The organism is Janthinobacterium sp. GW821-FHT03A03 (genome assembly GCF_059421435.1).
The window spans coordinates 57,672-114,996 of sequence record NZ_JBWKUZ010000016.1 but is presented as its reverse complement, the minus strand read 5'-3'; the positions used below and the strand labels follow the sequence as shown (position 1 = coordinate 114,996).

The 57,325-nt window shown below is 65.1% G+C and carries 46 protein-coding genes (2 of these 46 only partly in view); 22 read left to right on the top strand and 24 right to left on the bottom strand.

What is annotated here, in order from left to right; translation table 11 throughout:
* On the top strand, positions 1 to 234 hold the end of the coding sequence (locus AC07VI_RS22830) for a hypothetical protein (protein WP_099375246.1). The gene continues 576 nt to the left of window position 1, outside the view; only the last 234 of its 810 coding nucleotides appear in the window; its start codon lies off the left edge, out of view; the stop codon is at positions 232 to 234.
* Between the two features lies 1 nt (position 235).
* On the opposite strand, the gene AC07VI_RS22825 is transcribed toward AC07VI_RS22830, so the two are convergent.
* A complete protein-coding gene (locus AC07VI_RS22825; protein WP_099375297.1) occupies positions 236 to 754 on the bottom strand; it encodes a CcdC protein domain-containing protein in 519 nt (172 codons plus the stop codon).
* Positions 755 to 940: 186 nt separating this feature from the next.
* On the opposite strand from AC07VI_RS22825, the gene AC07VI_RS22820 reads away from it, so the two are divergent.
* The 3 genes from AC07VI_RS22820 to AC07VI_RS22810 are packed head-to-tail and all read left to right on the top strand — an operon-like array spanning position 941 to position 3,914.
* Positions 941 to 3,445 carry an alpha/beta hydrolase family protein gene (locus AC07VI_RS22820; protein WP_492992343.1) on the top strand — a complete coding sequence of 835 codons (2,505 nt, stop codon included), beginning with the start codon at positions 941 to 943 and terminating at the stop codon, positions 3,443 to 3,445.
* Between the two features lie 56 nt (positions 3,446 to 3,501).
* On the top strand, positions 3,502 to 3,678 hold the full coding sequence (locus tag AC07VI_RS22815) for a hypothetical protein (protein WP_172404733.1): 177 nt from the start codon (positions 3,502 to 3,504) through the stop codon (positions 3,676 to 3,678).
* Positions 3,675 to 3,914: a hypothetical protein gene (locus tag AC07VI_RS22810; protein ID WP_086145529.1), complete on the top strand. Its 240-nt coding sequence runs from the start codon at positions 3,675 to 3,677 to the stop codon at positions 3,912 to 3,914. Before AC07VI_RS22815 ends, AC07VI_RS22810 begins: the two co-directional genes overlap by 4 nt.
* Positions 3,915 to 3,994: 80 nt before the next feature.
* On the opposite strand, the gene AC07VI_RS22805 is transcribed toward AC07VI_RS22810, so the two are convergent.
* Positions 3,995 to 8,419 carry a translocation/assembly module TamB domain-containing protein gene (locus AC07VI_RS22805; protein ID WP_492992346.1) on the bottom strand — a complete coding sequence of 1,475 codons (4,425 nt, stop codon included), beginning with the start codon at positions 8,417 to 8,419 and terminating at the stop codon, positions 3,995 to 3,997.
* Complete coding sequence (locus AC07VI_RS22800) at positions 8,419 to 10,329, bottom strand: autotransporter assembly complex protein TamA (protein ID WP_492992348.1); 1,911 nt, start codon at positions 10,327 to 10,329, stop codon at positions 8,419 to 8,421. Before AC07VI_RS22800 ends, AC07VI_RS22805 begins: the two co-directional genes overlap by 1 nt.
* 223 nt (positions 10,330 to 10,552) lie before the next feature.
* Here AC07VI_RS22800 and queC point away from each other — a divergent pair, with 223 nt between their 5' ends.
* Both queC and AC07VI_RS22790 read left to right on the top strand, forming a co-directional pair.
* Positions 10,553 to 11,266 (top strand): 7-cyano-7-deazaguanine synthase QueC, encoded by a 714-nt coding sequence (queC, locus tag AC07VI_RS22795; RefSeq protein WP_086145532.1) that lies wholly within the window; start codon positions 10,553 to 10,555, stop codon positions 11,264 to 11,266.
* A gap of 79 nt (positions 11,267 to 11,345) precedes the next feature.
* Positions 11,346 to 12,239: a sterol desaturase family protein gene (locus tag AC07VI_RS22790; protein WP_492992350.1), complete on the top strand. Its 894-nt coding sequence runs from the start codon at positions 11,346 to 11,348 to the stop codon at positions 12,237 to 12,239.
* 8 nt (positions 12,240 to 12,247) lie between these two features.
* Here AC07VI_RS22790 and AC07VI_RS22785 read toward each other — a convergent pair whose 3' ends face one another.
* The gene (locus AC07VI_RS22785) at positions 12,248 to 12,931 is read right to left on the bottom strand and encodes a helix-turn-helix domain-containing protein (RefSeq protein ID WP_086145534.1); all 684 of its coding nucleotides are present in this window, start codon (positions 12,929 to 12,931) and stop codon (positions 12,248 to 12,250) included.
* Between the two features lie 242 nt (positions 12,932 to 13,173).
* Between AC07VI_RS22785 and AC07VI_RS22780 the strand changes: the two genes are divergently transcribed.
* A complete protein-coding gene (locus tag AC07VI_RS22780) occupies positions 13,174 to 16,218 on the top strand; it encodes a sensor domain-containing diguanylate cyclase (protein WP_494808822.1) in 3,045 nt (1,014 codons plus the stop codon).
* Here the strand turns inward: AC07VI_RS22780 and AC07VI_RS22775 are convergent, their stop codons facing one another.
* Positions 16,219 to 16,593 carry a hypothetical protein gene (locus tag AC07VI_RS22775; protein WP_086145535.1) on the bottom strand — a complete coding sequence of 125 codons (375 nt, stop codon included), beginning with the start codon at positions 16,591 to 16,593 and terminating at the stop codon, positions 16,219 to 16,221. It abuts the gene before it with no gap.
* 211 nt (positions 16,594 to 16,804) lie between these two features.
* Here AC07VI_RS22775 and AC07VI_RS22770 point away from each other — a divergent pair, with 211 nt between their 5' ends.
* Together AC07VI_RS22770 and AC07VI_RS22765 are read left to right on the top strand one after the other, a co-directional pair.
* Positions 16,805 to 17,041: a hypothetical protein gene (locus AC07VI_RS22770; protein WP_139842471.1), complete on the top strand. Its 237-nt coding sequence runs from the start codon at positions 16,805 to 16,807 to the stop codon at positions 17,039 to 17,041.
* Between the two features lie 180 nt (positions 17,042 to 17,221).
* A complete protein-coding gene (locus AC07VI_RS22765) occupies positions 17,222 to 17,731 on the top strand; it encodes a hypothetical protein (RefSeq protein ID WP_086145536.1) in 510 nt (169 codons plus the stop codon).
* A gap of 25 nt (positions 17,732 to 17,756) precedes the next feature.
* Here AC07VI_RS22765 and AC07VI_RS22760 read toward each other — a convergent pair whose 3' ends face one another.
* The 5 genes from AC07VI_RS22760 to AC07VI_RS22740 all read right to left on the bottom strand — a co-directional run bounded on the left by AC07VI_RS22760 (position 17,757) and on the right by AC07VI_RS22740 (position 25,468).
* Positions 17,757 to 20,939: an efflux RND transporter permease subunit gene (locus AC07VI_RS22760; protein WP_086145537.1), complete on the bottom strand. Its 3,183-nt coding sequence runs from the start codon at positions 20,937 to 20,939 to the stop codon at positions 17,757 to 17,759.
* A gap of 25 nt (positions 20,940 to 20,964) precedes the next feature.
* On the bottom strand, positions 20,965 to 22,170 hold the full coding sequence (locus AC07VI_RS22755) for an efflux RND transporter periplasmic adaptor subunit (RefSeq protein ID WP_492992355.1): 1,206 nt from the start codon (positions 22,168 to 22,170) through the stop codon (positions 20,965 to 20,967).
* 12 nt (positions 22,171 to 22,182) lie between these two features.
* Positions 22,183 to 23,415, bottom strand: a complete 1,233-nt coding sequence (locus AC07VI_RS22750) for a TolC family protein (protein ID WP_143450708.1) — start codon at positions 23,413 to 23,415, stop codon at positions 22,183 to 22,185.
* A 91-nt stretch (positions 23,416 to 23,506) separates the two neighbouring features.
* The gene (gene czcI / locus AC07VI_RS22745; RefSeq protein WP_086145539.1) at positions 23,507 to 23,875 is read right to left on the bottom strand and encodes a cation efflux protein, CzcI family; all 369 of its coding nucleotides are present in this window, start codon (positions 23,873 to 23,875) and stop codon (positions 23,507 to 23,509) included.
* Positions 23,876 to 23,917: 42 nt separating this feature from the next.
* Positions 23,918 to 25,468, bottom strand: a complete 1,551-nt coding sequence (locus AC07VI_RS22740) for a C13 family peptidase (RefSeq protein WP_099420149.1) — start codon at positions 25,466 to 25,468, stop codon at positions 23,918 to 23,920.
* 184 nt (positions 25,469 to 25,652) lie between these two features.
* Between AC07VI_RS22740 and AC07VI_RS22735 the strand changes: the two genes are divergently transcribed.
* Positions 25,653 to 27,596 (top strand): GAF domain-containing sensor histidine kinase, encoded by a 1,944-nt coding sequence (locus tag AC07VI_RS22735; RefSeq protein WP_086145541.1) that lies wholly within the window; start codon positions 25,653 to 25,655, stop codon positions 27,594 to 27,596.
* Positions 27,597 to 27,841: 245 nt separating this feature from the next.
* Here the strand turns inward: AC07VI_RS22735 and AC07VI_RS22730 are convergent, their stop codons facing one another.
* Positions 27,842 to 29,353 carry a DUF3369 domain-containing protein gene (locus AC07VI_RS22730; protein ID WP_086145542.1) on the bottom strand — a complete coding sequence of 504 codons (1,512 nt, stop codon included), beginning with the start codon at positions 29,351 to 29,353 and terminating at the stop codon, positions 27,842 to 27,844.
* Positions 29,354 to 29,789: 436 nt separating this feature from the next.
* Here AC07VI_RS22730 and AC07VI_RS22725 point away from each other — a divergent pair, with 436 nt between their 5' ends.
* Positions 29,790 to 30,293: a DUF3016 domain-containing protein gene (locus AC07VI_RS22725; RefSeq protein WP_086145543.1), complete on the top strand. Its 504-nt coding sequence runs from the start codon at positions 29,790 to 29,792 to the stop codon at positions 30,291 to 30,293.
* A 129-nt stretch (positions 30,294 to 30,422) separates the two neighbouring features.
* On the opposite strand, the gene AC07VI_RS22720 is transcribed toward AC07VI_RS22725, so the two are convergent.
* The 3 genes from AC07VI_RS22720 to AC07VI_RS22710 form a co-directional block, all read right to left on the bottom strand.
* The gene (locus AC07VI_RS22720) at positions 30,423 to 31,208 is read right to left on the bottom strand and encodes a substrate-binding periplasmic protein (RefSeq protein WP_086145544.1); all 786 of its coding nucleotides are present in this window, start codon (positions 31,206 to 31,208) and stop codon (positions 30,423 to 30,425) included.
* Positions 31,209 to 31,259: 51 nt separating this feature from the next.
* Complete coding sequence (locus AC07VI_RS22715; protein ID WP_086145545.1) at positions 31,260 to 31,703, bottom strand: thioesterase family protein; 444 nt, start codon at positions 31,701 to 31,703, stop codon at positions 31,260 to 31,262.
* Positions 31,704 to 31,855: 152 nt separating this feature from the next.
* A complete protein-coding gene (locus AC07VI_RS22710) occupies positions 31,856 to 33,319 on the bottom strand; it encodes a PQQ-dependent sugar dehydrogenase (protein WP_492992361.1) in 1,464 nt (487 codons plus the stop codon).
* 278 nt (positions 33,320 to 33,597) lie between these two features.
* Between AC07VI_RS22710 and AC07VI_RS22705 the strand changes: the two genes are divergently transcribed.
* Positions 33,598 to 34,704 (top strand): S-(hydroxymethyl)glutathione dehydrogenase/class III alcohol dehydrogenase, encoded by a 1,107-nt coding sequence (locus tag AC07VI_RS22705; protein ID WP_086145548.1) that lies wholly within the window; start codon positions 33,598 to 33,600, stop codon positions 34,702 to 34,704.
* Positions 34,705 to 34,821: 117 nt separating this feature from the next.
* Positions 34,822 to 35,055: a hypothetical protein gene (locus AC07VI_RS22700; protein ID WP_086145549.1), complete on the top strand. Its 234-nt coding sequence runs from the start codon at positions 34,822 to 34,824 to the stop codon at positions 35,053 to 35,055.
* Between the two features lie 22 nt (positions 35,056 to 35,077).
* Here AC07VI_RS22700 and AC07VI_RS22695 read toward each other — a convergent pair whose 3' ends face one another.
* Positions 35,078 to 36,082: a GlxA family transcriptional regulator gene (locus AC07VI_RS22695; protein ID WP_492992364.1), complete on the bottom strand. Its 1,005-nt coding sequence runs from the start codon at positions 36,080 to 36,082 to the stop codon at positions 35,078 to 35,080.
* A 115-nt stretch (positions 36,083 to 36,197) separates the two neighbouring features.
* Between AC07VI_RS22695 and AC07VI_RS22690 the strand changes: the two genes are divergently transcribed.
* The 3 genes from AC07VI_RS22690 (at position 36,198) to AC07VI_RS22680 (ending at position 40,469) form a co-directional block, all read left to right on the top strand.
* Positions 36,198 to 39,122 carry a DUF6701 domain-containing protein gene (locus AC07VI_RS22690; RefSeq protein ID WP_492992366.1) on the top strand — a complete coding sequence of 975 codons (2,925 nt, stop codon included), beginning with the start codon at positions 36,198 to 36,200 and terminating at the stop codon, positions 39,120 to 39,122.
* 91 nt (positions 39,123 to 39,213) lie between these two features.
* Positions 39,214 to 39,912, top strand: coding sequence for a dienelactone hydrolase family protein (locus AC07VI_RS22685; protein WP_086145552.1), 699 nt, complete (start codon positions 39,214 to 39,216; stop codon positions 39,910 to 39,912).
* A gap of 140 nt (positions 39,913 to 40,052) precedes the next feature.
* On the top strand, positions 40,053 to 40,469 hold the full coding sequence (locus AC07VI_RS22680) for an SRPBCC family protein (RefSeq protein ID WP_086145553.1): 417 nt from the start codon (positions 40,053 to 40,055) through the stop codon (positions 40,467 to 40,469).
* A gap of 48 nt (positions 40,470 to 40,517) precedes the next feature.
* Here AC07VI_RS22680 and AC07VI_RS22675 read toward each other — a convergent pair whose 3' ends face one another.
* A complete protein-coding gene (locus AC07VI_RS22675; RefSeq protein WP_086145554.1) occupies positions 40,518 to 42,134 on the bottom strand; it encodes a M28 family peptidase in 1,617 nt (538 codons plus the stop codon).
* A 150-nt stretch (positions 42,135 to 42,284) separates the two neighbouring features.
* Here AC07VI_RS22675 and AC07VI_RS22670 point away from each other — a divergent pair, with 150 nt between their 5' ends.
* The 3 genes from AC07VI_RS22670 (at position 42,285) to AC07VI_RS22660 (ending at position 46,987) form a co-directional block, all read left to right on the top strand.
* Positions 42,285 to 42,530: an alpha/beta fold hydrolase gene (locus tag AC07VI_RS22670; protein WP_193068925.1), complete on the top strand. Its 246-nt coding sequence runs from the start codon at positions 42,285 to 42,287 to the stop codon at positions 42,528 to 42,530.
* A 200-nt stretch (positions 42,531 to 42,730) separates the two neighbouring features.
* Positions 42,731 to 44,881 carry a DEAD/DEAH box helicase gene (locus AC07VI_RS22665; protein WP_086145613.1) on the top strand — a complete coding sequence of 717 codons (2,151 nt, stop codon included), beginning with the start codon at positions 42,731 to 42,733 and terminating at the stop codon, positions 44,879 to 44,881.
* A gap of 438 nt (positions 44,882 to 45,319) precedes the next feature.
* Positions 45,320 to 46,987, top strand: coding sequence for a methyl-accepting chemotaxis protein (locus AC07VI_RS22660; RefSeq protein ID WP_494808821.1), 1,668 nt, complete (start codon positions 45,320 to 45,322; stop codon positions 46,985 to 46,987).
* Between the two features lie 75 nt (positions 46,988 to 47,062).
* Here AC07VI_RS22660 and bamE read toward each other — a convergent pair whose 3' ends face one another.
* Genes bamE through AC07VI_RS22635 form a run of 5 tightly spaced genes read right to left on the bottom strand, consistent with a single transcriptional unit; the run spans position 47,063 to position 50,526 of the window.
* A complete protein-coding gene (bamE, locus tag AC07VI_RS22655) occupies positions 47,063 to 47,371 on the bottom strand; it encodes an outer membrane protein assembly factor BamE domain-containing protein (RefSeq protein ID WP_086145557.1) in 309 nt (102 codons plus the stop codon).
* Positions 47,368 to 48,168: a hypothetical protein gene (locus tag AC07VI_RS22650; protein ID WP_086145558.1), complete on the bottom strand. Its 801-nt coding sequence runs from the start codon at positions 48,166 to 48,168 to the stop codon at positions 47,368 to 47,370. The genes bamE and AC07VI_RS22650 overlap by 4 nt, the downstream gene beginning before the upstream one ends.
* 49 nt (positions 48,169 to 48,217) lie before the next feature.
* Complete coding sequence (locus tag AC07VI_RS22645) at positions 48,218 to 48,577, bottom strand: nucleotide pyrophosphohydrolase (RefSeq protein WP_086145559.1); 360 nt, start codon at positions 48,575 to 48,577, stop codon at positions 48,218 to 48,220.
* Entirely contained in the window at positions 48,574 to 49,035 is a 462-nt protein-coding gene (locus AC07VI_RS22640; RefSeq protein ID WP_086145560.1) for a GNAT family N-acetyltransferase, read from the bottom strand. The genes AC07VI_RS22645 and AC07VI_RS22640 overlap by 4 nt, the downstream gene beginning before the upstream one ends.
* 36 nt (positions 49,036 to 49,071) lie before the next feature.
* On the bottom strand, positions 49,072 to 50,526 hold the full coding sequence (locus AC07VI_RS22635) for a cytochrome P450 (protein WP_086145614.1): 1,455 nt from the start codon (positions 50,524 to 50,526) through the stop codon (positions 49,072 to 49,074).
* Positions 50,527 to 50,674: 148 nt separating this feature from the next.
* Here AC07VI_RS22635 and AC07VI_RS22630 point away from each other — a divergent pair, with 148 nt between their 5' ends.
* A complete protein-coding gene (locus AC07VI_RS22630; RefSeq protein WP_492992372.1) occupies positions 50,675 to 51,532 on the top strand; it encodes a helix-turn-helix domain-containing protein in 858 nt (285 codons plus the stop codon).
* 113 nt (positions 51,533 to 51,645) lie between these two features.
* Here the strand turns inward: AC07VI_RS22630 and ilvB are convergent, their stop codons facing one another.
* Positions 51,646 to 53,421, bottom strand: a complete 1,776-nt coding sequence (gene ilvB, locus AC07VI_RS22625; protein ID WP_086145561.1) for a biosynthetic-type acetolactate synthase large subunit — start codon at positions 53,419 to 53,421, stop codon at positions 51,646 to 51,648.
* Between the two features lie 99 nt (positions 53,422 to 53,520).
* Here ilvB and AC07VI_RS22620 point away from each other — a divergent pair, with 99 nt between their 5' ends.
* Together AC07VI_RS22620 and AC07VI_RS22615 are read left to right on the top strand one after the other, a co-directional pair.
* The gene (locus tag AC07VI_RS22620) at positions 53,521 to 53,982 is read left to right on the top strand and encodes an Lrp/AsnC family transcriptional regulator (protein WP_492992374.1); all 462 of its coding nucleotides are present in this window, start codon (positions 53,521 to 53,523) and stop codon (positions 53,980 to 53,982) included.
* Positions 53,983 to 54,087: 105 nt separating this feature from the next.
* Positions 54,088 to 56,586, top strand: a complete 2,499-nt coding sequence (locus AC07VI_RS22615) for a TonB-dependent receptor (protein WP_492992376.1) — start codon at positions 54,088 to 54,090, stop codon at positions 56,584 to 56,586.
* On the opposite strand, the gene AC07VI_RS22610 is transcribed toward AC07VI_RS22615, so the two are convergent.
* A complete protein-coding gene (locus AC07VI_RS22610) occupies positions 56,583 to 57,242 on the bottom strand; it encodes a response regulator (RefSeq protein WP_086145564.1) in 660 nt (219 codons plus the stop codon). The genes AC07VI_RS22615 and AC07VI_RS22610 overlap by 4 nt on opposite strands.
* On the bottom strand, positions 57,239 to 57,325 hold the 3' portion of the coding sequence (locus AC07VI_RS22605) for a histidine kinase (RefSeq protein ID WP_086145565.1). The gene runs 825 nt beyond the window's last position; only the last 87 of its 912 coding nucleotides appear in the window; the start codon falls outside the window, past its right edge; its stop codon occupies positions 57,239 to 57,241. Before AC07VI_RS22605 ends, AC07VI_RS22610 begins: the two co-directional genes overlap by 4 nt.

Genomic DNA, 57,325 nt, shown 5'->3' with positions numbered 1-57,325 from the left:
CAGTTCGTGCAAGCGCCGTTCTGGAGCGTGGCGCAAAAGAAGCGGATGCTGGAAGCGGCGGCGCAGCACGCCACGGCGAATGCCAGTCTGATGGCGCCGCCCCTGCGCGAACGTATGCTGGCCAGCCTGGCCGACGCGGACAAGGACCTTGATCCCGCCCTGGCGCCGGGGCTGGCGACGATACGCGCGGCGCTGGCCGTGACGACGTGTACCGGCCTGTGCCAGTACTATTGATTTACTCGGCGGCTTGCAGGGGCTTGCTGCGCTGGCGCCAGCGCAGCAGTCCCCAGGCGTACACGGCGTAGTAGCCGATGACGAGGCCGTAGGCGGCCATGGTCAGCGGGCTCTGGCCGAACGGCGGCGGCGGCACGGGCACGTCCAGGCGCGTGTTCAGGTAAATTTCCATGCCGCGGTACAGCAGGCGGGCGATGAACAGCATCGTGATGGCCAGGCCCAGGTAGCGGTGCTGGGTAAAGAAGAAATCCTTGCCCACCTGCTCGAAGCGCGTCAGCTTCAGGCCCAGCACGCCCAGCCAGCCGCCGGCCAGCGCGGCCCCGCCCAGGCTCGACAGGGGCAGCAGCTCGAATTTCGTCGTCGTCGCCAGGAACAGCAGCAGCGCGGGAAAGCCGACGGCGACCAGCCAGTGCCGCCACAGCTGCGATTTCTGGCGCGCCACCAGTTTTTTCAGGCGCGAATAGATGCGCCAGACCAGCAGCGGGACCAGGAACAGCAGGGCGAGGGTAGTGGTTTCCATGTAGGCTTCGGGTACGGGTAAAACAGCGATTGTAAGCCAGATGGCGATGCGGGCGAAAATTGTCATATGGCAAAAGTTGCTTATTGACATTTACATGGCATGAAAGCACTATGTTCTGTCACACCTTGCCGCCATGAGCGGCGCGGTGCCATCGGTCATCGTTTTCATCCACCTCACTGGAGTGCCATGTCTGTTCGCTTCCCCTTGTTGCCCATCACCGTAGGCTTGCTGGCCTCGTCTCCCCTGGCCATGGCGCAGGATGCCGGTTATCAAATGCCGCCCGCACCGCTGCAAGCCGTCGTCGATGCGCCGCGCGCGCCGACCCTGAGCCTGAGCCCGAAACGCAACCTGGCCGCCGTGCTGCCCACGCCGTCCCTGCCCGGCATCAGCGAGGTGGCGCAGCCGGAACTGAAGCTGGCCGGCCTGCGCATCAATCCCCGCACGTATTCGGCCAGCCGCTTCAGTTTCCATACGGGACTGGGCTTGCTCGACATCGATACGCAGAAGGAAGTCAAGGTCAGCGGCTTGCCGGCGGCGCCCCGCATCGCCGACCTGGCCTGGTCGCCCGACCAGCGCTACCTGGCGTTCACCCACGTCGCCTTTGCCGATCCCGCCAGGGGCGTGAAGGCGTCGGGCGTGGAACTGTGGCTGCTCGACGTGCAGACGAAAGCGGCGCGCAAGCTGGCCAGCACGCCTTTGTCGACCGTGTATGGGCGCGGCTTTTCGTGGATGCCCGACAGCAAGACCCTGCTGGTGCAGCTGAAGCCGGCCAGGCTGGGCGCGGCGCCCGTGCCGAGCGGCATTCCGACAGGCCCGTCCATCCAGGACAGCGTGCCCGGCGGCGGCGTCAAGCAGTTGCGCACCTATCCCGACCTGCTGAAAAACGCGCAGGACGCGCAGCTGTTCGAACATTACACGACCGTGCAGCTGGCCTTGCTGGACGTGGCGGGCAAGCAGCGTCTGGTCGGCCAGCCGGGCCAGTTCTCGCGCGTGTCGGCTTCGCCTGATGGCAAGCACCTGCTGACGACCAGCATCATGCGTCCGTATTCGTATATCGTGCCGGCGCACGACTTCGGCCACAGGATCGATGTGCGCGACCTGAATGGCAAGGTGGAACACGCGGTGGCGGCGCTGCCGCTGGAAGAAGGCTTGCCTCCAGGCAATGATGCCGTGTCCGCCGGCGTGCGCTGCGTCAGCTGGCGCGTCGATGCGCCCGCCACCCTGGTGTGGGCCGAAGCGCAGGACGGCGGCGACCCGGCCAGGGCGGCCGAGATCCGCGACATCGTCTACACGCAGGCGGCGCCGTTTACCAGCAAACCGGCCGTGCTGGCCAGGCTCGGATCGCGCTACGCGGGCGTGGCCTGGGGCCGCGGCGACCTGGCCCTGCTCAGCGAAGCGTGGTACAAGACGCGCGCCGTCAAGCAGTGGCGCATCCAGCCGGACCAGCCGTCCGCCGTGGCGGGCACGCCTGGCGACCTCGTGTATGCCGGCTCGTTCGAAGACCGCTACAACGATCCGGGCACGCCCGTCATGCGCGCGGACGCTGCCGGCTTGCCGCGGTTGCTGATCGCCGCTGACGGTTCCATCCTGCTCGACGGCCAGGGCGCATCGAAGGATGGCGACCGGCCCTTCATCGACCGCCTGAACCTGGCGACGAAACAGAAGCAGCGCCTGTTCCAGAGCGCCGCGCCCTACTATGAAAACGTGGTGGCCGTGCTGGACGAGGACGGCAGCCGCCTGCTGTCCACGCGCGAGTCGCCGACCGAGCAGCCCAATTACTATGTGCGCAATCTCAAGCAGGGCGCCGCGCAATTGACGGCCCTCACGCACTTCCCCCATCCGCTGCCGCAGCTGAAGGACGTGCAGAAAGAGCTGATCCGCTACAAGCGCGCCGACGGCGTCGACCTGACGGCCACATTGATGCTGCCGCCAAACTATGACGTGAAACGCGACGGCCCGCTGCCGACCCTGATGTGGGCGTATCCGCAGGAATTCAAGACAGCCAGCGCCGCCAGCCAGACCAAGGGCTCGCCGTATAAATTCAACGCCGTCAGCTACTGGGGCCCGGCCGCCTTCCTGTCCATGGGCTACGCCGTGCTCGACAATCCATCGTTCCCCATCGTCGGCAACGGCGAGCAGGAGCCGAACGACACCTACCTGCCGCAGCTGGTGGCCGATGCCGAGGCGGCCGTCGACGAAGTGGTGCGCCGTGGCGTGGCCGACCGCAACCGCATCGCCATCGGCGGCCACTCGTATGGCGCCTTCATGACGGGCAATCTGCTGGCGCACACGCGGCTGTTCCGCGCCGGCATCGCCCGCAGCGGCGCCTACAACCGCACCCTGACGCCGTTCGGCTTCCAGGCGGAAGAGCGCCCGTTCTGGCAGGCGCCGGCCGTCTACCAGGCCATGTCGCCGTTCAATTCCGCGGACAAGATCAAGGATGCCCTGCTGATGATCCATGGCGAACAGGACAACAACTCGGGCACCTTCCCCATCCAGAGCGAGCGCATGTTCCAGGCCGTCAAGGGCCTGGGCGGCACGGCGCGGCTGGTGATGCTGCCGAACGAAAGCCATGGCTACCGCGCGCGCGAATCGATCATGCAGATGCTGTATGAAAGCAACAACTGGCTGGAAAAATATGTGAAGAACGCGGCGCCGCCAGCCGCCGACGTCCAGCCGGCAGGCAAATAAGGGCAGCGGCGCGCATCTCGTGGTATGGTCTTCCTTTGTCTGCAGGGAGGCCAGCCATGACCGTTATCCATGTCCACCGCGCGCCCGACCCGGCGCCTGTCGATGAACCCATGCCGGCGCCGGAGCCGCAGGAAGCGCCCGGCCACCACCCGGGCCCCGTGCACCCGGTGCCGCAGGAAGATCCCGTGCCGCACCCGCATCCCAATCTCGTCAAGAAAGGCTGTTTTAGATGACAATTGTCAAGGAAGTCTACACACGCAAAGTCAGCGGTGAAACGTTCGACTATGAGCTCGACTATACACAGGGCGCCGATGTCGCCTGGATTGCGCGCGTGTACCACGACGGCGTGCTGAAAGGCTCGCCGCACGGCGCGCTGACGGCCAACGTGCTGTCCGGCCCCGCGCTGGAACAATATCTGCGCGCTTACGTCGAAGGCATGATCGAGCGGGGCCTCGACGTGGCCGAGTAAGTTTGCCTTTGCGGCAGAGCAAGGAAAAGGGCGCCGCGGCGCCCTTTGTGTTTTTCGCTTGCGTTGAATCAATCAATGCATCAATCAAACGCCCACGTGTAAAGGACGTCCAGCGCATTATTGGTGCCGGTCTGGAATTGCAGGGTGATGCGGCGGTTCAGCTTGTAGCGCAGCTTGACCAGGCTCGTCGCCGTGCTCGTGCCCTGCTCGAACGTCAGGTAGGCGCGCGAGGACAGCCGCTTGCCGACGGTGACGACCGTGCTTTCCAGCCCTTGCGCCTGCGACAGGCCCACTTCATCGAGGCCCAGCGAATTGGCCAGCTTGCCCTGCAGGCCGCCGCCGGAGCCGCCGAAGAGGGCGCCTGCCGCCGTCGTCAAGAGGGCCATTTCATCGCCGGCCGCCGTTTCCGCGCCGTGGCCCAGGATCAGCCAGGCCAGCTTGTCGCTGTCCGACACGCTTGGCGTGGACACCAGCTTGGCCGTCGGCGCCTGGGCCGTGCCGCGCACTTCCACGCCCGCTTCCACATTCGTTTCCGACAGGGCCTCGCCTTCGGGACGCTTGCGCACGGCCAGGATATTCAGCGAGGGGTTGTCGTAGGCGCCCGTGAAGGCGATCAGGCCCCGTTCGATCGACAGTTTCTGGCCGTAGGCTGCGTATTGACCTGTGACAACCTTGATGCTGCCCGTCACGCGCGGCGCGGCGCGGTTGATGACGCGGGCGCGCACATTGCCCGCCAGGTCGGCGTCGAGACCCATGCCGCGCAGGTGGAAGTTGTTGCCGAGGTCAAACTCGAGGTCGATATTCAGGGGCAGCGACGGCGCTTCCTTGCCGCCCTTGGCTTCCTTGCCCAGCACCACCACGTCGTTGCTTTGCGTGGGGGTATCCTGCGGCGCCAGTTCGATCAGCGCGCGGTTGGCCTTGAACTTGCCCTCGAAGCTGAAGCGCTTGTCGTTGCGCACCAGGGTGCTGTTGCCCGACAGCACCAGGGTGCGGTCGGGACGCGACAGCGCCTGCAGGCGGTCGGCCAGCAGTTTCAGTTCCAGGCTCGCTTCGCCATTCGCAAAGCGCACCCAGCCATCGGCCTGCACCTTGCCGTCGCCGCCGTCAAAGCTCAGGCGCTGCAATTGCAGCTGATCGCCGGCCAGCTTGGCTTGCAGCACGCCATTGCGCAATTTCAAGCCCTGGTCGGCCCAGTTCACCAGCAGCTTGCTGCCGTTGATGTCGCCATTCAATTGCGGCGCGCCGATGGTGCCGCTGCCGGACAGCGCCACTTTCAGGGCGCCGCCCAGTTCCAGGCCCGGCTGGCCCGTCAGCGGCGCCAGCCACGCCAACGAATCGATATTCGTGGTGCCCGTCAGCGACAGGGCGCTGTCGTTGCTGATGCGCCCGCCCAGCATTTGCACGGTGGCATTGATATCGCTCTGGCCCGCGCGCGCGCCGTCGAGTTTCACGGCCAGGCGCAGCTGCTGGTTGGCGACATCCACGCGCGCATCGAAGGTGCGCAAGCCCAGCGCCAGCGGCTGTTCCACGCCCACCGTCACGTCGCCTTTTTCGCGGTAGACGTGCAGCATGCCGGCCAGCGAGGGATCTTTCTGTTTCGCCGTCGGCACCTGCATGTCGAGCGACCATTGCGCGCCCAGGGTCAGGTCGCTGCGCGCATTGGCCTGCAGCGAAGGAATGACTTGCGCCAGATAGGTCAGGGCCACGCCGGCCGCCTGGCCGGAACTGGTCCAGCGGGGGCCGTTCTTGACGAGGCTTTGCATGGTGAAGCTGCCTGCCGGCAATTTGATGACGGTATTGCCCACGCTGATCTGCTCGGGCTGGCCCAGGCCCGCCACGCCGCTGCCGGCCGCTCCCGCCACCTTCACGGGCACGGGCGCCTGCAGCACGAGCGCATAGCGGCCCTTGTTTTGCAGGCTGTCGATCGTGCCCGTCCAGGCGGCGCCGCTCTGGCTGCCCTTGACTTGCACTGTGGCATCGAAATCGTCATTGCGCGCCGTCAAACTGACCGTATGGCTGCCGCGCGTGCCCGTCGTGCCCAGGCGGGCGCTGGCCAGCTTGAAGGTGGGCGTGGCGTAGCCCGTGATCTCCAGGCTGCTGACCATGGGATCGAGCGCGCCCTGGCCGGCGCCCACGCTGGCGCTGCCTTTCACGGCTTTCAATTGCTGGTCGCCAAAGAAGGTCAGGTCCTTGCCATCGAGCGTCAGCTGCGCGGCGGGCGCGTCCATCTTGCCCGAGACGGAACCGGCCGCATGCAGCACGCCGGCAAAGCGGGGGCCCAGGGTCGACAGTTGCGGCGCGTCGAGCTTCCACGTCAGCTTGTCGGTGGCGCCGCCCAGCGCGCCCTTGGCCAGCAAGCTGTTCGGCCCCAGGCGCAATTCCGTATCGACGCTGTCGATGCGTTGCGCGTTGGCGGACAATTTGGCGTAGCCGGCCAGCGGCGCGTTTTGCAGGGTCGATTCGCGCAGGGCCAGGTTGAGGGCCACTTGCCAGTCGCTCGTCAAGCGTCCGCTGCCGTTGAAGTCCGCATTGACGTTGCCGTTGGGCAGCGATGCGCCAAACGCGGCCGGGTTGATCTTTTGCAAGGAACCCGTCATTTTCAATGCCGCCTGCTGCTTCGGCCCCGTCAAGCCCACGTCGCCGCTGGCGTGGATGGCGCTGTCCGCTGCCGGGCGCTTGCCGCTGGCGAGGCCCAGTCCTTTCGCGTCGGCCACAAAGCTCGTGCGCGGCTGCTGCAGCGTGCCCTGCACCACGCCGCTGGCCAGCACCGTGCCCAGCAAGTCGCCCTGCAGCGCGGACAGCTGGCGCGCATCGACATTCCAGTTCAGCTTTTCGCCGGCGCCGCCAAAGTTGCCCTTGGCCGTCATGTTGTTCTTGCCCAGCGCCAATTGCACGTCGATGCCGCTGAAATGGGCCGCATCGGCCGTCAGCTTGCCCTTGCCCGACAAAGGCTGGTCGAGCAGCTTGCTGGGGCGCACGGTAACGTCCGCATTCGCCAGCCACTGGGGCGCCACATGGCCGTTGGCGCGCATGTCGAGGTTCAGGTCGGCCACGGGGAAGGCGCCGAAGTCGGCGGGATTGAGGCGGCTGGCGCTGGCCACGGCCTTGAACGGTTGCTCATCCTTGAGGCTGATCTGGCCCGTCGCGTTGACGCTGCTTTTGCCTGCCTGCAAGGTGGCCTTGCGCAATTGCACGAGGGAATCGGCAAGCGTCGCTTCCACGTCCAGGCGCAGCTTGGCTTCGCCCAGTGTTGCGCGCAGGGTTTGCGTCTTGCCGTCACTGTCGAGCACGATATCGCCGGCGATCTTGGTGCTGTTGATGCTGCTGTACATGTGCTGCAAGTCGATCTTGTCCGTGTGCAAGGCCAGCTGCGCCGTGCCGATGGGCGCGTCGGCGGCGTCGCGGTTGAGCTTGCCGCCGCCCGTGAACTTGCCCGCGTTGCCGAAATCGATGATGGCCGATTCCAAGGTCGTGGCCGTCAGGGTGCCGCCCAGGCGCGCCTCGAACTGGCGCAGCGGCAGCTTTTGCTGGTCGATGGGGCCCGGCGTGGCGTGGTTGAGGATGGCCAGCTTGCCCGATACGGTTTGCCTGGCCGGCCGGGTATCGATGGCGGCATCGAGTTCCAGGCTCAGGTCCGCCTGCGGCATGGTGGCGTCGAACTTGCCCGGATTGATGTTGCGGCCACGGATGCTGGCCGAGCGCAGGATGATGACGGGGTCGAACGGCGCCAGCGCCAGCCGGGCGTCGGCCGTGGCCGCGCCCGCGCTGCCCTTGGCCGCGACGTTGAGCAGGTTCAAGTCGCCGCCCAGTTGCAGGGCGAGGGCGGCCGGTTTTTCACCGGCGGCAGGGTTGATCTGCGTCAAGGCCGCCTTGCCTGACAGTTTGAACGGCTGCGTGGCGGCAATCGTCGCGCTGGCCGTAGCCTGGCCGAACGGCGTGACGGCCGAGGCGTCTTCCAGCTGCCATTGCGACTTGTCGCCCGACAGGGTGAAATGGATCTTTTCAAACACCGTGTTGCCGCCCGCGCTGACGAGGGTCACCTTGTCCAGGCGCGCGTCGGCAATGCCGATTTTAAAGGGCGCGGCCAGGCTGGCGGGCATGGTCGACGGTTCCTCGGACGGCGCCGTGCTTGCCACGGACAGGCTGGCCACATGCAGTTCGCTGATGGCGATGCCTTCCGAGAAGAACTGGAACGGCGACCAGTTGATGTCGATGTTGTCGGCCGTGATGTGCTGCGTCTTGCTGCGGTAGCTGACGTGGCCCAGGTGCATGCGGTTGTACAGCGAGCCGGATACGCCCGACACCGCGATGTCGCCGCCGCTGGCGCTGGCCACTTTTTGCACCAGCATCTGCAAGGTCGATTCGCGCCCCAGGAACCAGAAGGCGGCGCCCAGCAGCACGGCCAGGCTGGCAACGGCGATCAGCACGTAGCGCACCCAGCGGCGCGGTTTTTTCGCCGGCGGTGGCGGCGCGGCGTCGTGGGACTCGGTAGAAATATCGGACATCAGAAAGTGAATCCCAGAGAAAAGTGCAAACGGTAGGCGTGGACGGCGTGGCCATACGCCACGTCGACATTGATGGGGCCGACGGGGCTCTTGTAGCGCCCGCCCAGGCCGTAACCGGATTTCGGCGTCATGGCCGTTTTGACCGTGTCGGCCGCGTTGCCGGCGTCATAGAAGGCGGCAATGGCCCACTTCGGCTTGAACCAGTACTGGTATTCGGCGCTGCCGGTGAGCATATAGCGCCCGCCGATGGTGGCGTCGCCTTCCTTCACGCCCAGTTCCTGGTAGCCGTAGCCGCGCACCGACTGGTCGCCGCCTGCGCGGAACAGGTAAACGGCCGGCACGCCGCGTTTTTCCTTCGAGCCCAGCGCGCCCATTTCGCCGCGCACGATCAGCTCGCCCTTTTCACCGAGCGGACGGTAATACACGGCCTTGCCGGCCACGCGCACGAAGCGCTCGTCCGTCAGCAGGGGCAGCAGGGCGCCGCCCACCTGGGCGTTGATGACGTAGCCCCTGGTGGGGAACAGCAGGCTGTCCAGGCTGCGCTTGGTGATGGCATAGGTCAGCGGCAAGCTCTTGCTGCGCGTCTGCTCCAGGCCGACGACGGTCTTGTCTTCGCTGAGGAACTCGAACGTCAGGCTGCGTTCGAGGTTGGTGCCGCCCCAGTTGCGCTTGGCCGAGATGGTGGTGACGGCCGTGATTTCATTGGAAATGTCGCTGCGCTCGAACGAGGCGCCCGCGCTGTCGTTGTAGCCGCGCTCGGTGGTGGGAAAGTAAAAATTGGCGTGCGCCGCCTGTTTTTTCGTTTCCATGGTGATCGCGCTCTTGAAGCGCGTGCCCCACACGTTCAGGTTGTCGTAGTTGAGCTGGGCGCGATTGCCCGTGTTCGTACTGAAACCGAGACCGGCGCTGACGTTCTGTTGCTTGTTTTCCGTCACGCGCACGACCAGCGGCAGCAGCGGCGCGGGGCCGCGGCTGGCGGCCCTGGCTTCTGGCGCGGCACCTGCGGCCTCGGCTTGCTGGCTTTCCTGGCCCGCCTCGATCTGCTCGCCCAGGATGCTGCTCATGTCGGCACTCACTTCCACGCTGGCAAAGTAGCCCGTGTCCTGCAGGCGCGCCTGGAACGATTGCAGCGCCGACTCGCTGTAGTAGTCGCCCGGGCGTATCTTGTCGAGGTTGCGGATGATGCTGGCATCGTAGCGCTTCAAGCCTTCGATGCGCAGCTCGCCGAAGCGCAGCTCGGGGCCGCTGTCGAGCACCACCAGCAAGGAGACCTTGTGCGTTTCCGGGTCGACCACGGCTTGCGTATCGACCAGCTGGGCGCGCGGATAACGCGTCTGCACCACTTCGCGCAGCAGCGCGCGCTTGGCGGACTCCCATTCCGCCTGGCGGAACACGCTGCCCGATTTCAGCGGCCAGCTGCGTTTCAAGGCTTCCGTATCGAAAGGCTCGGAGGCGGCCAGCGGCGGCGTGGGGTCGAAGCCGCGCAATTCCAGCTCGACCTTGTCGACGGTCACGGGCTGGCCCGGCTCGACGTCGACGATGACGACGGGTTTGGCGCCCGTCGTATCGACGCGCACCGTGACGACGGGCGTGTAATAGCCGGCCGTGGCGATGAGGTTTTTGGCTTGCTCGGGCGTATCGCGCACGAGGCGCTGCAATTGCTCGCGGTCCATGCGCGGGTTGCCGCGGAAGCGTTCCAGGTCCAGGTTCTTTTCCAGCAACTCATCGAGGTCGCCGGGCGCGTTCACCTTGACTTCATACTGCAGCGTGGCGGTCGCCGCCTCCGTGGCGGCGCTGCTGTCTGCGGCGGCGTCTTGCGCGCTCTCTTGCGTGCCTTCCTGCGCGGCCGCATGGGCGGCGGGAAACAGCAGGATGGCGCTGCCGGCGGCGGCCAGTGTCAGTTGACCCATTACTTTTGTCACCACTTGTGCCAAAATTCGTGGTCGTATCGCCTTGCCGGCAGCTGTGTGCCGTATGGGTCGTGCAGAAAACATGGTGCTCCAGATGAGTAAATGCTGACTGCATGTTACCGGAATAGGTAAACTGATGGCGGACGAATAAGTATTTTTTGCGCCGGGAATCACGTTTCCCCGCGCACGATTGCAACAGAATAAAATTGAAAAGAAAGAAATTATGCTAGCAACTGACTCCGCACTGGTGCTCTTTAGCGGTGGGCAAGATTCCACCACCTGCCTGGCCTGGGCCTTGAAGCACTATAACCGCGTGGAAACCATCGGCTTTGACTATGGACAGCGCCATGCGATCGAGCTGACCGTGCGTCCCGGCGTGCTGGAACAGATGCGCCGGCACTCGCCCGAATGGGACAGCCGCCTGGGTCCCGACCACATGATCGACCTGTCGCTGATTTCCGCCATTTCCGATACGGCCATGACGCAGAACGTCGAGATCGTCATGCAGGAAAACGGCTTGCCGAACACGTTCGTGCCTGGACGCAACTTGCTGTTCATGACGGTGGCCGCCACCGTGGCCTACCGCCGCGGCTTGACGGTGCTGGTGGGCGGCATGTGCGAGACGGATTTTTCCGGCTACCCGGATTGCCGCGACGACACGATGAAAGCGCTGCAAGTGGCCCTGAACCTGGGCATGAACACGCGTCTGAAGCTGGAAACGCCGCTGATGTGGCTGGACAAGGCGCAAAGCTGGGACCTGGCGGAAGACCTGGGCGGCCAGCCGCTGGTCGACCTGATCCGCAGCGGCACGCACACCTGCTACCTGGGCGAACGGGGCCAATTGCACGACTGGGGCTATGGCTGCGGCACTTGCCCCGCCTGCGCCCTGCGCGCCAACGGCTACCAGCAATACGCGGCGAGGAAGGCCGCCAAGTAAGGAATTTTGCGCCGTTTCTTCAAGCGGCGCGGCAGGGGAACCAGCCATGCTGTGGTTTTTGCCACAGGAGCATCTTGCCATGACATCCGTCTTTGCCGCGCTGTACGGCCCCGTGTTCTGGGCCGGCTTCATCGGCGCCGCCAGCTGGTTAATTGCTGTTAGCCAACATTCCCTCTGGGTCTTGCCGCCCTTGCTGCTGCTGGCCCTGCTCACCTCGTTTCTTGCGGAACGTTATCTTCCCTACGATGGCGCGTGGAACCACGCCCAAGGCGACGGCTGGCGCGATGCCGTCCACGCGCTCGTCAACGAGGCGCTGTACCTGTTGGGCCTGGCGGCCTTTCCCCTGCTGGCGGGGCACCTGGCGCTGGGGCCGTTCTGGCCCGGCGCCTGGCCGTTCTGGGCGCAGCTGCTGCTGGCCATCGTCATCGCCGACTGCGGCATCACGCTCGTGCATTACCTGAGCCACCGCTATTATTTTCTGTGGAAACTGCATGCCGTGCACCACAGCGTGCAGCGTCTGTACGGTTTCAATGGCTGGATGAAACACCCGCTGCATCTGCTGCTGGAAGCGGCGGGCGGCATGCTGCCCTTGCTGCTGCTAGGCATCCCGGAGCGTGTCATGGCCGTGCTGGCGTTTGCCGTGGCCATCGAACTGTTGCTGCAGCATGCGAATGTCGACATGCGCATGGGATGGCTGCGCCATGTGTTCGCCTGGGCGCCGCTGCACCGTTTCCACCACATGAAGTACGGCACGGCCGGCGACGTGAATTTCGGCCTGTTTTTTACCTGCTGGGACCGGATGCTGGGCACGCGTTTCGATGCACCGGGCTACCGCATGCGGGGCGAGGACCTGGGCATCGGCAGCCGTCCGGATTACCCGCTCGCGTATGGAGCGCAATTGCTCGAACCGTTCCGCGCGGAAGAGGGCGTGCGCGCGCCCGAGCTGCCGGCCGGCTTGCGCAAGGGGGCTTGAGCGACAGGTCAATCGAGCAGCGTGACCTTGAGCTGGCGCAAGCTGCGGTCGGCGCGCACGCCGAACAGGCTGCGCATGGTGCGCGAAAAATGCGCGGCGTCGGCAAAGCCGGCGCCGTGGGCCGCCTCCGTCAGGCTACTGCCGAGCAAGATGAAACGGATGGCCAGGCGCAAGCGGCGCCACAGCACCAGCCGCCGCACGGGCAAGCCCAGCTGGGCGCTGAACAGGCGTTCCAGCTGGCTCAGCGACAAGTGTGCCGCTTCGGCCACGGCGGCCGCGCTGACTTTGCCCGACAGCAGCGCATCGACCCGGTCCAGCGCCCGCTGCACGCGCGCGTCGGCCAGGGCCAGGCGCGGCTGCGCCTGCAATGCGGCGGCGATGCCGTCCGGCGTGGGCGCGTCTGCGCCGCCGGCGGCCGCCAGCAGGGCCGCGCCGCCCAGGCGCTGCGGTTCCGCATAGATGGTCAGCATGGGCGACGGCGCGGCCACGATGGCGTGCGGGCGCAGGCTGTCGACCAGCAAGTGCCGCGCCGTGTGGACGACGCCGTCGCGCTGCGCCGTGAAGGGCGCACCCGTGCTCAGCATCAGCTGGTGCGCGTAATGGGCGTGGCTGTCCGTGGCGCCCGCTGCGCCATGCAGGATGGCAAAATCCGGCGCCAGCCACAAGCTTCCCTGCCAGCTGGCTTGTTGCAAACGAAACTCCCTGTTGATGGATCGGCGGGGCGATCATAACAGCAGGCGAGCGATGGTTCCCATGGCATCGAATTTTCTGCGGGCATACATAATTTCTCGCATGAAATGTGTGGTCTTTTTAACACAAAATACAGCATTGCCAGCCCGCCCGCTGTAACGTACTATCATTCTCATCGACTACCGATGGTAGTCGTGCAGCCCGCTGCCAGCCTGCGGCCCCGAGGTGGTTTGATGAGCCCGTCATGCATACACGCGTGTTCCCGTCGTGGTTTTCCAGGCCAGTGTCGCAGTGGATAGGGCCGCGCCTGTTTGCCGCGCTGGTGCTGGCCCTGTGCCTGGGACTGACCTACGGCGCCTGGCACAATGCCGACGACGCCAGCGAGCAGCAGGTACAGGCCGATTTCGATTTCCGCGTGCGCGAACTGGTGGGCAGCATCGTGGGCCGCATGCAGACCTATATCCAGGTGCTGCATGGGGTACAGGGCCTGTATGCGAGCTCGCAGGAAGTCACGCGCAGCGAATTTCATGCCTACCTGGCGGTGCAGCAGGTGGACCGGCATTTTCCCGGCATCCACGGCATCGGCTACCTGCCGCTGCTGGCGGGCGGCAAGCTGGCGCGGCACGAGGCCCAGGTGCGCGCGGAAGGCTATCCCGGCTATGCCGTGCGCCCGCCCGGCCAGCGGCCATGGCATGCGCCCATCACCTATCTGGAACCTTTGAGCGACAGCAACCTGCTGGCGTTTGGTTACGACATCCTGTCCGAACCCGTGCGCCGCGCCGCGCTGGAGCAGGCGCGCGACACGGGGCAGGCCGCCATGACGGGCAAGATCCGCCTGGTGCAGGATGGCGGCAATGCCGAAGTGTATGGCTTTCTGATCGTGCTGCCCGTGTATGAGAATGGCTTGCCGCAGGGCACTGTAGAGCAGCGGCGCGCCGCCCTGCGCGCCTGGGTGTTTGCCCCATTTCGCATGGGCGACCTGATGGCGGGCGTGGGCGGCGAGGGTTCGCGCCAGCTGGACCTGGAAATCTATGACGGCGCGCAGCTGGCCGAGGCGGCCCTGATGTATGACAGCCTGCCGGGCGCGCAGTCGGCCGGCGCTTCTTCCACCCTGGCGGCGCAGCAGGCGATCACCATCGCCGGCCATGCCTGGAGCCTGCGCGTGCGCGCCATGCCCGGCTTCGACGGCGAGATGCTGGCGCGGCCCCGCGTGGTGGCCTGGACCGGCGTGCTGGCCAGCCTGGTGCTGGCGCTGGCGGCCTGGCTGCTGGCGGCGGGACGGGCCCGCGCGCAGGCGGCATTGGCGCGCGCCAGCGAGCTGGCCGGGCAGCTCGAGCAGGGCCAGGCCAGCGTGCTGGCGATGGCCGAGGCAGCGCAGCGCAGCCAGGCCATGCTGCGCAATATCCTCGATTCCACCATCGACGGCATCCTGGTCGATAACGTCAACGGCCGCATCTTCACCTCGAACCGGCGCTTCCGCGACCTGTGGCAGGTGCCCGACGCGCTCGACTGGCAAGCGGACGGCGATGCGCTCGTGCACCACGTCGGAAGCCAGCTGGAGCAGGCGGCGCCGTTCCTGGCGGCGCGCGCGCATGCGCCGCAAGGCCATCGCGAGCGGCGCGACGTGCTGCATTTGCGCGATGGCCGGGTGATCGAGCAGTACGTGCGCAGCATGCAATTGGGCAATGAGCAGGCACGGCTGTGGACCTTCCGCGACATCAGCGAGCGCAGCCAGATGGAGCGGCGCGAACACACGCGGCGCCAGGTACTGGAAATGCTGGCCACGGGCGCGCCGCTGGAACGGGTGCTGGAAAGCGTGGTGCTCAGCGTGCAGGCCGACCATCCGGCCATGCTGTGCAGCATCCTGCTGCTCGACGAGAGCCGCCACCGGCTGGTGCTGGGGGCGGCGCCGGGCTTGCCCGCATTCTTCAACCTATCCAGCCACGGCCATGACCTCGATACCCTGCAGGGCGTGCATGGCATCGCGGCGCAAGCCGTGCGCGGCGGCCAGCGCGTGATCGTGGCCGACCTGCACGGCGATGCGGATGCGCAGCAGACGATGGAGCTGGCTTGGCGGGCCCAGCTGCAATCGTGCTGGGCCGAGCCCGTGCGCGGCGGTTCGGGCAAGCTGCTGGGCGTGCTGATGGCGTATCACCGCCAGCCCGCGCTGCCCAGCGCCGCGCACCTGGCGCGCCTGGGCGAGGCGGCGCACCTGGCCGGCATGGCCATCGAGCAGGCGCAGGTGGCGCTGGCCCTGCGCGCCGGCGAAGCGCGTTTCCGCAGCCTGTACGACCATGCGCCCGTTGCCCTGTGGGAACAGGACTGGTCGGCCGTGCGCGCCGCGCTCGATGCCCTGGAGCAAGCGGAGACGGGCGACCTGGGCGCGCATTTCCAGGCCCATCCGGAAGAGCTGAAACGGCTGGCGGGACTGGTGCGCATCATCGACGCGAATGGCGCGGCGCTGGCGCAGGTGCGCGCCAACGAGGAAGACCAGCGCCGCGGCGCCCTGGGCCTGGCGCAGAATTTCGACGACAGCGCCTTGCCCCGTTTTGGCGACGCCCTGCTGGCGCTGGCCGGCGGCGCCCACCTGTACGAATGCGAGAGCAGCTTCGTGCGCCTGGACGGCGCGGCGCGGCAAAATGAGCTGAGCCTGCTGGTCATGCCCGGCCATGCGGACAGCCTGGACTTCATCATGGTGTCCTCGCTCGACATCACCGAACGCAAGCGCATGAATGCGGAACTGCTGCAGCTGGCGACGACGGATTTCCTGACCGGCCTGCCGAACCGGCGCCAGTTCATGGCGGCGCTGGAAAACGAGCATGCGCGGCTGCAGCGCGAGCTGGCCAGCTGCGCCAGCGTGCTGATGCTTGATATTGATCATTTCAAGCGCGTCAACGATGAGCATGGCCACGCCGTGGGCGATGCCGTGCTGCGTCACCTGGGTGCGCTGATGTGCCAGGCGCTGCGCAAGGTCGACGTGCCGGGCCGCGTGGGCGGCGAGGAATTCGCCATCTTGTTGCCGGGCACCGATCTGGCGGCGGCGGCCGTGTTTGCCGAACGGCTGCGCCGGCGCGTGGCGGAAAGTTCGCTGACCATCGACGGCGGCATAGTGATCACCATTACGGTGAGCATCGGCATGGCCGCCATGGCCGGCACCGATGCCGATTGCGACGCCGTGCTGGCGCGCGCCGACGAGGCGCTGTACCGGGCCAAGCGGGGCGGGCGCAACCGCATCGAGCAGAATGACGGCGGCGGCGACGGCGTGCTCAGCAAGTTCATGGCCCAGTGACTACAGGCTGTGCTGGCGCGCCTGCGCCTGCTTGCGGTTGCGGCTGACGATGTACCAGACAATGGCCACGGGGATCAGCAGCGGCAGCAGCACGGGCGTGCTCAGCGCCAGGGCCAGCACCACGCAGAAGGCCACGCCGGCCACCAGCACCACGCCCACGCCGGCCAGCACGACCCCCGTGACGACGGCGGCGCACACCACCGCGATGGCCGCGATCAGCAGGCCGCCGCCGGCAAACACGAGGCCGAACAGCCACTCCAGCGGACCGTCGATCTCGTCGCCGTTGAACGCCATGTGCATGTCGCTGCCGGCTATCTTGTCGAGGAACAGACAGGCAAGCATGACGATGAGGGCGAAGGTGAGCAATTTTTTCATGATGGGCCTCTGTGGATGGGTGACTGGGTACTGCATGCTCACACTGTAGCGGCGCGCGGCAGGCGCGGCCAGCGGCGTGCGACAGGCCGTCATTTTCGCGGTATGGAAGGTCTGTACGGGCAAAAAACACTGATCTGCAACAAGATTTCTTTTCTTGTAATACGCGCAAGCCGTCCTATACTGAATACCTCAGTCTCGCAAGGAGGGCAACATGCTTTTGTTTGCAGATACCGGGGATCAATCGCTATCCCTTTCCCACCATCGAACCACGCGCCAGCGTAGCGCCCCGCAGTCCTGCGCCGAGCCCGTCGGCGCGCCATCGGCGATTCCGCCGATCATCATCACCCCATTCAATTACCATGCACCGCTGCCGGCCATCGACCCGCGCTGGGTGCCGCCCGGTCCGCCCCTGACCTGGCCCAACCGGCCTGCCATGTCCATGTGCTGACCGCAGCCGGGGAGGCAGGCGCGTCCGTGCCGCGCAGCCGGCGGCACGGACGTGCCTGCGGCTGTCGCCAGCCTGTGCTGGAAGGAAATATTGAGCGTGCCGCCGCGCCTGCGGCAAGGCGGCACGGCGGGCTGATTTCGTCTATCATGCTAGCCCCGACCCTCCATCACGAGCACCGCCATGAGTACCGATTTTCCCGATTTTTCCGATGAATCCGCCGAGCAGGACAATGACGCCCCGATCCAGGAGCCGCGCCTGTGGGTAGGCAACGGCTGGACGGCGCGCGTGATCAAGAACGAGGAAGATGAAGGCTGGGCCGTGGCCATGATCAAGGACGGCGAGCCGGAACCGGCCCTCGTGGGCCCGTGGACCATGGGCCGCGACAAGAAAAACCCGAAGCCGCTCGACGTCAACGCCTTCAACACCCTGGTCAAGACGGCGTCCGAGGTGCTGCGCCGCCACGAACAGCAGCTGCATGCGCAACTGCACAAGAATGTCTTCGTCGCCACCGACGAGGGGCAGATCAAGGTGATGTTCGACATCGTGCCCGACGAAGACCACCCGTACGCGGAACTGAGCGCCTACGACGCCGACGGCGAACAGATCGCCAAAGTGCGCACCTCGGCCGCGTTCAAGTTCAACGCCACAGCCGCCGCGAACTGGATCGAAGGCGGCTACCGCAGGCCTTGAAAGGCGATTGCGGTAGCGCGCGCCTCTATTTACTCAGCTGTACCGCCACGCCTTCGGGCGCGGCTTGCATTTCCAGCTCGTCTTCCCTGCGGTAAGCCAGCCGGTACAGCAGCGGCAGCACCAGCAGCGTCAATGCCGTCGACGACAAGATGCCGCCGATGACCACGGTGGCCAGCGGGCGCTGCACTTCGGCGCCCGTGCCCGTGGCAATGGCCATCGGCACGAAGCCCAGCGAGGCCACCAGCGCCGTCATCAAGACGGGCCGCAAGCGCGTGATCGCTCCCTCGCGTATCGCTTCCTGCAAGGGCATGCCCTGCTCGCGCAGCTGGCGGATGTAGGCGATCATCACCAGGCCGTTGAGCACGGCCACGCCGGACAGGGCGATGAAGCCGACAGCGGCCGAGATCGACATGGGAATGTCGCGCAGCCACAGAGCGACGATGCCGCCCGTCAAGGCGAACGGGATGCCGCTGAAGACCAATACTCCATCCTTCACGTTGCCGAACATGGCGAACAGCAACACGAAGACGAGGGCCAGCGCCACGGGCACCACCAGTTCCAGGCGTTTTGTGGCCGACTGCAGCTGCTCGAACTGGCCGCCCCAGCTGGTCCAGTAGCCGGCGGGAATGGCCACCTGCGTCTGCAACTGCTGCGTGGCGTCGGCCACGAACGAGCCGATATCGCGCCCGCGCACGTTGGCGCTGATGACGATGCGGCGCTTGGCGTCTTCGCGGCTGATCTGGTTCGGCCCCGGCGCCACTTGCAGGCTGGCTACTTCACCGAGCGGGATGAAGCGGGCGCGGCCTTCCGCCGCCGCGCCCAGGGGCAGGGCGATGGGCAGCCGTTTGAGTTGCTCCAGGTCGCTGCGCAGGCTGTCGGGCAGGCGCACGACGATGTCGAAGCGGCGGTCGCCCTGGAACAGCGTGCCCGCCTCTTGCCCGCCGATGGCCGTGGCGATCGCCGCTTGCACGTCGGCAATATTCAATCCGTAGCGCGCCGTCTGCTCGCGGTCGATCTGCACCGTCAGCATGGGCAGCCCCGTGGTCTGCTCGACTTTTACCTCTGTTGCGCCGGGAATCTTGCCCAGCACGCCAGCGATCTTCGCCGCCGTGCTGTCGAGCACGCCCATATCGTCACCGAACAGTTTGACGGCCACGTCGCTGCGCACGCCGGAAATCAGTTCGTTGAAGCGCAGCTGGATCGGCTGCGAAAACTCGTAGTTATTGCCCGGCAAGCTGGTGGCCGTCGCTTCGATTTCCGCCAGCAATTGCTCGCGCGACTTCTTCGGTTGCGGCCATGCGTCGCGGGGTTTCAGCATGATGTAGCCGTCGGAAATATTCGGCGGCATGGGGTCCGACGCGATCTCGGCCGTTCCCGTGCGGGCGAACACGCGGGCGATTTCCGGGTGGTTTGCCATCAGCTTGCTTTCCAGTTGCTGCTGCATGGCCAGCGACTGGCTCAGGCTGGTGCCGGGGATGCGCAGGGCCTGGATGGCGATGTCGCCCTCGTTCAGGCTGGGCACGAATTCGCTGCCCATGCGCGTGGCCAGCAAGCCCGACAGCAAGACGGCAACCGCCGCGCCCGTCAACACGACGGGCGTGTTGCGCATCACTTTACCGAGCAGCGGTTCGTACCAGCGCTTGGCCGCGCGCATGATGGCGTTTTCCTTCTCCGCCACCTTGTCGCCGATAAACAGCGCCACGGCGGCCGGGATGAAAGTGATCGACAGCAGCATGGCGCCGAGCAGGGCGATCACCACCGTCAGGGCCATCGGCGTGAACATGCGGCCTTCCACGCCCGTCAGCGCGAAGATGGGCAGGTACACGACCATGATGATCAGCTGACCATACAGCAAGGGACGGCGTGCCTCTTGCGATGCCGCAAACACTTCGTGAAAACGTTCCTGCAAGGTCAAGGAGCGTCCCAGTTTTTGCTGCGCATGGGCCAGGCGGCGCACGCAGTTTTCCACGATCACCACGGCGCCATCGATGATGATGCCGAAATCGAGCGCCCCCAGACTCATCAGGTTGGCGCTCACATGGTATTGCACCATGCCCGTAAACGTGAACAGCATGGCCAGCGGTATCACCATGGCCGTGATGACGGCCGCGCGGATATTGCCGAGGAACAAAAACAGGATGGCGATTACCAGGACCGCGCCTTCCAGCAGGTTTTTCTTCACCGTATTGATGGCCTTGTCGACGAGCACCGTGCGGTCATACACGGTGACGGCGTGCACGCCTTTCGGCAGGCTGCGGTTGATCTCGATCATCTTCTTGTCGACGGCTTGCGAGACGGCGCGGCTGTTCTGCCCGATCAGCATGAAGACGGTGCCGAGCACCACTTCGCGGCCGTTTTCCGTGGCTGCGCCCGTGCGCAGCTCGCGCCCCAGCACCACGTCGGCCACGTCGCGGATGCGGATGGCCACGCCCTGCACATTGGCGACGACGATGTTGCCGATGTCGTCCTTCGATGCCACCTGGCCCGGCGCGCGTATCAGCAGCTGCTCGCCCTGCCTTTCGATGTAGCCGGCGCCCACGTTGCTGTTGTTGCGCTCGAGCGCCGTCACCACGTCTTGCAGGCTGATGCCGTAGGCGGCCAGTTTTTCCGGATACGGCGCCACCTGGTATTGCTTGGCGTAGCCGCCGATGGCATTGATCTCTGTCACACCCGTGACATTGCGCAACTGCGGCTTGATGATCCAGTCCTGGATTTCGCGCAAGTCCGTCGGCGTGTACGGCGTGCCGTCCGGCTTTTTCGCGCCCTCCTGCGTTTCCACTGTCCACAAATAGATTTCACCGAGCCCCGTGGAAACGGGCCCCATCTTCGGCGTGATGCCGGCCGGCAAGCTTTCCTTGGCTTCCTGCAGGCGCTCGTTGATCATCTGGCGGGCAAAATAGATGTCCGTGCCATCCTTGAAGATCACGGTCACTTGCGACAGGCCATAGCGCGACAGCGAGCGCGTCTGCTCCAGGTTCGGCAAGCCGGCCATGGCCGTTTCGATGGGGAAGGTGACCCTCTGCTCGGTTTCCAGCGGTGAATAGCCGGCGGACTGGGTATTGATTTGCACCTGCACGTTGGTGATGTCGGGCACGGCGTCGATGGGCAGCTTTTGATAGCTGTAGATGCCCAGGCCGGCCATCGCGGCCACGGCCAGCATCACCAGCCAGCGCTGGTCGATGGCGAAGCGGATCAAGCGTTCAAACATGATGGTTTCCTTTCGTTTGACGTGATCAGTGTTCGTGGCCGGCGGAGTCCTTGCCCAGCTCGGACTTCAGGACAAAACTGCCTTGCGCCGCGTACGGCGTGCCGGCGGCCAGGCCCTGCTTGATGTGCGTCAAGCTGCCATCGCTGCGCCCCGGCACCACGGGCGTGGCCTGGTAGCCGTCCTTGACCTGCACGAAGACGACGGGCTTGTCTTCCACCGTCTGGATGGCCGTGCTCTGCACGGTGACGGGCGCGTCCGCTTCGCCGGACACCACTTCCACCGTGACGAACAGGCCCGGGCGCCACGCCATGTCCGGGTTCTGCAAGCTGATGCGAGCTTTCGCCGTGCGCGTCTGCTCGCCCAGCAGCGCGCCCACGTAGGTGATCGTGCCTTGCGCACTGGCATCAAAAGCGCTGGCTTTCACCTCCGCCTTGCCTCCCATGCGCACGGTGGCCAGGTCCTTCGCCGGTACGGCGATTTCCGCCCACACGGTTGACAGGTCGGAAATGACGAAGATGTTCGCGTCTTCCTTGACGGCTTCGCCCAGGGTGATGTGTTTTTCCAGCACCATGCCGTCGAACGGCGCGCGGATGTCGTAGCGGTTCAGCGGCCCCTTGCTGCTACTGCTGGCGCCCAGCGCGCTGAGCTTTTGCTGGGCATTCTGCACGGCGATTTCCGCCTCGTGCCACGCTTGCTGGGCCTGGAGGTAATCTTGCTCGGCAGAAATTTTCTCGCGCCACAGTTTTTCTTCGCGCTCATACGTGGAGCGGGCCAGCGACAGCCGCCGCTGCGCCGACAGCAGTGCGCTGCGCTGTTCCGACAGTTCCGTGCTGGCGATGACGGCCAGGATCTGCCCCTTTTTCACCAGCTGGCCCAGGTCCGCCTGCACGGCTTCCACCACGCCGGCCAGGCGCGGCACGACGTGGGCCGTGCGGTCTTCGTTAAAACGGATTTCGCCGGGCAGGGCCACCGTCGTCTTGATGCGGGCGGGCGCGGCCGTGGCGATGACGACGCCGGCCGCCTTGCCTTGCGCCGCCGTCAATTCCAGCCGGCCTTCCACTGCCTCGTGGCCGTGTTCGTCTTTCTTTTCAGCATGGGCTTCCGCCCTGGCGGCGGCGGGCGGCGGAGCCTTGGAATTGCCCGTGCCGAGGATGAAGATGGCCAGCACGATGCCGGCGGCCGCGATGGAGGCGATGGCGATCGCCTGTTTTTTGTTGAGTGTGATGTTCATGGAGGGTGTTCCTTACAGGGAGGCAGGGGCGCCCAGCAGGCGCTCGATCTCGGCGGCGGCGTGCTGCGCTTCCGTCAGCGCGCGCAGGTATTGGTTCTTGGCTTGCAGCAAGGTGCGTTGGGCGTCGAGCACGTCGAGGAAGGCGAACTTGCCGAACTCAAAGCCCTTGCTGGCCGCGTCGTAGGCGCTCTGGGCGCCGGGCAAGATGTCCTGGCGCAAGCTGTCCACGTCGAGCCGGGCCGTGGCCAGGCGTTCGCTGGCCACGGCCACGGCCGTCTGCACGGCGATGCGGGCGGCGGCCAGCTCGTCGCTGGCCTTGTCGCTGCGGCGCAGGGCGTCGAGTTTGTTGCCCGCGTTGCGGTCGAACAGGGGCAGCGGCAGGGCCAGGCCGATGATGGCCTGGTTGCGGCCCAGTTCTTCCGAGCGCTTCATGCCGATGCTCACCGTGACGTCGGGCGTGGCGCGCCGCTGTTCCACGTCCAGCATGGCTTGCCGCTGGGCCAGCGCGCTGCGCGCCTGGCGCACGGCCGGGGCTTGCTCCAGCCGTGCCGCCAGTTCGCTGCCTGGCGGCAGCGACGGCAAGGTTTCCAGGCGGCCCTCGGCCACGCCAAAGCGGGGCGCGGCGTTGCCCCACAGGGCGGCCAGGCGCTTGCGGGCGCCAGCCAGGGCGCTGCGGGCCAGGTTCAGTTCCAGCTTGACGCTTGCTTCGGCGACACGGGCGCGGGTTTCCTCGACGGGCGAGGCCTTGCCGGCCGTCACCCGGCGCGCCGTGATGTCGCTGGCGCGGGCGGCCAGCGCCTGCGCGCTGTCGGCCAGGCGCAAGCCTTCCTGCGCCGCCAGCACGTCGACGAAGGCGGACGTGACGGCCGCGCGCGTGTCGGCTTGCTGTAGCGCAAGGCCGGCCTGCGCCAGTTCCTGGCCCTGCCGGGCGACGGCGGCGCGCGCGCCCCGCTTGCCGCCCAGCTCGATCAACTGGTTCAGCTGCACGGTGGTGCTGCGCGTGGCGCGCCGCGTGTCTTCCAGCACGGTTTGCAGTTCCGGGTTGGGCAGGGCGCGCGCCTGCTGCAGGGCGCCGCCCTGGGCCGCCAGTTCATGGCGGGCGGCCGACAGGGTGGCGTTGCCGCCTTCGGCCAGGGCCAGCGCGGCAGGCAGCGTCAGCGGGCCGGCGGGTTCTTCAGGTGTTTGCGCGTGCGCAAAGTTGCCGGCCAGCAGGCCAGCGGACAATAACAAGATGATTCGGTACATCGAATTCTCCAAAAGCATGGAAAAGAATTCGACGGGACGCGCAGGCGGGCGCCTGGCTTATTGCGATCAGTGAAAGAAACGTCCCGTCGGCCTAGGTGGCCGACGACCAGTCAGGGCGCTTGGGCACGTCCGGGATGTGGGAAGCGTAAAAGAAGGGAGAGCTGTCCGCATTCACGGACGCCGTGTCGCCGACGGGCAGGCTGGAGCCGGCCGGCAGCCACGCGTGGCCGATGCCGTGGCAGACGTTGCAGTCGCTGTGCGGCTGGCCTTTTGATTGCTTATCGGCAACTTTTTTGTCGGCGCCGGGTTTCTTGTCCGCATCCGCCTTGTGCTGGTGGTTGTGGTGGCCCAGGTGCTGTGCCGCCTTGCCTTCCTCGTGCAGGCAATACGCGCTCGCCGCGGCCCAGGACATCTGGAGCGGAAGCACGAACAGCAGCAAAATGAGGAAGAATTTTTTCATGTGTGTGGCTATTGTACAGAAAGGCGGGCGGCCGTGCCCATGTCAGCGCGGCTGGGCGCGCCACGCCTTCAGGTGCGCGGCGATGGCCTTGCCCTGGAATAGCTGCGGTTCGGAATGCTCTTCTTCCTCCATGCCGCCCTCGAGGAAATCGGCCGCCTCGCGCGCCTGCACCAGCACCTTGGCCTTGTCGAACGCCTCGGCAAAGCCGGCGCTGTTCGGCAGCGCTTCCTTGAAATACGCTTCGCTGAAGTAGGTAAAATCGTTCTGGTCGTCGCAGCCGAACGAGGTGCGGTCGCTGCGCGCGGCCGTGATGATGAGGGTGTTGTCATCTTTCAATGGTGCAATGAAGCCGCCCGCATAGCAGGCCGAGATGACGATGACTTTCCAGCGGATGCCGCTGTGCCTGAGCATGGACGCCAGCTCCTGCGCGGGCAGGCCGTGCAGGTCCATGCCGTTTTGCGCCAGCGCCAGTTCGTGCTCGGGCGAGCCGTGGCTGGTGAGAAACAAAAACAGGATGTCGTTCTTCTTGTCCATCTTCGCGCCCATGCTGTCGAGGCTGGCACGGATGCTGGTGCGCGTGGCCATCGGCTGCTGCGCCACCGTGTTGCGGCTATTGACGAGCATCAAGGAGCGACCCACTGTGCCGAAATCGCGGTCGAACTGGCGCTGCACGAAGGCTGTTTCGCGGTGAAACACTTCCTGCGCGCCGTCGCCGGCCACGCCCAGCAGGTAGAGATTGATCTTTTTCGCCGCATCGCGCGGCGCGATGCGCGCCAGGGCGCCGTCGAGCAGGCGCCCCTGCTGGTACAGGGCCAGTTCGATATTGTCGCGCGTGAGCTTGTCGGCGGCCGGGTCGTCCAGCTGGCCTTCCGTCCAGTTGCCGCTGTCTTCGCGCCGGCCGTCCGCCTGCGCCACGGCGTAGCGCAGCACGCCCTTGCCGTCGAACTGGCCATTCTTGAAGCTGCCCCGGTATTCATCGCCGTCGGCCGTGCGCAGCACGCCTAGCCCGTCGAATTTCCAGTCTTTCAGCGCGCCCTCATAGCGGATGCCGTCGCTGGTGGTGACCTTTGCCTTGCCCAGCACCTGGCCCTGGACGAATTCGCCCTCGAAGACGGTGCCGTCCGTGTCGGTCAGCTTGCCGGCGCCGTGCGGGCGCCAGTGCTTGAACTGGCCTTCGAAGGTGGCGCCGTCGGCGCCCTGGAAGCGGCCCGTTCCTTCGAAGCTGCCCTTGACGAAGCTGCCCGCATAAATCTCGCCCTTGGGCGAGGTGTAGCTGCCCTGGCCGTCGAAGGCGCCCTGGCGGAACTCGCCCGTGTATTCCACGCCCGAGGCCTGGCGCAGCTTGCCCTGGCCGGCAAACACGCCGCGCGCGAAGCCGCCCTCGTAAAACGCGCCGCTCGCGTATTCGAGCCGGCCCTGGCCGTGCATCTTGCCGTCGACGAGGGGGCCGAAATAGCGCCCGCCGTCGGCCGTTTCCGCCGCCGGCGCCCGTCCGTCCGGCGCGGCGCACAGCGGCGGCATGCCCAGTGCGGCAAACGCCAGCAGGGCGGCGAGGGTGTAGGGGCGAAGCGAGGCGCGTAGCGTGGCGGTCATGAGGACGGTCTGGTCTGTAGGAAGGGGCCTAGTCTGCCACCGTATCGCCAAGGTGGCAAATGCGCGCGTGACGTGTGTTGCTCTGCTTCAAGGCAAGATTCCACATTTTATGCCGTGCCAAGGCGGGACTGAACTGATAATATTGATTTTCAGAACATATCGACACAAGGGACACAGTCACCCCATGGAAAGCCGTCTCAGCCGCCTGGAAGCCGTTCAAACCGTGTTGCTGGAAATCGGGCAGCGCTCGAGCACCTGCAGCGATATCAGCGAGTTCCTGCAGGCGGTGCATGCGGCGCTGGGACGCATCATGTATGCGGCCAACTTTTACGTGGCCCTGAGCGACCGCGAAGACGGCCTCGTGCGTTTTCCCTATTTTGTCGACGAATTCGACGCCGCGCCCGACCCGGACGCGGGCGTGCGCCTGGCCAGCGCCGCGCAGTCGCCCACGGCGTGGGTCATCGTCAATCGCAAGCAGCTGGTGATGACGGCCGACGACGACGCCATGCGCGCCATCGGCGGCGGCGCCTGGGGCGGCGGCACGGCGGCCGAGCACTGGATAGGCTGTCCGCTGCTGGACCAGCAGCACCAGGTGCTCGGTGCCATCGTCATCCAGAGTTACGACGCCCAGCACCGCTTCAGCCTGGAAGACCAGGCCCTGTTCGCGCTGATCGCCACGCACGTGTCGAGCGCCCTGCAGGGCATGCAGAGCATGGACCGGCTGGAAAAGGCGGTGCAGGAGCGCACGGCCCTGCTGGCGCACGAGGTGGCCGAGCGCCGGCGCGCGGAAAACCTGCAGCATGCGCTGTATGAAATCGCCAGCCTGTCGGCGCAGGCGGCCGATGCGACGACCCTGTACACGCGCCTGCACGCCATCATCAGCGGGCTGGTGACGGCGAAGAATTTCCTCATCGCCCTGTACCACCCGGACAACAAGGACATCACGATCCCGTATTTTGTCGATGAAAAGGATGCCCAGGCGCCCGTGAAACGCTTTCATTACGGCATCGGCATGAGTTCCTATGTGCTGGCGCGCCGCCAGGCCTGTTTGCTCGATGCCGGCAGCTATGCGGCGCTGGTGGCCAGCGGCGAGATGGACGAGCCGCTGGGCAATACCGGCATCGCCAGCTGGATGGGCGCGCCCATGCTGCTGGGCGAGAGAAAGTATGGCGTGATCATCGTGCAAAGCTACGACGAATCCGTCGTGTATGGCCAGGCGGAACTGGACGTGCTGGCCTTCATGGCCAGCCACGTGGCCGTGGCGATGGCCCGCATCCAGGCCGACCGCGCCATGCGCGAGGCCAAGGCGGCGCTGGAAGAGCAGAACGCGGCCCTGAACAGCGCCCTGAGCGCCTTGCAGGAAGCGCAGTCGGAACTGGTGCGCCAGGAAAAGCTGGCGTCCCTGGGACGCCTGGTGGCGGGCGTGGCGCATGAAATCAATACGCCGCTGGGCATCTGCGTGACGGCCACCAGCCATCTGGTGCAGGAATTGAAGCTCACGCGCGAAGACCTGGCGGGCGGCCAGCTCGACGAAGACGGCTTGCAGCAGTTTTTCGACATCGTCGACCAGACCCTGCGCATCATGACGACGAACACCCAGCGCGCCGCGGCGCTGGTGCGCAGCTTCAAGCAGGTGGCCGTGGACCAGTCCTCGGACGAGCTGCGCAGTTTTAACTTGCGCAAATACCTCGATGAAGTCCTGCTGTCCTTGCAGCCCAAGCTCAAGGGCAAGCCCGTCAAGGTGGAAATCGATTGCGCGCCCGAGGTGCAGCTGCGCAGCTATCCGGGCGCCGTGTCGCAGATCGTCACCAATATGGTGGTCAATTCACTGGTGCACGGCTTTGCCGAAGGCGAACCGGGCAAGATCAAGCTGTCCGCCCGGACGGCCGGCGAGATGCTGGAACTCGACTACAGCGACGACGGCATGGGCATGGACAGCGCCACCCTGGGCCAGCTGTTCGACCCCTTCTTCACGACCAAGCGGGGCTCGGGCGGCAGCGGCCTCGGTGCGCACATCCTGTATAACCTGGTGACGGGGCCGCTGGGCGGGACGGTGAAGGTGGTCAGTGCGCCGGGGATGGGCTTGCACTACAAGATACGTTTCCCGCTGGAGCCGAAGAGTGCTTGAAATTTGAAACTTGAAAACGGCGGGCCGGAGACGCGGGCCTGAGAAAATGCCGATGGCGGCGTTGCGGCTCCTTGCCGTACATGCGTACTGTCTGCGTCGCCGCGCCTTGCCCTCGGCATTTTTCAGCTCCGCTTGGCCTGGAATGCCCGTGTTGTGGTCTTGCGCCGCAGCCTGGTTTGCCAGTGTGCGGGGGGCAGACCCTCAGGGTCTGACCCCGGTATTTGTTCTTGGGTTAAATCTGGAGCCTAATCCGGGAAACGTTGATTTAACGCAAGCGCCTCGTCGAGGTTTGCAATCAGCAACTCCACATACTGCGGATCGAGGTGGCTGCCGCTCACTTCGCGCAAATAGCTGACCACGCGGGCCAAAGGCCAGGCGTCCTTGTAGCAGCGCTTGTGCATGAGGGCATCGAAGACGTCGGCGACGGCGGCGATGCGCGCGTATTTGTGGATGTTCTCTCCCACCAGGCCTTGCGGGTAGCCGCTGCCGTCGTATTTTTCATGGTGCTGGTGGGCGATCACGGCCGCCGCTTTGAGCAGCGGGCGCTGCGAGCCGTCGAGGATGGACATGCCCACCGTCGGATGCTGCTTCATGATTTCCCATTCGGCCGCGTCGAGCTTGCCGGGTTTCAGCAGCACGGCGTCGGGCGTGGAAATCTTGCCGATGTCGTGCATGGGCGCCGCGTGGCGCAGCACCATGGTTTCCTCTTCCGACATGCCGGACGCCTGCGCCAGCAGCTGGCACACTTCGGCCATGCGGCGCACGTGGTTGCCGCCTTCGTGCGAGCGCGATTCGACCACGTCGCCCAGGCGCAGGATCAGCTCGGCCTGGGTATCGGTGATTTCCTGCGTCAGCAGGATGTTGTCGAAGGCGATGGCCACGCCGGAGCAGAACACTTCCAGCAGCTGCGCGTCGAGGTCGGAAATCTCTTCCACCCCCTTGAGTACCAGCAAGGAGGCCTTGCCGCTACTGTTGGGAAAATAGCCGACATAGGTGTCGCCGTGCAGGCGCGAAATCTTGTTGCTCTTGGCGTGGTCCAGCTGCGACAGCAGGGAAGGGCTGAGCATGCCGCCGTCGGCGTCCAGGTCGCCGATCTGCGCGAGGATTTCATAGTCCTGTTCGCCCGTGATGGCGCTGGCGCCGCGCAGGCGCAGCAGCATGCTCGTTTCCAGGCGCAGCAGGGCGACGACCTGCTGCAGCAGGCCGCTGGCAAAGTCGCGCAGGTTGCGCTGCTTGAAGATGTGCGCGGAGGCGGCGATGACGCGCTCGAGGCCTTCGCGGTAATGGAGCTGGGCCTGGCGCGCTTCTTCCACCTTCATGATGTCGCGGTAGGCGCGCAGGGCGGCAAAGGTGGTGGTAAACAGCTTGGTGCGGTCGAGTTCCGTCTTTTCCTTGTAGTCGTTGATGTCGTAATTGACGATCACCCGCTCTTCCGGCGCCTGTCCCGGCTGGCCCGTGCGCAGCACGATGCGCGTAAACTGGTTGCCCAGGTCTTCGCGCATCCAGCGCGCCACCTCGAGGCCGCTGTCTTCGCGTTCCATCACCACGTCGAGGAAGACCAGCGCGATGCCGTCCTCGCGCGCCAGCACCTGCTTGGCTTCGGCGCCGCTGTAGGCGTGCACGAAGCTCAGGGCGCGGCCCTCGAGGCGGAAACGGCTCAGTGTCAGTTTGGTGATGTCGTGGATATCGGGTTCATCGTCGACGAGCAGGACTTTCCAGGGAGGTAACTTGGGCGATGCTGAAGACAAAAATGACATAGGGGCGAGTTCCGCTAAAAGGCATAACTGACGCAATGCTGAGACGCCCGCGCCAGGAATTCCTGTGCGCCACTACCGGCGTTGCGCGTTTTTCGGGCGCATTTTGTCGATTGTAGACCGACAGCTAGGTATTAACAATAAGCAAGAAGAATTGACTAAAATCATGCAACATTCATGCTTAAAAAACACTTTAAATCCATGCTGGCAACACTATCCATACTTTATCGCTTAGGCAACTATATTTTCAAGACAATACTTTGTTTTAATTAATATTGCCAATGAATCTGTAAAAAAAGTCGGCGAACGCCCCTTGTTCGTTACGCTGTGCAAGAAAAGTAACAATGTATAAGTTTCACTTTAGAATGAAACTGGTGGCGATATACTGAAAAGTAAAGAAGTGGCCTGAGGCCACCAACATCTCTTGAAAGGGCACACCATGAAAAAGAACACGACGCGCGGCTTTATTGCCGGTCTTGCCTTGCTGGCGAGCAGTGCCGCCTGGGCGGGCGCGCAAGTACATTTCAACAAGCCGGAGCAATTCACGGATGTATCATTCGATCAGATGGAGCGCGAGAAGGTACTCAAGGATTTGGCGGCGCATTTCGAGAAACTGGGAGAGTCGCTCAAACCAGGGCAAACCCTGAAGATCGACGTGACCGACCTGGACATGGCCGGGCGCGAGAACCCCTCCATGCGCACCACGCAGGATTTCCGCGTGATGACAGGACAGGCCGATTGGCCGCGCATGCGCCTGCACTACGTGCTGGAGCAGGATGGCAAGGTCATCGGTAGCGCTGATGCGGCCCTGTCCGATATGTCCTATATGACGCGCATCAACCGCTATTCCAGCGGCGACAAGCTGCGCTACGAGAAACAGATGATCGATGACTGGTTCTCGGCCACCTTCGGTACGCCAGTGAAGCGTCCGGCCCGCAAGTAAGCGGCCAGCGCGCGCCGCCCCGTGCGGCGCCTGCGCTCGCACACAAGGTCAGCGCCAGCGGCAACGCTTGCCAGTCCGGGATCAAGCCGGGCTCCGGCCAGCCCATCATGCGCTTGCCGCGGCGCAGCTTTAATGCAAATACACCCCTTCGATGCGCGCCAGCTGGCCGTTGTGCCGCATGGCCAGCAGGGCCGCATTCATCTTGTCGATGAAATCGGTCTTGTAGGCGGGCGTATTGCGCGCGCTGTAGGCGATATGCGTGGTTTCGGACGACAATTCCAGCACTTCGCGCAGTTCAAAGCCGTAGCCGGCCAGCTCGCCGTGCAACTGGCGCGCCGTGTGGCGTGCCGCGCCGCGGTCGCTGGCGTAGCAATCGATGCGCCGCAAGGCCAGTTTTTTCAGGTTGGCCTCGTTCCCCTTGGCCGCCTCCAGGCGCAGCACGCCCTGGCGCGCCGGCGCCATCAGTTTTTCCGACAGCAGAAAACCCGTGTTGACGCCGATGGTCAGGCCGGCAAAGTCGGTCGGGAAGTGCGTGCGCTGCGTGCGCATGACGGCGTCATGGCAGAACAGCACCACCGATTCGCGGTACAGCGTGGCGGAATACGGTCGTACGTACGGCCGTTCCGTCTTGCGTCCGGGCGGAAACAGGCCGAATACCTGGCCTTTTTCCAGCGCATCGAGGCCCCGTTTCCAGGGCCGCGGCTGCAATTCCAGCCGGTAATCGGGCATGCTGGTAGCCGCCAGGCGCAGGATATCGACGTACATGCCCTTGAACACGCCATTTTCCACGTAGCTGTACGGAGCGTAATCGTCGTCGCCGTACAGGATGACGGTTTGCGGCGCGCCCAGGGCGGGCGGCAATATGCCCAGCAGCGCCACGGTGAGCCACAGTCTTGCCGTTATTGCTGATTGCATGCCGCTCCAGATTCAATGTCTTCCTGGCAAGCATACAGCATGGCGCCGCGACTAGTCGATCCAGTTCACTTGTGGAAACTTGCTGCCGAAATCCTCCGGCATGGGCACGACCTGGCTGCGCTTGTAGTTGAAGAAGACAAAGCCGGACTTGGCCATGGCGATCAGGGTGTTGTCGCGCGGACGCGTGATGCGGAAGGTGATGTCGCCGCCATACTTGTTGAAATCCATGACGCCCACTTCGAACAGCAACTGGTCGCGCGCATGGGCTTCGGCGCGGTAGGTGGTGGCCAGGTCGGTGACGATGATGCCGGTGCCGTCCGCCTCGATGTCGCGCACGCCATATTCGAACAGGAAGCGGGCGCGCGCCTCGGAAATCATGGAAATCATGGAATCGTTGCCGAGATGGTTGCCGGCGTTGATGTCCGTCGTGCGTACCGTCAGTTGCGAGGAATAGCAGTACTGGTCTTCGGGAAATTCAAGTGTCAAACGGGCCATGGTGTTCTCTTGAGCTGGTGCGCAGGGCGCGGCGGAAAAAACCAATTCTAGCCGGTTCCCCGCGCCCCGTCGAAAAAGGCCCCAGCCGCGCGCGGCCATGACTGTTTACGCATGCTTATTTGCGTACCTGTTTGCGTACCTGTTTGCATACCTTATTTGCGCACGATCCGGTACACCTTGCCCGTGCCGCTCAACATGTACAGCTCGTTCCGTGCATCTTGCCCGAAGGACAGGATATTGCCCACGTTGGTAATGCCCCAGTCCGTCACGGCGGATGCCGCGCCATTGCTATAAGTGAAGCTTTTCAGCCAGCCGCTGCAGTAGTCGGAATACAGGTAGTGCCCCGCCAGTTCCGGCAGCGCCGTGCCACGGTACACATAGCCGCCCGTGATCGAGCAGCCGCCGGCCGTGTCGTGGCCGTATTCGATGGCGGGCAGCACCAGCGCCGCCTGGTTGCAGCTGCTGCTGTTGTAACAATGCAACCCTTCCATGATGTTCCAGCCATAGTTGTTGCCCGCCTGTCCGGCGGGACGCACGTCGACTTCTTCCCAGTTGGCCTGGCCCACGTCGGCGATGTACAGCAGCTGGGCCGGCACGTCGAAGGCGTAGCGCCACGGATTGCGCAAGCCGTAGGCCCAGATTTCCCCGCGCCCGCCCGCCGTGCCGGCAAAGGGATTGCCAGAGGGAATGGCATACGGCTGGGCCACGGTGCTGGCGTTGACGTCCAGGCGCAGCAGTTTGCCCAGCAGCACGTTCGTGTTTTGCGCATTGCCGGGCGGGTCGCCGCCACTGCCGCCATCGCCCGTGCCCGCGTACAGGTAGCCGTCCGGGCCAAAGCTGAGCAGGCCGCCATAGTGGTTGCTGAACGTGGGGTGGGGGATGGTAATGATGGTCAGCGCGGACAGGGGATCGGCCACGTTGGCGTTGCCGGCTGACACTTGCCGCCGCTCGATGACGATATCGCCGGCCAGGTTGGTGTAATAGATGAAGAAATAGCCGTTGCTGGCGTACTGCGGATGGAAGGCCAGCGACAGCAGGCCCCGTTCGCCGCTGGTGGTGGTGAGCGTGCTGATGTCGAGGAAGGGCGTGGGCAGCACGCTGCCGTTCTGCAGCACGCGGATGCGGCCGGGGCGCTCGAGAATGAAAAGGCGGCTGTCGCCGGGCGGCGCCGTGAGGAAGATGGGCGCGTCCAGCCCGCTCGCCACTTCCTGCAGGGCCAGGGCCAGCGGCGCCGTGGCCGCATAGCTGACGCTGGCGCTGGCCGTGGCTCCCGTATTCACCTGCACCTGCTGCGTGACGGGCGTGGGCGCCAGGGTTCCCGTGCCCTGCGCCACGCTGGCGGCGCTGACGGTGTAGGCGCCGGGCGCCAGGCTGGTGAGCGTGGCGGTGGCCGTCAGCGTCGTGCTGTACGACGCGGGCCCCGTGACCGTGACGGCGCCCGCCACGCCGGCCGGCAAGCCGCCGATGCTGACCGTCAGGCTGCCCGTGGTGGCGCCGGGCGCCGGGTGGTCCTGGCCGCCGCCACAGGCGGCAAGCAGGGCCAGGCAGCATGCCAGCAGCAGGGCCAGCCAGGGCCGGGGAGATCGGCAAGGAAAGCGGGACGAGATATGGCGCATGGCAGTCTCCTGCGGGAACGATGCAACGGCGGCTCAACAAACAATGGGCTTGTGCCAAGAATGCGCGTCTGTGTGCAGGCAAGTTTGAGCTGGCGCAAACGGACATCGCACTGGCGCCAGCATACGCCTCGCGCCTGCCGTTTTTCCGTGCGCTGCTGCACCGTGCGGCGGCATCGGACAAATGCGCCGCGTTTTCAGACAAGCGCAAGGCCAGCTACGCCGCTGTGCCCGCCTGCGCCTGATAATGGCGCATCTGAAACCGAGCAGGAAGAATCCCCATGAAAACCAAAGCAGCAATTGCCTGGAAGGCGGGCGCGCCCTTGACCATCGAAGAAGTCGACCTGGCCGGCCCGCGCGCCGGCGAAGTGCTGGTCGAGCTGAAAGCGACGGGCATTTGCCATACCGATTACTACACCCTGTCCGGCGCCGATCCGGAAGGCATCTTCCCTGCCATCCTCGGCCATGAAGGCGCCGGCGTCGTCGTCGACGTGGGGCCGGGCGTGACGACCCTGAAAAAGGATGACCACGTCATTCCCCTGTACACGCCGGAATGCCGCCAGTGCAAATTCTGCCTGTCGCAAAAGACGAACCTGTGCCAGGCCATCCGCTCGACGCAGGGCCGCGGCCTGATGCCGGACGCCACCTCGCGCTTCTCCCTGAACGGCCAGCCGCTGTACCACTACATGGGCACGTCCACCTTTTCCAATTACATCGTCGTGCCGGAAATCGCGCTGGCAAAGATCCGCGCAGACGCGCCGTTCGACAAGGTCTGCTACATCGGCTGCGGCGTGACGACGGGCGTGGGCGCCGTGCTGTTCTCGGCCAAGGTCGAGGCGGGCGCCAACGTGGCCGTGTTCGGCCTGGGCGGCATCGGCCTGAACGTGATCCAGGCGGCGAAGATGGTCGGCGCCGATAAAATCATCGGCGTCGACATCAACCCGGCGCGCCAGGAAATCGCGCGCAAGTTCGGCATGACGCATTTCATCAACCCGAACGAGGTGGACAACGTCGTCGACGCCATCGTGCAGCTGACGGACGGCGGCGCCGATTATTCGTTCGAATGCGTGGGCAACACCACGTTGATGCGCCAGGCGCTCGAGTGCACGCACAAGGGCTGGGGCAAATCGTTCATCATCGGCGTGGCGGCGGCCGGCCAGGAAATTTCCACGCGTCCATTCCAGCTGGTGACGGGGCGCGAATGGCGCGGCTCGGCCTTCGGCGGCGCGCGCGGCCGCACGGACGTGCCGAAGATTGTCGACTGGTATATGGAAGGCAAGCTCAATATTGACGATCTGATCACGCACCGCTTGCCGCTGGAACGCATCAACGAAGGCTTCGACCTGATGAAGAGCGGTGAGTCGATCCGTTCCGTCGTGTTGTACTAATCTTATCGGATGTCCTCATTGCGCAACACTTGACGGACGGGGCACGGCGGCAGGCTGTACTTCGCTGCCCGCCCCTGCTAGTGTGAAGGCATCACCGCCTTGCTTTGGGAGCCGTTCATGTTTGCCACTGCCTATCTCGCCACCTTGCGCCGCATGCTGCCCGTCTTTATCGGCGCGGCCCTGTCCTCCCTGTTGGCCTTGTGGTGGAGCAATGCCGCCATCCTGGCCACGCCCGCCATCTGGCTGGGGCTGCTGGCCACGTATCTGCTGTGCGCGCTGATGTTTACGCCGCTGCAAGGACGGCGCCAGCAGCTGGCCACGCGCCACGTGCGCAGCAACAAGTCGCGCTGAGTCTCGCGCACCGTCGCTGCGCCTAGCGCGCCGTGCTGGAAAAGCGCTCGCGGTAGTCGCGCGGCGTGATGGCAAGTTTCTTCTGAAACAGGCGGCGCAGCCTTTCCTCGCTGTGCAGGCCTGCCTGCGCGGCCACTTGTTTTAAGGAAGACACATTGTCTTCCAGCAAGCGCCGCGCCACTTCGAAGCGGGCCGTTTCGATGAATTCCGTGGGGCTGGTGCCTGTTTCACGCTGGAACACGCGCGTAAAATTGCGCTCGCTCATGGCCAGCCTGGCCGCCAGCAGCGGCACCGTGAGCTCGTCGGCAAGATGTTCGATGATCCAGCCCTGTAATTGCCGGATGGTCGGGTGCGTCGTCATCTGGCTCGACAGGTGCACGGAAAACTGCGACTGGCCGCCGGGCCGCTTCAGATACACGACCAGGTCGCGCGCCACTTCGAGCGCGATATCGCGGCTGAAATCGTCTTCCACCAGGGCCAGCGCCAGGTCGATGCCGGCCGTCACGCCGGCCGACGTCCAGAATTTGCCTTCCCGCACGAAAATGGCATCGGCATTGACCTGTATCAAGGGGTAGCGCTGGCGCAGGCTGTCCACGGCGCTCCAGTGCGTGGCCGCGCTCTTGCCGTCGAGCACGCCCGCCTCGGCCAGGAAGAAGCAAGCCGTGCACAGGGCCGCCAGCGTAGTGATGCGGGGCGCCGCCTCGGCCACCCAGGCGGCGAGGGCGGGGATGTCCTGCAAGACTTGCTCGACGTGGTGGCAGCCGACGATGACGGCCAGGTCCGGCAAGCGGCTGGCGTCGAGCGCCTTGCTGGCGTGCAGCGACATCAGGGTGTCGGACTCGACCGGCCCGACGGCCGTCGAGGCGATGCGCACGTCGTAACCGCCAGGCAGATTGCGCAGGCGCAAATGCGTATTGGCGTAATCAAACACTTTCATGGCGCCGATGGCTTCGAGGGCCTTGAAGCCGGGATAGACGATGATGTCGACGGTGCGCAGGGGAAATTCCTTGGGGCTTTGCTTGATCATGCGATATGCGCGAGGGAGACAAATACTGCCATAATGCAACAACAGCGAGGGCGTAGATTAGCATGGAATAAGCCACGCGCCCGCTGGTTTCCCATTCATCAGATTCCTGGATATCGTGCGCTTACTTCCCTTTTTTGCCACCCTGACACTATTGTTGTACTCAACTATTGCCCAGGCTGCCACGCTCAACTTCAATGGCGGCGCCGTCAGCGGCTGCAGCCTGAGCACGGATGGCTTGCAATACACGTGCCCCTCGCTGGCGCTGGACTCTACCGACGTCATCGTCATCGGCAGCGCGTATGGCGTGACGGTCAACAGTTCGCTGGCGATGAGCTATAACCAGGGCTTGACGATGAGCGGCAACGCCGCGCTGACCGTCAGGGGCAATCTCGATATCAAGGACATCAAGCCGTCGAATCTGAAGGTGACAGGGGGCAGCCTGAGCGCCGAAGGCGGCACCTTCCTCATGGGCGCGCAGGAACAGACCGTCACGGCGAATATTGCCGCCACCACCATCAAGATGGGCTCGAACAACGTCACGGTGACGGGCAAGATCAGCGCCAAGGGCCCGGTGGAAATCGCCTCCGGTTCGGTCATCAACGGGCCGATCAGCGGCACCATCGTCAATATCCTGGCCGCCAGCACCCGCATCCAGGGCGATATCACGGCCAGCGTTTCGCTGACCATCGGTTCGGGCAGCCAGGTGACGGGCGACCTGAAATCGCCGACCATCGACCTGAAGGCGTCCGGCCTGCTCGTCATCGGCGACGTGGACGCGAGCAATTCCTTGTCGATCGCCTCGGGCAATGGCATCAGGGGCAATGTGGATGCCGGCGAGGTCACCCTCGACTCGTCCAACGCCTATATCACGGGCAACGCCAAGGTTGACCACATCACCCTGGGCTGGCAGGGCCGGGTGCAGCAAACCATCACCTGCAAGGCCTATACGCCATCGAACCCGTGCAGCTGCGTGACGAACAACAGCGGCTGGGCCTTCAATGAACCGATGGGGCCGAAATGCGGCCCCGGCGCGCAGGCCGCTCCCCACCACTTCCAGATCGACCATCCGGGCAATGCGCTGACGTGCGCGCCGCAGACGGTGACGGTGACGGCATGCGCGGATGCCGCCTGCAGCACCAGGTACACGGGCGGCGCGAATGTCACCGTCAGTCCCGGCGGCACGGCGACGCTGATCGACAGCAGCGGCGTGGCGACGGCCAGCGTGCGCCAGTACACGGCCGGCAGCGCCACCCTGAGCCTGGCGAGCGTGCCCGGCGCCAAGGAAGCGCTCGTGTGCAAGCGCGCTTCGGACGCCAGCAGCAGCTGCAACATGGCTTTTGCGGCAACAGGATTGACGGTCATTCCCGTCAATCATGTTTCTGCCACTCAACAGTCGTTCAGCATCAGCGCCGTGCAGGGCGCCCCCAGCCAGACCCCGCAAGCGTGCGTGCCCCTGTTTAAGAATACCAGCAAGGATTTGACCCTCAGTTGCAGCTATGGCAATCCCGCCAGCGGCACCTTGCCCGTCTTCATCAAAGGCACGGGCCCCTTCATCGCCTTGGCCGCGGATAACAGCAGTGCTTGCAGTCTCCTGGGGAAGACTGTCAACCTGGCGTTCGACAACGCTGGCGTTGCCACGGCCATCATGTCGTATGCGGACGTGGGCAAGCTGAATATGACGGCCACCTATACGGGGTCGGCCGCTAGCGGCGACGCCGGCTTGAGGATGACGGGCAACGCCGAAGTCACCGTCGTGCCGGCCGCGTTCAGCGTCCCCGTCATTGCCAGTCCCCAGCGCGCGGGCGCGCCGGTGACGGTCAGCATGAGCGCGCTCAATAGCGCGGGCGCCGTGACGCCGAACTTCGGCAATGAAAAGCCGGCAGAAACGGCGCTGCCTTCGCTGGCCAGCCTGGTCAGGCCGACGGCGAGCGAGATCCCCAAGCCCGCCAAGCCTGCCCTGCAAGGTGGCGTGGTCTTCGCCAATGGTAGCGTTGCCAGCAGTGACATGAACTGGCCGGAAGTGGGAACCATCACCATCGCCTTCAATCTGGCCAACCGCAAGGGCTACCTGGATGCCAACCTTGCCGCGCCGGCCCCGAGCGTGAGCAAGCCGGTGCAGTTTATCCCGCATCACTTCATCACGGAGCTGATCAAAAAGGGCGACGGTGATGCGCCGGCCGCGCTCAACGGCATCGCCACGCCGTGCGCCGCGCCGCTCACCTGCGCCGACGATGGGGCGACAGGCCGCTACGCGTATGCGGGGCAGGCGATAGGCGTGCGCGTGACGGCGCGCGCCCTGGGCGGGACGACGACGCAAAATTATGACGAGCTCAATCCGAGCGTCCTGGCGCCCGTGCTGCTCGACGGCTGGGATGCGGCCACGGGCACGATTGCTTTTCCACCGAGCACTTCTGATGGCAGCAGCCGGCTCACCGACGGCAAGAAGGCGCAAGCCACCATCACCGGCGTGGCGCCCGCGACATTCACCCTGGGCGTCGCCTCGCCCATGGTCGCCTACCGCTTTCCGGGCAAGCCGGGCGCGCCGCTGGCGCCCACCGGCGTGCGCTTGCGCGCCAGCAGCACATATCTCGGCAGCGTCGTCGTCAGCTCGACCTCTGCATTGGTACAGAACGAGGCGCGGCTGACCGTGCTGTCGGGGCAATGGCAGGTTGCCCACGGTTATGGTTCCGAGTTGTTGCCCGTCAAACTGGCCGTGCAAGTGCAGTATTGGAATGGAACGAAATGGGTGACGAATTTGCTCGACAGCATCAGCGCATTCAACAAGTCGGACGTGGTGCTGGCCAACTGCAAGAAACCGCTGGACTGCGCTGCGCTGGCTGTGGATGACCGGACCTACGCCGTCGCCCAAGGCGTGTTGCCGCAGTTCAATCGCCTGACTCTGCTGGCGCCCGGAACCGGCAAGTCTGGCCGCGTGGACGTTTCCGTGGGCAATCATCCTTACCTGGGCAGCACGGTCGGCGTCGTCGTCTTTGGCATCCTCAGAGCGGGCCCCGTGATTTATCTGCGCGAGATGTATTGAGGCAGGGCAAAGGCGGGTGCACGCAGGCAGCGTGAAAAACCAGTAACATGCCTGGCTGTGGCATTCCCCCAACCTCAGACTGGAGTTTTCTATGAGCACAACTTCGCAGTGGATCGATATTGCCGGCCCGGACGGCAGCTTCCAGGCTTACCTGGCCGTGCCGCACGTGGGCAAGGGCCCCGCCATCGTCCTGTTGCAGGAAATTTTCGGCGTCAACGAGCATATCCGCGCCGTGGCCGACCAGTACGCGGCCGACGGCTACGTGGTGCTGGTGCCGGACCTGTTCTGGCGCGCCGGCGCGCACATTGAACTGGGCTATGACGGGGACGGCTGGAAGCGCGCCGTCGAACTGATGCAGGCCACCGACAATCCGCATGCGGACAGCGATATCGCCGCCACCGTCGCCGTCCTGCGCGCCCGCCCTGAAGTGACGGGCAAGCTGGCCTCGGTCGGCTACTGCTTCGGCGGCCGCCTGTCGTACCAAACGGCCGCGGCCGGCCTGGTCGACGCCGCCATCGCCTATTACGGCGGCGGCATCCAGAACAAGCTGGACCTGGCCGACAAGATCCAGGTGCCGCTGCTCATGCATTTCGGCGGCCAGGACAGCCATATTCCGCCGCAAGCCGTGCAAAAGATCGCCGAGCGCTTCGAAGACCGGCAAGACGTGGAAATCCATATCTACCCGGGCGCCGAGCACGGTTTCAACTGCACCCACCGCGACAGCTACCAGCAGCGTGCCGCCGCGCACGCGCATGGCAATTCCTTGATTTTCCTGGCAGAAAATCTGTAAGGCTTGCGCCGAAAACAGGATCGCCGGCCTTGCGCGCCGAGCAGCAAAGGCGCATGGGCGCTAAAATAGCGGCTGTGCCGGGCAACTCCGGCCGGCCGGGCGCGGCGCCCGGCAAACCTGGATGAGGAACCGAATTAAAGATGGCCCAAGTAATTGTTTCTGTAACATTGGCGGCAAGCGCCGAACGCGTGTGGGATTTTATCGGCGGCTTCCAGTCGTTGGCTGAATGGTCGAGCTCGATCAAGACCAGCCTGTCCGAACACGGCGGCCGCGTGCGCCGCCTGAAAACCACGGACGGCGCCGTCATCGCCGAGCGCCTGCAAAGCTACAGCGAAGCGGACAAGAGCTACAGCTATACCATCGTCTCGGGGCCTATCCCCGTCAGGAATTACCGCTCCACCCTGTGCGTCACGGGCGAACCGGGCGGCGCTTCCTGCGTGGCGCAATGGTCGAGCGAGTTCGACGCGGCCGAAGGCGTGGAAGAGGTCATGGTGGGCGCGTTCCAGCACCTGTACGAGACCGCATTCGTCGACCTGAAACGCATCATGGCGATTTGAATGAAAAACACCGGCACAGGCCGGTGTTTTTTTTATGCGTAGACAGTTTTAGCGTTTCACCTTGCCGAACGCCTCGCCCTTGTTCCACGTCGGCAAGTTCTTGTCGTTTGCCACTTCGTAGCCGAGGTTCAGGGTGAATTGCGCCTGCTGCACCATGCCCGACAAGTCCCACGACGGGTGGTATTCATCGGTGACCTGGTGGTAATCCTTTTTGAACGCCACCAGGCGCTCGCCGGAGGCTTTCGGCGCCTGGACGAAGTCGAAGGAGCCGTCGCCGGAAAACACGGCCGAACCCACGTTGAAGGCGGGTACGCCGGCCTTGGCAAAGGCAAAATGGTCGGCCCGGTAAAAGGCGCCGGACAGGTCGGGAATGGTGGGCGCGAGGCGCAGGCCCATGCGCTTGGCCACCCGCGCGGCGCTTGCGTACAGGCTGCTGCGCTCGGCGCCGGCCACGCCGATGTCGCGCGTCTTGCCGACGAAATTCATGCTGTCGAGGTTCAGGTCGGCGGCCGTCTTGGCCAGCGGCCACAGGGGCGCGCGCGTGTAGGCCGTGCTGCCCAGCATGCCCGTTTCCTCGCCGGCCGGCCACAGGAAGATCTGCGTGCGGCGCGCCGGTTGTTTTACCGCAACCTGCGCCATGGCCAGCAGGGCCGCCGCGCCCGAGGCGTTGTCGATGGCGCCGTTGTAGATGTGGTCGCTCTGGCCGGCGCGGGCGCTGCCTTCGTCATCCTTGCCCAGGTGGTCCCAGTGCGCCGAGTAAATCACGGCTTCGTCCTTCAGTTTCGGATCCGTGCCCGGCACGATGCCGGCCACGTTGAATTGCTCGATGCTGCGGATCTGGCTGTTCAATGCCACCTTGACCGTGGCGTTCAGGGCCACGGGACGGAATGCGCGCGTTTCGGCCTGCGCGCGCAGGGCGTCGAGGTCTTGTCCGGCTTGCTGGAACAGCGCGCGCGCCATGTCTTCCTGCAGCCAGCCTTCCATCGCATTGCCCGCGCCGGCCAGGCTGAAGCGCTCGTGGCCGAAACCGTTGGCCGGCACCGACCATGGGTAGGAGGCCGATTCCGTCGTGTGGATCAGCAAGACGCCGGCCGCGCCCTGGCGCAGCGCTTCCTCGTACTTGTAGACCCAGCGGCCGTAATAGGTCAGCGACTTGCCGGCGAAACGGTTTGGCTCGGCTGCGGTCGGCTGCGGGTCGTTGACCATCATGATGACGAGCTTGCCCTTCAGATCGACACCCTTGAAATCGTCCCAGTTTTCTTCCGGGGCGCGGATGCCGTAGCCGGCAAACACGAGGGGCGCGTCGAACGCCACTTTTTCCTGGCCATTGGCCGCGCCAAAGACGATGTCCTTGCCGAAGGCGGGAGACAAGGTCTTGCCGCCCGCGCTGAAGGTGACTTTGCTCGATGGCAAGGCCTTGCTGCCGACGATGGTCAGCGCCTGGCGGTAGCTGCCATCCTGCAACGGCTGCAGGCCGGCCACGGCCGCCTGGGTTTCCAGGTAGCGCACGGCCAGGTCGCCGCCGCGCTGGCCCGTGCCGCGTCCTTCCAGTAAATCGTCGGCCAGGAAGGACAGATGGGCGCGCAGGGGCGCTTCGGCAACGAGCGCTTGGGCGAAGGCGGTAGTACTGAACAGGCTGGCCGCGAGGACGAGGGGAAAACGCATGGCAACTCCAAAAGTGAATACGGGAAAGCAAAGCAGCGGCAATCTTACTCTACCGCAATGCTCCAGCGTAGCGCGCGGCATGCGCGCGCCATTGCGGCCACAATGGCCGCTGGCCCGCCGACCAGGAGCGTTCCATGACTAGCCGCCGACTTGCAATCGAGTAACACCTTGCGTACCGCCGACGCTACCTTGGTCTGCTACAAGGACAGGCGCAGCGGCGCGCCCGTCGTCTTCAGCCACGGCTGGCCCCTGTCGTCCGACGCCTGGGAAGAGCAGATGTTTTACCTGGCTTCGCACGGCCTGGCGACGACGCACAGGGACCGCCTGAACGAAGACTTGCTGGAGTTCCTGCGCCACTCGGTCGATGCGGCAAGCAATATCGAAGCGCACCTGTAAAACAGCCGAATCTATTGTAAAACATATAATATTGCTTGGTTTTTGCACCAATTGCGTGCGGATCGCCGATTTTTCTGCGTTGTCGATGGCAAAAAACGGCGTTCTGCGGCCTGTGTCCACCCGGTATGGTCCAGTAAAGAGTAAACTAGCAGATACACTCTTTCGCATTGGGCGATTCGAGCGAACTTGTGAGTGATTTCATGTCTGATACACCAATTTCCTTATTTTCCGACCTTAACCTGAGCGAGCCGCTGGTTCGCGCGCTCAAGGATGTCGGTTACGAAACACCGTCGCCTATCCAGGCGGCCACGATTCCATTATTGCTCGCCAACCGCGACGTGCTGGGACAGGCGCAAACAGGCACGGGCAAGACCGCCGCCTTCGCCTTGCCTATCCTGTCGCGCATTGATCTGAAACAAAGCTCACCCCAAGCCCTGGTCCTGGCACCGACGCGCGAACTGGCCATCCAGGTCGCCGAAGCGTTCCAGGTGTATGCCGCCCACATTCCCGGCTTCCATGTGCTGCCGATCTACGGCGGCCAAAGCTACGGCCCGCAGCTGTCGGCCCTGCGCCGCGGCGTGCACGTCGTCGTCGGCACCCCTGGCCGCGTCATCGATCACCTGGACAAGGGCTCGCTCGACCTGTCCAAGCTGAAGACGCTGGTGCTCGACGAAGCCGATGAAATGCTGCGCATGGGCTTTATCGACGACGTCGAACGTATCTTGAAAGAAACCCCGGACGGCCATCAAACGGCCCTGTTCTCGGCCACGATGCCTTCCGTCATCAAGCGCATCGCCACCACCTACCTGGTGAACCCGGCCGAAGTGACCGTGGCCGCCAAGACGGGCACGGCCGACAACATCCGCCAGCGCTACTGGCTCGTGTCGGGCATGCACAAGCTCGACGCGCTGACGCGCATCCTGGAAGCGGAAGCGTTTGACGGCATGATCATCTTCGCCCGCACCAAGCTGGGCACGGAAGAGCTGGCCAGCAAGCTGCAGGCACGCGGTTTCTCGGCGGCCGCCATCAATGGCGACATCCAGCAGGCGCAGCGCGAGCGTACCATCCAGCAATTAAAGGACGGCAAGATCGACATCCTCGTGGCAACCGACGTGGCCGCCCGCGGCCTGGACGTCGAGCGCATCAGCCACGTCGTCAACTATGACGTGCCGCACGATCCGGAAAGCTATACCCACCGCATCGGCCGCACGGGCCGCGCCGGCCGCAGCGGCGAAGCGATTTTGTTCATCACCCCGCGTGAAAAGAACTTGTTGAAAGCCATTGAGCGCTCGACCCGCCAGCCGATCGGCATGCTGGAACTGCCGACGATACAGGCCGTCAACGACGTGCGCATCGCCAAGTTCAAGGAACAGATCAGCGAAACCCTGGCCCTGGGCGAACTGGAACAGTTCCAGTCGCTGATCGAGGATTTTGAACGCGAACAGAACATTCCCGCCATCGAAATCGCCGCCGCCCTGGCGAAGATGGCGCGTGGCAATGTGCCTTTGTTGCTGGACAAGAACAAGGCGCGCGAGCAAGCCACGTGGCAGGATGACCGTCCCGTGCGCCAGGACCGCTTCGACCGCCCTGAGCGCAACGAGCGTTTCGACCGCGGCGACCGCTTCGAGCGCAGCGAGCGCCCGGCCTTCCCGAAGAAGGAACGCATCCAGCGCCCGGCCGACGCCGGCATGCAGACGTTCCGTATTGAGGTAGGTCATCAACATGGCGTAAAACCGGGCAATATCGTGGGCGCCATCGCCAACGAAGCGGGCATCGATTCGAAAAACATCGGCCGCATCGAAATCTATGATGACTACAGCGTCCTGGACTTGCCGGACAGCATGCCGAAAGAATTGCTGGACCAGCTGAAAACCGTGTGGGTGGCGGGCCAGCAGCTGCGCATCAGCCGTGACGGCGACGCGCCGGACCTGGCGCCGCCAGCCGCGCCGCGCAAGCCGTTTGCCGCCAAGTCCGCGCCAGCGTTCAAGGATGCACCAGCGGACGCGGGCGACGCTGCGCCTGCGCCGCGCGCGCCGAAGAAGGAGCGCCCACGCCCGGGCGTGACGGCTTACCGCATCGAAGTGGGCCGTGAGCACGCCGTGACGCCAAGCAACATCGTCGGCGCCATTGCCAACGAAGCGAACCTGGAAGCCAAGCATATCGGCCGCATCGATATCTTTGACAACTACAGCGTGCTGGACTTGCCGGAAGGAATGCCGCCGGAAATCCTCGACCACCTGAAATCGGTCGTGGTCTCGGGCCAGAAACTGCGCATCAGCCTCGATGACGGCACGACGGAGCGCAAGCCTGCGCCACCGCGTCCGAAGTCGCCGCGCAAAACGTTCAAGTAAGCCATCCCCACGGGCGCTGCGGCGCCTGTGTCGCGGATTGGAGACATATCTCCCCACTGGCGCATTCGCGCCAGTTTTTATTTTCCCTCAAGAAATGAACATGGTTGCCGCGCTATGGTTGCAGGCAGGCGTAGCCACGCGCCGGCCTGTATTGCGTCCGCTGCGCGTCTTTTAATCGGCGCAAGCGCCATGTTTATTGCCCGCCACATCGATACATAATTTTTTATTAATTATTGCGCATGTGCGCAATTTGAATTTTGCATTTCAATAAAATCAATCAAGTTGAGTCAAAGTAAATCATAAAACATAAATGAATTGATTTTTATTATATTGTTTGACTGGCGTCATTGTCGCCGGGGCGATATCTCGTGGGTGCTTGATGTGGTATATTGTTTTTATGTTTTTGTTATGCTAGTTGAAAAAAATAGAGGAGCGACGATGCGGGTCAACACGCCTATCACGCAAAATGAATACGTATTAAATGACGGCATGACGATTGTTTCCACCACGGATTTACAGGGAAACATCAATTACGCCAATCAGTATTTCATTGAAGTCAGCGGCTTTTCAGAAATGGAACTGCTGGGAGCGCCACAGAATATCCTGCGGCATCCCGATATGCCGGCCGAAGCGTTTGCCGACCTGTGGGACACCATCAAGACGGGCATGCCGTGGACGGGCATGGTCAAGAACCGCTGCAAGAACGGCGACTTTTACTGGGTCTTCGCCAATATCACGCCCGTCATCGAAAACGGCCGCCCGATCGGCTATATGTCCGTGCGCACCAAGCCCACGCGCGAGCAGGTCAACGAAGCGGCAGCCCTGTATAAAAGTTTTAAAGACGGCAATAGCGCCAGGCTGGCGATCCGCAATGGCCGCGTCGTGCGCCAGGGCTGGGCCGCCAGGCTGGCCGAGTGGCGCAAGCTGAGCCTGTCGCAGGACATCGCCCTGCATTGCGCCGTCTTCGGCGTGGTGCTGGCCATCCTCGGCTGCGCCGTGTGGAGTATCGACGGTGAGACAAGCACGGCCACGCGCAGCTGGCTCAGCGGCGCTGCCGCCGCCGCCGTGGCGCTGATGCTGTATTTCTGGGTCCATCTGCACAACTCTCTCGTCGCGCCGCTGGGCGACGCCATCACGGCGGCGCGCAAGATGGCAGGCGGCGATTTGACGGGCGTCATCGACAAGGTGCGTGATGATGACATGGGTCAATTGATGGCGGCCTTGCGCCAGACGAATATCAACCTGCACAGCATTATCGGCGACGTGCGCGCCAATTTCGAGGATATCCGCATTACCACGGCGGAAATTGCCACGGGGAATATGGACTTGTCCAGCCGGACGGAATCGCAGGCATCCAGCCTGGAGCAGACGGCGGCCAGCATGGAAGAACTGACGTCGACCGTGCAGAACAGCGCCGATCACGTGTCCACGGCCAACGACCTGGCGGCGCAGGCGTCGACCATCGCGGCCAAGGGCGGCACCATCGTCAGCGAAGTGGTCACCACGATGGACGAAATCAGCACCTCGTCGCGCAAGATTCTCGACATTATCGGCCTGATCGACGGCATCGCCTTCCAGACCAACATCCTGGCCTTGAACGCGGCCGTGGAAGCGGCGCGCGCGGGCGAGCACGGCCGCGGCTTCGCCGTCGTGGCGGGCGAAGTGCGGAGCCTGGCGCAACGCTCGGCGACGGCGGCCAAGGAAGTCAAGCAGCTGATCGACCATTCGATCGCCACCGTGAATGCGGGCAGCGTGCTGACCAGCAATGCGGGCGCCACCATGACGGAAGTGATCGCCTCCGTGGCCCGCGTGACGGAAGTGATGGACGAGATTTCCTCGACCACGCGCGAGCAGAACCAGGGCATCGGGCAAGTCAACCAGGCTGTCATCCACATGGATGGCATCACGCAGCAGAATGCGGCGCTGGTGGAGCAGGCCGCCGCCGCCGCCGCCACCAATCTGGCGCAGCGCACCGACAGCGTGGCCAAGTCGATCGGCATCTTCAAATTGAAGGCCTCGCCCAAGCGCAAGGTGGCCGGCGCGGGGCGCGGCGCGGGCGCGGGCGTGGCGTCGCGGGCCTTGCTGAAGGCGCGCCAACCCGGTTAGTGCCGGGGGCAGTCACTGCGTGAGCGGAATGCTTCCCATTGGGAGCATTCCCCCCAGTTTGCTTTTGGGGTACTTTTACTGCTTCACCCGATACACTTCCCCGCTGCGCACCTTCTTCACCACGCCGTCCCCGCCAAACAGAATCACATATTCGCCCTGCGCGCCCGCGGCGGCCGGGTAGCTGTACATCCACACTTCCTTGCCGCTGTCGAAGCGGATGGCCGTGCTGTCGCCCAGTGCGGCGCGCACCTGTTCGCGCGTGCTGCTGCCCGGCCGCACCACCTGTTCCAGGGTGGCGTAAGGCACGTTCTTGCTTGCCTGCAAGGCGCGCGTGCCGGAGCAGGCGGCCAGCAGCGCCAGCATGGCGATCAGCAGCCATTTCATGGCGCCACCTCGTCCATGTAGTCAAATTCCAGCAGGGTGTCGTCGGGCCAGCTGGCATCCCACAGGGGCGCGTAATACGTGCGGTCGAGCAAGACCTGGCAATCGCAATACGGCAGCGAGGCGGGCGTTTGCTCGCCGCCCGCATACAGCATGGCGAACGGCAGGGCCAGGCGGCGTTCGCCATGCACGAGGGTGACGCCGAACAGGGGCCGCTCCGTGAAGAACAGATAATTGCCGTCCGGCTCGGAACACACTTTGTCGGTGCTGTAGAGCATGCTCGACAGCCAGGCGATGATTTGCGGGTCGTTCGAGATCAGGCCGGAATCCATGCCGGCGCGGCATTCCAGGCGCAGGTCGCCCAGGCGCCGCGTGCCGGGCGGCAAGCCGGGCGTGATGACCTGCGCGCGCCAGCTCATGGTGGAAGCCCTGCGGTTGGCGAGCAGCACGGCGTCTTCGCGCGCCGCCTGCGCATTGCGCACGGGGGCAAAGCTGTTGTCCTCTGCCAAGGGGAGCGGGATGCTGACGGTATCGCCGGCGATGCGCAGCTGCACGCCCGTCATGTCCACGCCGGGCTGGCGCGGCAGCAAACGAAAGCGCAGCACGGCCTGCGGCGCCAGTGCATGGTCGCGCTCGAAGCGCTCCACGCCCTGCAGCATCTTGCGGTAGGATTTGTCGACGGGGTCGCGCGTGGCGTCCACTTTTACTTGCGGCACGGGCGCGGTTTGCGCCAGTGCAACAGCGCTGGACAGTGGACCAGCGAGCAAGCCAGCGAGCAGCAAGGAGAGAGGAGTGCGCATGGCTTGATGCTACGCCTTTTTGCGCGGCAGCCACGCACGGATGGGTATTTCAGTATTCGCTATATTTGCGCGCGTCGCCGCGCACCTGCTGCGCCGGGTATTTCTGCGCATTCAGTGCCATTTTTTCCAGCACGGCCGCGTGCAGGTCAACGCCGCTCTTGTCGGCCAGGCGTACCAGATACATCAGTACGTCGGCCAGTTCGTGGCGGATGCCCGTGCGCTTGGCTTCGTCCAGCTCGGCGTCCGCGCCCGTGGGCAGCCACTGGTAATGCTCCGCCAGTTCCGCCACTTCCACGGACAGGGCCATGGCCAGGTTTTTCGGCGTGTGGAACTGGTCCCAGTCGCGCACGGCGGCAAAGGCGCGCAGGCGCGCGCGGATGTCGAGCAGGCTGTCGGCGGGCGCGCTCATGCGGCCGCCCGCAGCGGCTTTTCCATGAAGACACTGAACGGATCGTCGCGATACTCGCCGTACGGCCCGCGCCGCTGGTAGCCTTGGCGCGCGTACAGGGCGATGGCCTCGGGCTGGTGGATGCCCGTTTCCAGGGTCAGCAAGCGGCAGCCGCGCGCCAGCGCCTGCTCTTCCAGCAGGGCCAGCAGGCGCCTGGCCAGGCCCAGGCCGCGGCTGTCCGGGTGCACGTACATGCGCTTGACCTCGCCGAAATCGGGCGTGACGACGATGGCGCCGCAGGCGCGCGCCGCGCCCTCTGGATCGCGGGCGACGGCGAACAGCAGGGTGTCCGGCGGCAGGGACGCCAGGTCCAGCGAATAGACGCACTCGGCCGGATACAGGGTTTGTTGATATGCATCAAGCTCGGCGATCAAGGCTTGCACGTCGGCTTGCCGCGGCGATTCCAGGTGAATTTGCATGGTGGAAAGTACGTTGACTGAGATGCCCCCATGGTATCACTGCGGCCGCGCCAGGCGCATGCTCAGGCCGATGGGCGACATCACAAACCCCATCAATTCCTGCGCCTCGCCGCCGTCCGGCGTATCGACGCCGGCGAGGTCGAAGCTGCCCAGCAGCATGGCCATGGCGATCTTGATTTCCAACAAGGCCAGGTAGCGGCCCGGGCAGGTGCGCAAGCCGGCGCCGAAGGGCATGGCGGCGCGCTTGTCGTTGACTTCCTCGCTATCGGCCAGCCAGCGCTCGGGCTTGAACGCCTGCGCGTCGGGAAAGTGGCTATCGGACACCGTGTCGTGGCGCATCACGCACCACACGAGGGTGCCGGCCGGCACGGCGATGTCGCCGATGACCGTGTCGCGCAGCGCCTCGACGGGCAGGAAGGGCGCCACGGGTTTTAAACGCATGGCCTCGCTGGCGCAGGCGCCCAGGTAGTCGAGGCTGTCCATCTGCTCGATCGTGAAGGCGCCCACGTCGGGCGCCAGGCGCCGCACTTCCTCGCGCGCCCGCGCCAGGGTGTGCGGGTTGCGTTGCAGCAAATAAATCATCCACGACAGCGTGTTGGCCGTCGTGTCTTCGCCCGCCAGCAGCATGGTCAGCACATTGCCCGCGACATTGCGGTCGCTCACGCCGCTGCCTTCCAGGTCGGCGGCGGCGATCATGGCTTCGAGCAGGTTGGGCGGGCGCGCGCGGCGCGCCGGATCGTGCGCCATGCGCGCGCGCGCCTGCTGCACCAGGCCGGCCACGGCGGCGGAGAGGGCCGCCACGTCGCGGTCCAGGCGGCGGTCGATGGGCAGCTTGACGTAGCGCCAGTACGGGAACATGGACAGGCTGCGCCGCGCCACGGCGGGCAGGATGTCGTCCATGTGGCGCTGGATCACGTCCTCGCCCGATTCGAGCGTATTGACTTCCGTGCCGAAGGCCAGGCCGGCGATGATGTCGACCGTGTAGCGCTTCAGGTCGCCGTCGAGGTCGATCGCCTGGCCTTGCGTGGCGGCAAGATGCCAGCGCCGCTGCAGGCGCTGGGCCACCGTCACCAGCGCGGGGAAATAGGCCTTGATGGCGCCGGGCGCCATGCCGGCCATGACCATGCGGCGCTGGTTGCGCCACTCCGTGCCTTCGGCCAGGAACAGGCCGGGGATGCCGCCCATTTCCTCGGACACGATGGAGCTGCTGAGCGGACGCCGGAAACCGTCGGGGCGGTCGCGCAGCACGGCGGACACGGCCTCGCTGTCGGCCACCACCAGCACCAGCGTGCGGCCGAACCAGGCGCGCAGGTAGGGGCCGTAGCGCCGCACCCACTGTTCCACGTCGCGGTGGATGCGCGTGAGCTTGATCTGCAGGCTGTTGCCGACGATGGGCAGGGCGAATGGCCCCGGCAGGCGGCGGATCTGGCGCAAGGGCCGCGCGATGGCGGGGGGGGCGGCGGGCGCGGCGGCATGGTCGAGTGGCGGCATGAACATCTCCTGACGATACGGTGAAAGTACGAGGATGGCTTGCAAGATTTGCTTGCAATTATAGTCATACTTTACGCGATTGCGGACCGCCTGTATTGAACGAATACGACATCGCGCGGCATGCGCAATTGCCGGTACAATCGTCGCCATGCCTGCCGCCCCTCTGCCCCTGACCCGTTTGATCGCGCCGCGCGCCGCGCTCGCTTCCTGCGTGCGCGCCATCCTCGTGCGCGACACCACGGGCTGCGCGCTCCTGCCGCCGGCCCAGCGCCTGAACCGTTTTCCCGCCGCGCCCATGTGCAGCATCATCTGGACCGTCGCCGGCGACGTGGAAGCGGCCGGGCCGGGCCTGTCGCTGCCGGACGTGCGCATGCCGCCCGCGCTGTTCGGCGGCCCCCGCTCGTATCCGCTGGTCAGCTACAACCCCGGTCCCGTGCACTCGTTTGTCGTGATGTTTTATCCGGCCGCCCTGCATGCCTTGACGGGCGTATCGATGGATGCCTTGCTGGACCGGTTCCGCCCGCTCGACGCCGTGTTTGGCGCGGACTGGCTGGCCCTGTCCGACGCCGTGCTGGCCGCGCCCGACGATGCCGCCCGCGTCAGCCTGGTGGAAGACTTTCTCGCGCCGCGCTGGCTGGCGGCGCGCAAGGGCAGCGACCATCCTGCCGGCGCCGTGCAGGACTGGGTGCGCCGCCTGGGCGTGCAGGCCGCATCGACGGGGCTGGCCAGCAGCGTGCGCCATATCGAGCGCCGCATCAAGGCCTGGGCCGGCCAGCCCATGCGCACCTTGCGCCGCATGCGCCGCGCGGAACAGCTGTTCCTCGACGAGCGCGGCGCCATCCTGCAGGGCGCGGTGTCATGGTCCGATATCGCCGCCAGCGGCGGTTACGCCGACCAGGCGCATTTCTGCCGCGAGACGCGCGAAATCACGGGCTTGAGCCCCACCGAGCTGGCGCGCGCCATCCGCGACGATGAAAGCTACTGGGTCTACCGGATATGGGCGTAGTGAATGCCTGACCAAACCTGCTGCGCGTCGGTATAGGCGGCCTGCGATGCTCACCGTACTACAGTACGGTTGCGCTTCTTGGCCACCTCTCCCTTCCGCCCGCTACGGTTTTGTCAGGCATCGGGACGCTGAGTAATGCTATTTTTTTCTTGAAATACCACGCCTTTTGCCAAAGTGACTTCATGGTGCCCCGCGCCGGGCGCCAGCATGGGGAAGCAGTTTTCCGCGCCGTGCACGCGCACGTCAAGGAAGTAGGGGCCGCTCGATGCCAGGCAGTCCGCCAGCGCTGCGTCGAGTTCCTCGCGCCGGGAGACCGTGCGCGCCTGCCAGCCGAACGCGCGCGCCAGGGCGACGAAATCGGGCAGCGCTTCGGTGTAGCTGTGGCTGTAGCGCCCGCCGTGTATCAGTTCCTGCCACTGGCGCACCATGCCCATGTAGCCATTGTTCGACAACACCACCTTGACGGGCAGACGGTGCTGCACGGCCGTGGCCAGTTCCTGGATATTCATCAGGATCGAGGCGTCGCCGCTGACGCACACCACGCATTTTTCGGGGTGGGCGATCTGCGCGCCTATGGCGGCCGGCAAGCCATAGCCCATGGTGCCGGCGCCGCCCGAGGTCAGCCAGCGGCGCGGCTGCTCGAAGCGCAGATGCTGCGCCGCCCACATCTGGTGCTGGCCCACGTCGGTGGAGACGAGGGCGTCGCCGCTGTCCATGCTGTCGAGCGCCGCCTGCAGGCGCCGCATCAGCGCCTGCGGCGCGATGACGTCCGGCGTATCGTCGAACGCCAGCGAGTCCTGCGCGCGCCAGCCGTCGATGCGCCGCCACCACGGCTGGCGGTCCGCCAGCAACCGCCCGCGCAGCTGCGCCAGCAACGCGGCCAGCACGGGCGCGCAGTCGCCGCGCAGGGCCACGTCGGCGCGCACCACCTTGCCGATGGACGCCGGGTCGATATCGATGTGGATGACCTTTGCGCCAGGACAAAAGGCGTCCAGCCGCCCCGTCACCCGGTCGTCGAAGCGGGCGCCGACGCAAATGACCAGGTCGGCATGGTGCATGGCCAGGTTCGCCTCCAGCGTGCCGTGCATGCCCAGCATGCCGAGGAAGGCCGGGTGCGAGGCGGGAAAGGCGCCCAGGCCCAATAAGGTCAGGGTGCACGGCGCGGCCGCCAGTTTCACCAGTTGTTGAAACGCGGCGCAGGCCTCCGGGCCGGAATTGACGAGGCCGCCGCCGCCATAGAACACGGGCCGGCGGGCGGCGGCGATCAGGCTGGCGGCCTGTTCGAGATCGGAGGCTGCCGGCGGCGGCAGCGGGGCCGGGGCGCAAGGGGCAGGCACCGTCGTTGCCTGCACCGGCGCCAGCTGCAGATCCTTGGGAAAGTCGACCAGCACGGGGCCGGGCCGGCCTTGCGTGGCTTGCGCGTACGCTTCGCGCACGACGTCGGCCGTCTCGTCGGCCGCGCGGATTTGCCGGTTCCACTTGGTGACGGGGCGCGAAATGCCCAGCGCGTCGCATTCCTGGAAGGCGTCGGTGCCGATGCTGGTGGTGGCCACCTGGCCGCTGATGCAGATGACGGGGATCGAATCGCACAGGGCGTCGAGCAAGCCCGTGGTGGTGTTGCTCATGCCGGGGCCGGACGTGACGAAGACGACGCCGGGCCGGCCCGTGCTGCGCGCATAGCCTTCGGCCGCGTGCACGGCCGCCTGTTCGTGGCGCACGAGAATATGGCGCAGCCGGGGCTGGGCGTGCAGCGCATCGTACAGGGGCAGCACGGCGCCGCCCGGGTAGCCGAAGACGGTGTCGACGCCGAGCGCCAGCAGGGTGTCGATCAGGGTGCTGGCGCCGTTGTGGGAGGCGTGCGCGAGGAGGGGAGCGGGATCGGGTTTCATGGCCTTATTTTCTGCCTGATGCGGCAGAAAAGGCTGCTGGTTTTCTCGTATAGAATGCATTATTGAGCAAAATTTGCTGCAAAATAGTGAAAGAACAGAATGAAGCTGGATAAATTCGACCTCGCCATCCTGGCGGCCCTGCAGCAGGATGCCCGCATCAGCCTGCACGAGCTGAGCGCCAAGGTGGGCCTGACCTCGTCGCCGTGCTGGGCGCGCATCAAGCGCATGGAGGACGATGGCGTCATCGAGGGTTATACGGTGAACGTCAACGCGGCCAAGGTGGGGCTGGCCGATACCGTCATCGTGCAAGTCACGCTGGACGACCATTCCGACCAGGCCCTGTTCGAGTTCGGCCACGCGCTGGCCATGATCCCGGAAGTGCTGGAAGCGTTTCTCGTCTCGGGCGACTACGATTACTACCTGCGCATTGCCGTCAGCGACACGCGCGACTACGAACGCCTGCTGCGCGAGCGCCTGTATAAAATTCCCGGCATCCGCCACAACAAATCGAGCTTTGTGTTGCGCCAGCTTAAGCAGAGTTACCTGCCTTTGCAGCGTTGACTTTGTTACCCCTGCCCGGCACGGCGGGAGTTTTTCCCTAGCCCATCCCCGGTGGCTGTCCGATACTGGACAGTCATAAAAACCACGATAAAAACGGGGATACGCATGAAACTGACTTTATTGGCCGCCGCCATGGCGCTGTGCCAGGCGCAGGCCGCCGACCTTGCCGCTGACGCCAGCGCGGCCATCAGCCTGGCTGCCTCGGGCGACTTGCCGACAGTCATCATCACGGGCAGCATGCCGCTGCCCACCGTGGAGCAGCCGCGCGATGCCCTGGCCGCGCCCGTGCAGACGGCCGGCGCGCAGCAGATCGCCGCCAGTGGCGCGCTCGACATTTCCGCCTTCCTGCGCCGCAACCTGGGCAGCGTGGTTGTGAACGAGGTGCAGAACAACCCCTTCCAGCCCGACGTCAGCTACCGCGGCTATACGGCCTCGCCCCTGCTGGGCACGCCGCAAGGCCTGTCCGTGTACTTGGACGGCATGCGCCTGAACCAGCCGTTCGGCGACGTCGTCAGCTGGGACTTGATTCCGCGCATGGCGATTGAATCGCTGACCCTGATGCCTGGCTCCAACCCCCTGTTCGGCCTGAACACCCTGGGCGGCGCGCTGGCCCTGCAGACCAAGGATGGCAAGAGCAATCCCGGCACGGCCGTCGAGGCGCGCCTGGGCTCGCACCAGCGGCGTGCTGTCGAATTCGAGCATGGCGGCAGCCATGCCAGCGGCTGGCACTGGTACGTGACGGGCAACCGTTTCAGCGAAGACGGCTGGCGCGACGATTCCCCGTCCGACGTGCGCCAGGTGTTTGGCAAGCTGGGCTGGAGCGATGCGCGCACGGATATCGCCGTCACCGTGGCCCACGCGGACAATGCGCTGACGGGCAACGGCTTGCAGGAGCAGCGCATGCTGGCGCGCGACTACCGCAGCGTCTACACCAAGCCCGATTTGACGCAGAACAAGTCCACTCTGTTGAATCTGACCGGCAGGCACCAGGCCGGCGCTGGCTTGCTGCTCTCCGGCAATGTGTACTACCGCAAGATCGACACGCACACGTTTAACGGCGACCTGAACGACGAGTCGCTCGACCAGTCCGTCTACCAGCCCGGCGCGGCCGAACGGGCGGCGCTGGCGGCGGCCGGCTACACGGGCTTTCCCGCCAGCGGGGCGAATGCAAGCAATACGCCATTCCCGAAATGGCGCTGCATCGCCAACGTGCTGCTCAACGATGAACCGGCCGAAAAATGCAACGGCATGCTCAACCGCAGCCATACCGAGCAGGAAAACTATGGCTTGTCAGGCCAGCTCACCGTGCTGGCCGACCTGGCCGGCGCGCGCCACAGCATCACGGCCGGCGCCGCCTTCGATGCCAGCCACGCCACGTTCCGCCAGAGCAGCCAGTTCGGCTATCTGAACCCGGACCGCAGCATCACGCCCGTCAACTTCTTTGCCGACGGCACGCAAATCGACGACGACGGCACGCCCGTCGACAAGCGCGTCGACTTGAGCGGGCGCATGCGCACGTGGAGCGTGTATGCGAGCGACAGCATGGCGCTGAATCAAGCGTTGACCCTGACCGTCTCCGGCCGCTACAACCGCAGCACGGTGCGCAACCGCGACGCCATCACGCCGGGCGGCGGCAGCGGCTCGCTCGACGGCGACCACCGTTTCAGCCGCTTCAATCCCGCCATCGGCCTGGCCTATGCGCCGGCGAAGGGCGTGAGCGCCTACCTCGGCTACAACGAAGGCAGCCGCACGCCGACGGCCATCGAACTCGGTTGCGCCGACCCGGAAAACCCCTGCCGCCTGCCCAACGCCATGGCCGGCGACCCGCCCTTGAAACAGGTCGTCACCAAGACGTGGGAAGCGGGCCTGCGCGGACCATGGGGCGACGTGGCGCGCTGGAGCGCGGGCCTGTTCCGCGCGGAAAACCACGACGATATCCTGTTCGTGGCCGACAACCAGGCCGGTTTCGGCTACTTCAAGAATTTCGGCAAGACGCGCCACCAGGGCGTGGAGCTGGCGGCCGACGGCAAGGCCGGCGCGCTGGACTTCGGCGTCAACTACACATGGCTGCAGGCGACGTATCAAAGCCGCGAAACCGTCAACGGCAGCGCCAACAGCAGCAGCGATGCGTCGGCTCCCGGCCTGGAAGGCAATATCGTCATCACGCCCGGCAACCGCATACCGCTGACGCCCAGCCATATCCTGAAAGCGCACATGGACTATCAGGGCGGACGCGACTGGACGGTGGGCCTGGCCATGACGGCCGTGTCGAGTTCCTACGCGCGCGGCAATGAAAACAACCGGCACCAGGCGGGCGGCCCGTCTAACCTGGGGTCCGGCAAGAGCGGCGGCTACGCCGTGGTCGAGCTGAACGGCAAATACCAGCTGACGCCGCGCCTGAGCGTGTTCGCCCAGGTGAATAATCTGTTCGACCGCAAGTATGCGACGGCGGCCCAGCTGGGCGCCACGGGCTTCGACGCCAGCGGCAATTTCGCCGCCCGCCCGCTGCCCGCCGTGAACGGCGACTATCCGATGGTCAACGCGACGTTTTACGCGGCCGGCGCGCCGCGCAGCGTGAATGCGGGCCTGCGCTATGCATTTTAAGGGTGGGTATTTTCAATAATGCCATTGCGCAGCGCCAGGTGGACGAGGGCGGCGGGGCCTGGCACGTCGAGCTTTTCCTTGATGCAGGTCTGGTGGTTGGCCACCGTCTTGCTGCTCAGGTGCAGCAGGCGGGCGCAGTCGGCGGCGCTGCGGCCGGCGGCCAGCAGGCGGAAGATTTCGAATTCGCGCTGGCTCAGGCTGCTCAACCGGTCCGCTTCCCTGCGGGCCGTGCCCTGCAGCACGGCGGGCGCGCTGTGCGGGTCCAGGTAGCGCCGGCCCGCGTGGGCGGCGCGCACGGCGTCGACCAGGTGTTCCGGGTCGGCCTGCTTGCTGACGAAGCCGCAGGCGCCGCCCTCAAACGCGCGCGCGATCAGCTGCGGCGTGTCGTGCATGGTAAATACCAGCACGCGGGCGCTGGCATCGCGCGCGAGCAGCTTGCGCAGCAATTCCAGGCCGCCGATGCCGGGCATGGACAAGTCCGTCACGCAGACGTCGGGCGCCTGTTCCTGGTGCAGCGCATACGCCGTTTCGCCATTGCCCGCCTCGGCCACGACGGCGATGTCGCCGCCTTGCTCCAGCAGGCGCCGGTAACCGGAGCGCACCACCGGGTGGTCGTCCACCAGCATCACGCGGATCGGGGCCAGCGCCGCGTTCATGCCGCGCCAGCCGTCAGGGGCATCGCCACTTCGATGCGCAGGCCCTTGCCCAGCGCGCTGATCCAGCGGATATGGCCGCGCAT

Coding starts and splice junctions, on each gene's coding strand:
- AC07VI_RS22700 (WP_086145549.1), top strand. CDS start 34,822: ATGTTTGCCACTGCCTATCTCGCCACCTTGCGCCGCATGCTGCCCGTC.
- AC07VI_RS22710 (WP_492992361.1), bottom strand. CDS start 33,319: ATGCGCCATATCTCGTCCCGCTTTCCTTGCCGATCTCCCCGGCCCTGG.
- AC07VI_RS22810 (WP_086145529.1), top strand. CDS start 3,675: ATGACAATTGTCAAGGAAGTCTACACACGCAAAGTCAGCGGTGAAACG.
- AC07VI_RS22730 (WP_086145542.1), bottom strand. CDS start 29,353: ATGTCATTTTTGTCTTCAGCATCGCCCAAGTTACCTCCCTGGAAAGTC.
- AC07VI_RS22650 (WP_086145558.1), bottom strand. CDS start 48,168: ATGCGCACTCCTCTCTCCTTGCTGCTCGCTGGCTTGCTCGCTGGTCCA.
- AC07VI_RS22665 (WP_086145613.1), top strand. CDS start 42,731: ATGTCTGATACACCAATTTCCTTATTTTCCGACCTTAACCTGAGCGAG.
- AC07VI_RS22825 (WP_099375297.1), bottom strand. CDS start 754: ATGGAAACCACTACCCTCGCCCTGCTGTTCCTGGTCCCGCTGCTGGTC.
- AC07VI_RS22705 (WP_086145548.1), top strand. CDS start 33,598: ATGAAAACCAAAGCAGCAATTGCCTGGAAGGCGGGCGCGCCCTTGACC.
- AC07VI_RS22725 (WP_086145543.1), top strand. CDS start 29,790: ATGAAAAAGAACACGACGCGCGGCTTTATTGCCGGTCTTGCCTTGCTG.
- AC07VI_RS22780 (WP_494808822.1), top strand. CDS start 13,174: ATGCATACACGCGTGTTCCCGTCGTGGTTTTCCAGGCCAGTGTCGCAG.
- queC (WP_086145532.1), top strand. CDS start 10,553: ATGCTAGCAACTGACTCCGCACTGGTGCTCTTTAGCGGTGGGCAAGAT.
- AC07VI_RS22685 (WP_086145552.1), top strand. CDS start 39,214: ATGAGCACAACTTCGCAGTGGATCGATATTGCCGGCCCGGACGGCAGC.
- AC07VI_RS22620 (WP_492992374.1), top strand. CDS start 53,521: ATGAAGCTGGATAAATTCGACCTCGCCATCCTGGCGGCCCTGCAGCAG.
- AC07VI_RS22750 (WP_143450708.1), bottom strand. CDS start 23,415: ATGTACCGAATCATCTTGTTATTGTCCGCTGGCCTGCTGGCCGGCAAC.
- AC07VI_RS22790 (WP_492992350.1), top strand. CDS start 11,346: ATGACATCCGTCTTTGCCGCGCTGTACGGCCCCGTGTTCTGGGCCGGC.
- AC07VI_RS22615 (WP_492992376.1), top strand. CDS start 54,088: ATGAAACTGACTTTATTGGCCGCCGCCATGGCGCTGTGCCAGGCGCAG.
- AC07VI_RS22660 (WP_494808821.1), top strand. CDS start 45,320: ATGCGGGTCAACACGCCTATCACGCAAAATGAATACGTATTAAATGAC.
- AC07VI_RS22775 (WP_086145535.1), bottom strand. CDS start 16,593: ATGAAAAAATTGCTCACCTTCGCCCTCATCGTCATGCTTGCCTGTCTG.
- AC07VI_RS22760 (WP_086145537.1), bottom strand. CDS start 20,939: ATGTTTGAACGCTTGATCCGCTTCGCCATCGACCAGCGCTGGCTGGTG.
- AC07VI_RS22735 (WP_086145541.1), top strand. CDS start 25,653: ATGGAAAGCCGTCTCAGCCGCCTGGAAGCCGTTCAAACCGTGTTGCTG.
- AC07VI_RS22720 (WP_086145544.1), bottom strand. CDS start 31,208: ATGCAATCAGCAATAACGGCAAGACTGTGGCTCACCGTGGCGCTGCTG.
- AC07VI_RS22805 (WP_492992346.1), bottom strand. CDS start 8,419: ATGTCCGATATTTCTACCGAGTCCCACGACGCCGCGCCGCCACCGCCG.
- AC07VI_RS22815 (WP_172404733.1), top strand. CDS start 3,502: ATGACCGTTATCCATGTCCACCGCGCGCCCGACCCGGCGCCTGTCGAT.
- AC07VI_RS22610 (WP_086145564.1), bottom strand. CDS start 57,242: ATGAACGCGGCGCTGGCCCCGATCCGCGTGATGCTGGTGGACGACCAC.
- AC07VI_RS22640 (WP_086145560.1), bottom strand. CDS start 49,035: ATGCAAATTCACCTGGAATCGCCGCGGCAAGCCGACGTGCAAGCCTTG.
- AC07VI_RS22645 (WP_086145559.1), bottom strand. CDS start 48,577: ATGAGCGCGCCCGCCGACAGCCTGCTCGACATCCGCGCGCGCCTGCGC.
- AC07VI_RS22755 (WP_492992355.1), bottom strand. CDS start 22,170: ATGAACATCACACTCAACAAAAAACAGGCGATCGCCATCGCCTCCATC.
- AC07VI_RS22800 (WP_492992348.1), bottom strand. CDS start 10,329: ATGGGTCAACTGACACTGGCCGCCGCCGGCAGCGCCATCCTGCTGTTT.
- AC07VI_RS22715 (WP_086145545.1), bottom strand. CDS start 31,703: ATGGCCCGTTTGACACTTGAATTTCCCGAAGACCAGTACTGCTATTCC.
- AC07VI_RS22740 (WP_099420149.1), bottom strand. CDS start 25,468: ATGACCGCCACGCTACGCGCCTCGCTTCGCCCCTACACCCTCGCCGCC.
- AC07VI_RS22695 (WP_492992364.1), bottom strand. CDS start 36,082: ATGATCAAGCAAAGCCCCAAGGAATTTCCCCTGCGCACCGTCGACATC.
- AC07VI_RS22635 (WP_086145614.1), bottom strand. CDS start 50,526: ATGCCGCCACTCGACCATGCCGCCGCGCCCGCCGCCCCCCCCGCCATC.
- AC07VI_RS22820 (WP_492992343.1), top strand. CDS start 941: ATGTCTGTTCGCTTCCCCTTGTTGCCCATCACCGTAGGCTTGCTGGCC.
- ilvB (WP_086145561.1), bottom strand. CDS start 53,421: ATGAAACCCGATCCCGCTCCCCTCCTCGCGCACGCCTCCCACAACGGC.
- AC07VI_RS22770 (WP_139842471.1), top strand. CDS start 16,805: ATGCTTTTGTTTGCAGATACCGGGGATCAATCGCTATCCCTTTCCCAC.
- AC07VI_RS22675 (WP_086145554.1), bottom strand. CDS start 42,134: ATGCGTTTTCCCCTCGTCCTCGCGGCCAGCCTGTTCAGTACTACCGCC.
- AC07VI_RS22630 (WP_492992372.1), top strand. CDS start 50,675: ATGCCTGCCGCCCCTCTGCCCCTGACCCGTTTGATCGCGCCGCGCGCC.
- AC07VI_RS22765 (WP_086145536.1), top strand. CDS start 17,222: ATGAGTACCGATTTTCCCGATTTTTCCGATGAATCCGCCGAGCAGGAC.
- AC07VI_RS22680 (WP_086145553.1), top strand. CDS start 40,053: ATGGCCCAAGTAATTGTTTCTGTAACATTGGCGGCAAGCGCCGAACGC.
- bamE (WP_086145557.1), bottom strand. CDS start 47,371: ATGAAATGGCTGCTGATCGCCATGCTGGCGCTGCTGGCCGCCTGCTCC.
- czcI (WP_086145539.1), bottom strand. CDS start 23,875: ATGAAAAAATTCTTCCTCATTTTGCTGCTGTTCGTGCTTCCGCTCCAG.